The following is a 57,671-nucleotide window of genomic DNA, read 5'->3' on the forward strand; positions in this document are numbered from 1 at the left end:
TGGTCGTATCGAGGCGGCGTTCTACGTCGACGGGACCGGCGGGAACTCCGTCCTCGCCGACGAGATGGGGTATCGCGAGGACGCCCCGGAGTTGGAGACGGATTCGCGCGCCATCTTCACGCACGTCGAAGGGCTCGCTCCGTTCGACGAGATACTCGACGAATCTGCCCGCCCCGGACAGTCCAACCGCCTCCACGACGGGACGCTCCACCACGTGTTCGACGGGGGCTGGATGTGGGTGATTCCCTTCGACAACTTCGAGCGCTCCGAGACGAACAAAGCGAGTATCGGGTTGGTACTCGACCGAACGCAGTACCCCACAGACGAGTCGGTCAGCGCCGAGCGAGAGGCTCGACGAATCATCGCCGACTTCCCCGATATCGAACGCCACCTCGCGTCGGCGACGACGGTGCGACCGTGGACTCGAACCGGGAGACTGCAACGGACCGCCAGTCAGTCCGCGGGGCACCGACACTACCTGACCAACAACACGTACGGCTTCGTCGACCCCCTCTACGCGGTCGGGCTCGTGAACACCCTCGAATCCGTCTTCGTGTCGACCAACCTGCTGCTGGACGCGTTCGAAGACGGCGAGTTCTCGGCGGCGCGCTTTGCGCCCATCGACGAGATGCACCGCCGTCAACTCGCGACCAACGACCGAATCATCAGCAACGCGTACAAGTCGATGGGCGACTTCCGACTGTGGAACGCGTGGACGCAGATGTGGCTGGGACAGGTCCTGTTTCACGACCTGTACATCCAGCGGCATTGTTTCAACTACCTCGCGTCGGGACAGCCCGCCGAGTTCGACTCGCTCCTCGCGGAACCCTCGCCGGGCGATGGCGCGCCGTTCGTCCCGCAGAAAACCCAGATACACCGACGGATGGGCGAGATACTGGACGCCTATCGGGCGGGCGACGCGGGCGTTGACGAGGCCGCCGGTCTGCTGTTCGCGGAACTGCGGCGAGCGGACTGGCTCCCGAAGCACGTCTACGACTGGGGCGACGAGCGGGCGCGACACGTCGACTTCTCCGACCCCGAACTGGTGGGGAAACTCATTCAGTGGGGGAAGACCGACTCCCCCGAACAGCTTCGAGCGGAACTGTTCGATTTCCCCGTTCCCGAGATGGCGTGACCCCATGAACACGGCTACAGCGGCACCGAGGACTGTGGCTCACTCGTCGTCGTCGGACCCAGGGAGCCGCCGAACGGCCTTCTCCCAGCTATCGCGGGCGGCCTGCCCGGGGTCGGCAAACGGGTCATAGGTGATGTCTTCTGCGGTTCCGAGCTGACGACCCCCGTCCTGACCGGCCGCGCGTCGCCACAGCGCGACCACCGACGCGAGGACGACCACGGCGAACAGCCCGCCCAAGAAGATGTTGACGGGGTACTCGAGTCTGGGCACGACGAACACGAGGGCCAACGCGAGCGCGGTCAACTGGAACGCAGACAGCAGATAGCTGAGCCACGTCCCAGAGAGTTCGAGCGTCCGGCTCATCTCTCGGGGACATCGCCCCACTCCGGTAAAGACCTTCACTTGAATTGAGGCGCGAGGGAACTTGCTTAAGCTGCGATCGGAGCGACTGAAGGGAGAGAGACAGCGTTCACGAGCGCGGTGCCCTCGTGAGCGAACGAGACGTAGGCGTCTCGTCAAGCCGGACACTTGTGTAATCATCGAACGAAGTCCGCACGAGTTCGACGCACTCGAGTGGCAAGGACCCATCGCGCGCCGCCGCCGACATCCATGATGATTCCTCACGTCATGTCGGGGCCGAAATAAACATATGCGGCCGGGCGAGTGTGTCTGCACGGATGCCGACGCGAGAGCACATCGACCAGAAACCCACGAGCGAGCAGCGAACCGAACTCGCTGCGCAGGACACCCGCGACGACGACGACCGCGTCGCAACGACCCCCAACGGCGCGTACACCGGCGGCTACGCGTATCACGAACTCGACGAAGACGGCGAAATCGTCTGCGGCGGCCACAGCGACGGCCGGTTCGTCGAGGTTACTCGCGCCGAGGCCAAGCGAACGGGCAAGACGCCCTGCGGGAAGTGCGAGTGGATTCTCGGCCTCAAGTGAACGTGATGCGCCGACGCCGTCTGCCCCCGTCGCACGACTGACGATGACCCATCAATCGTTTCTCGACATTGTCAACTTCGACCGAGAGGTTAATCACAATCAACTGCAAATGTGCCGCATATGACCTACGAAAACCTGGATTCAGACCTCATCAATGCGCTCTTGGAGGACGGGCGGCGCAGTCTCCGGAGCCTCGCCGAAGAACTCGACGTCTCGGTGACGACCGTCTCGAACCACCTGCGAGACCTCGAAGACGAGGGTATCATCGAGGGCTACACGCCGCGTCTCGATTACGACGCGCTCGGCTACGACGTGACCGCGGTCATGCACCTCAAAGTCGAGGGGAGCGCGCTCACGGATGTCACCGACCTACTCGCAAACGAGCCGCAGATGGTCTCTGTGTACGAGGTCACCGGCGATTACGACGTCCTCGCGGTTGGCAAGTTCAAGAACACAGACGACATGAACCGCCAGATCAAGGCGCTTCTGAACGAAGCACCGATTCGCGAGTCGAACACGAGTGTCGTCCTCAACGCGGTCTCCGAAAACGAGCAGTTCGACCTCGACGCCGGCGACGCCTAAGACTCAGTCGACGCGGAACTCGAACCGCGCCCCGCCGTCGGTGCCCTCCGAGACCCGCACTTCCCAGCCGTGTGCGGCCGCGACCTGCGAAACGATGTTCAGGCCGAAGCCGGTACCCTCGGAAGACGTGGTGTAGCCGGCTTCGAACACGGTGTCGCGGTCGTCCTCGGGGATGCCCGGCCCGTCGTCTTCGACCGAAAAGCCGTCGGGGGTCTCGCGGATGGTGACGGTCACGTCGCCGTCGCCGGAGCCGTGTTCGACCGAATTCCGAAACAGGTTTTCGAGGAGTTGCTGGAGTTGGTCGCGGTCGGCGTCAACGACGGCGTCGGTCTCGACGGTCAGCGTCGCACCGTCGGTGACGACGTTCTGCCAGCACGCCCGCGCGAGATCGGCCAGCCCGACCGGTTCGACCTCCATGGCGTCGTCGCCGTGGTGGGCGAGCACGAGCAGGTCGCTGATGAGGTCGTCCATGCGTGCCAGCGCGCGGTCGATATCGTCGATGTGGTCGCTGTCACAGTCGTCTTGGAGCAACTCGAGGCGGCCCATGGCAACCTGAAGTGGGTTGCGGAGGTCGTGGCTCACGACGCTCGCAAAGCGGTCGAGCCGTTCGTTCTGGGTGACGAGCTCAGTCTCGCGCTCCTTTTGTTCGCTGATGTCACGGTCCATCGCGACGAACAAATCCTCGCCGTCGACGTTGAGCCGGATGAGGTGCACCTCGATGGGGAACGTCGTCCCGTCGCGTCGTTTGAGTTCGCCCTCGAAGCGGTGTGGCTCGTTTCTCGGCAGGTCCGCCCAGAACGACCTCGCGCGGTCCGGGTCGGACGTGGGGTCGAGGTCCCAAACCGTCTTTCCGATGAGTTCAGTCTCGCTGTAGCCCAACTCCTCGCACATCCGCTGGTTGACCTCTTGGATGTTCCCGTTGACGTCGTGAATCGCGATGAGGTCCGGGGAATTCTCGAACAGCGCTTCGAGACGGGCTGTGCTCGACCGCAGGAGGTTCTCGTAGCATTTCCGCGTCGTCACGTCGTCTTGGAAGCCAACGAAGAGGTCGACAGCTCCGTCGTCGTCGAAGATGGGGGCGACGCGAACGCGATTCCAGAATTCGGTGCCGTCCTTGCGGTAGTTCAGGAGCTCGGTCGTTACGGGTTCGCGTTCGTTGATTGCCGCCCGGAGTTCGGCGACGGCCGCCTCGTCCGTCGCTTCGCCCTGCAGGAATCGACAGTTTCGCCCGATGGCTTCGTCACGACTGTATCCGGTGAGGTCGGTGAACTCGTCGTTGGCGTAGACGATGGGGTTGTCGGCTTGGGAGGGGTCGGTGAGGACGACGCCGATCGGTGCCTCGTCAATCGCTCGCTCCCGACGCGACAGTTGCGTTTCGAACTCGTCGCTCCGCGACACTCGCGACAGCGTCCAGATGAGCGACCCGTCGGCTGCGTCCGTGAGCGTGTGCTCCACGTCGACGAGGTCGCCGTCCTTCCGCACGAGCGACGACTGCCCCGACGACTGCCCCTCGCGCGCTTCGGGGAGTACCGAATCGGAGACCGCCTGTCCGTCGTCGTCGGGATAGAACGCCTCCCAGTGACGACCGAGGAGTTCCGCGCGCTCGTAGCCGAACAGCTCAGTACAGGCCGCGTTGGCGTACTCGATAACACCGTCGTCGCCGAGGATACAGACGGCGTCGGTCGCGTTCTCGATGGCCGCCAGTCCGCGGTCGCTGTCCCGTGAGGCCCGAACGCGCTCGACAGCGTTCTCGATGCGGTTGGCGAGCAGTCGGTACTGGGTGGTGTCGTCGCCCTTCTGAAGATAATCCGTCACGCCCGCGTCGAGCGCCTCGTCCACAATCTCCTCGCGAGCGATTCCGGAAAAGAGGATAACTGGGAGCTCCGGATACTCGTCGCGGACGCTCGCCAGCACGTCGAGGCCGTCGAGGTCGGGCATATCGTAGTCGCAGACGACGCAGTCGAACGTCGGGTCGTCGCGCCGAACCCGGTCGACCGCGACCCGTGGGTCCGTCTCGGTATGGACGGTGATGTGCTCGCGCTCGCGTTCCAGCGCCGCCGCGACGAGCGCCGAGAACTCGGGGTCGTCATCGACGTGCAAGACGTCGATAGGCGACGACTCCGAGAGCGAACGCGGCGTGTCGCGAAGCGAGTCCATTCGTGAGGGGAACGTGACCGCACCGCATCATAATGGTTGCTGCTCGCGGGACGACCGGATGGGGGACGGGCCCCCTCAGTCGTCGAGGTCGTCGATGGTGTAGTACACCTTCACCTTGCCGGGGTTCCCGCGGTCGGAGTCGATGGGGACCGTGTTGGTCACCTGCTGTGGGTTATCGCACGCGAGCGTGATATCGACCGGCTCGCTCCCCTCGTCCGGTGCCCCGGTGAACCAGTCCCTTGGCGGCTCTCGCTCCGTGATTTTCGTCACGATTGTCTTCGGTTCCGACCCACTTCGGGGGACCTTGAAGTTGTCAATCGCCACGCCGATGTTTCGCGTCGCCCCCGTTGGGAGCCTGAGCGACGTGTGTTCGGACTGCCCGCCGCGGATGTCGTGTTCGATCTCCAGTTCGAGCGCGCCTTCACCCGGACCTTGCCCGCTGATGAACTCGACTTTCTCCGCGCGGACGACAACCTCACACAGGTCGCCGTGGTCGTCGTCCGGACCGCCGGCGATGGCTCCTGTGTGGACCTGAACGTGGTCGGGGTTTTCGAGGCTGATGGACTTGATTCCGCCGTAGATTCGGAAGCCGTCTGACTTCCCCCAGACGGTTCCGTTCGCCGTACTCCCGGACACTTGGTCTCCCGGGCCCGTGGTGACGGGCAGTCCACCGAGCCTGCCGCCTACTTTTTCGATGTCGCCAGTCGCCTGAATCGTGTAGTCGGATTTTCCGGCACCGAGGCCTTCCATCACGACGTAATGCTTCGGGTTCGCCATGTCAACGCACCACAAACTATTGTCAACTCGATACTGGTTAATTGTTATGAATGTTCAATGAGTTCACACAATTGTCGAGTTTGGAACGCGACGTATTTCGGCCCAAATCGGAGCGCAGTCGGAGGGTCTGTGAGACGACGACCACGGCGTTTCCGGCGGACAGCAGTCGATAGAAAAGGGAACGCAGTACGGACCTCTATGCTCAGACCGAGGGAGAGAATCCAGCAGCTATCGGCTGTACCGGTTGGTATCGAGATATTAGTGCTACTCGCGGGCCCACACGGGGATGCCCTCACCGATGCCGGTCAGCCGAACTGCGAGCACCACGACGGCAAGAATCCCCGCGTATTCGACCACGCCGGCGACGAGGTGCAGTTCGGCGGGGATATCGACGGTCACGATGAACGGCGGTTGGTTCATCGTCGCGTGGAACAGCGCGACCACCCAGAGATTCCCCGTGAACGCGTAGACACCGCCGTAGACGAGTCCGGCCAGAAGCAGCCCGAACAGTCGCGTGCCGAGCGCGGCGCTGACGCCGTGGCCCGAGGCGATGAACCACCGAGGCAGGTGGAAGACGGCGAACAACACAGCGACGGCCGCGACGCCGCCGATGACCGCGCGACGACTGTCGCCGCCGGCCAGCGAAATCGCCTTCTGTTGGAAATGACATCCTCCCCGGCGCGAACGCCGGGGTTTCCTCGCGCTGGGGGTATCGCTTACCGACCCACGGAGGCAACTTGCGGGTTCGTGCGCTCCTCGTTGGAACAAGAGCGTGGTGACTCTGACCAGTCGTGGTCGTTCCACTTGAGGCGCACGGGCCGTGCCATCGGCCGTGCTACGTCGGTCTGCCGTTGACGAGACACACCGTGTCTCGTTCGCCAATCAGAACGTTCTGAGTTCTGATGACGTCTCAGGAACGTTTCGGACGCTGTGAGGTCTGCGTGGCCCTCGAAACCGCACGGGCACGTCAGCGTGTCGCGGTGGCGCGTCGTCCGGTCGGTCGAACCGCAGTTCGGGCACTCTTGGGAAGTCCATGCTTCCGACCGGACTTCGACCGCCATACCGAACTCCTCGGCAGTACACGCGAGGCGGTCGATGAACTGCCGGAACGCCCAAAAGTTGTGCGTCTTCGCGTTCGCTTCGACCGACCAATGCGTGTCGAGTACGTCTGTGAGTGCCCCGACGTACACCGTCGAGACGCCTTCGTCGTGCAACCGTTCTATGAGGTCACGTGCGAGTGCGTCTTGGGCGTGGTCGCGTCGGCGCGTCCGACGTCGGTACAACGAGCGTATCCGGTTTGAGGAGTACCGCCCCTCGCGGAGTTTGGATTGCAGACGGGCGATTTCTCGCGTCGTCTCGCGGAACCGCTCGAACAGGTCGCGTCCCTCGTACAGCAGTTGCGTGCCGGTCGAAGTCGAACAGGCGACGAGGTTGTTTGCACCAATATCCAGAGCGGCGGTTTCGTCCGCCAGTGGGTGTGCCAGCCGAGAATTGTCTACCGTGACTGGCTGAAAGGCCCTGAACGTCTGTGCAGTCTCGTCCCAGAACAACCCCAACCGGCCTTGCTTGTCGTACTCTTTCCAGTTGGGTTCGCCCCGGACTTCGAGCCGAAGCCTCTCGCGGTATCCAAGACCGTACTCCTCTTTCAGGTCTTGGCCGACAAGGATTTCGAGCCGGGAGTATTCGCCCCACTCGATAGAGTACGACGTGTTCCGAATGTACGTTCGGAGTTCGCGGCCGTCCTCGGCGTTGCCCCAGTATCCGGGCTTACCGTTTGCTTCGCCCTTCTTCTGGAGCGCGAAGAACGACCGCCATGCTTCGCGGTTCTTCCGTTCGATTTGCTGAACGGTCGAAGCCCCGAGCGTGCCGCCGTAGCGCCCGCGATACTCGCTGATTTCCCACACGTCCGCGTCGGGGTCGGCGTAGTGTTCGCGGCGCTCGTAGTTGATTTCGTTCCAGAGAGCGGCAGAAGCGTCCAACAGGCGTCGAAGCAACTCCTCGTCCGCGTCGGACTGAGGAACCACCTCGAAGGTGTTGGTCCGCTTCATCACCAACACCTTACATCCGAAGGCTGATGTATGTTTGGCTTTTGTCTGTATGTATGGCGAAGAACATCCACGTAGTAGTGGACGACGACGTTCATGAACGGTTGAAGCGAATCAAGGACGACCACGGCCTGACGTGGGAAGGGATGTTGCTCCACGCGGCGAAAGATTTGGATACCCCGGACTGAGCATTGTCGGCGGTTGTGTTCCTGTTGTCGGATCCACGCCCGCCGTGAACGGCGGGACTCTCTCCTCGATTCAGGTAGCCACGAAACAGGAGTTCCTCCGGGAGCGCCGTGAGCACGAACGAACTCAGGAGCGCCGCGAGATACGGAGCCGGGTGTGCGACGACCCGCGACAGAACGGGCTCGAAGCCGCCGACGCCCGCGGTTGCGAGTCCAGCCGCTACGAGATTGTACAGCGCCCAGAACGCGGCGACGACGGCGACCGCCGCGCCGAACGCCCGGAGAGACGGGAACAAAGACTGGAGTGCGACGCCCTCAACCCGAAGCGCGCCGGCCGCGAGCGCGACGAGAACGCCGCTCCAGGCGAGTCCCAAAAGCGGCGTCGGCGAGCCGTGGGGCGCGGCGAGAAGAAACCCGCTCAGCACGGTGATGAGAAGGACGTAGGTGACAGTCGGAATCGACGCGCTGCGGTCGAACGTCGGTGACGTGAGACGAGTGCGCACCATCGTCCGGGCGATTTCACTCGCTCGGGGGAAATGCGTTTTTATTGACTGACTCGGGGATGGTGTCGCCGCGCGAATCGTGGCCGAGTTCGCTCACCGCTCCGTCCGGAACTCGAAGCGCGCACCGCCGTCAGTACCGTCGGTCACGTCCACCTGCCAGCCGTGTGCGTTCGCGATGTCGGACCTCGTGTCTGAATACACGAACCAGATTCGGGGGAACGTCAATTCGGGGACGGTCCGCCTCGAATACTAAAACGTACTGGCCAGTTTGTAAACACAGCGCTTATAATTAGAACACTATTTTCAAAACGTGATGACAGTTCCCGACGAATCTGAACGCAGCACGCCATCGCGGCTCGCCCGCGCCCTCTTCGCGAGCGGTCTCGCCGTCCTCGCGATTCGCAACCTGACCGACCTCGACGGCCGCATCGCCTACGCGGAGGCGAAAGGCGTCCCGGAGGCGGACCGACTCGTCCCCGCCGCGAGCGGCCTGCTCCTCGGCGGGAGTATCGGCATCGGCCTCTGGAAGCTGCCCAGACTCGCCGCCGCGAGCGTCGCGGCGTTCTTCGCCGGCGTCACGCCGACGATGCACGACTTCTGGGCCGTCGACGACGACGCCCGCGACGAGGAACTCACGTCGTTCCTCCAGAACCTGACGCTGTTCGGCGCGGCGGTCGCGTTCTTCAAGCGCGCGTCGAACGAGTAACGGCAGACCGATACACAGCTCTCGCTTTTCTGCAGTCACGTATCGACGGCATCATCGTCAATTTGGTCGACTCCCCCCTTGAGCGCGTACAGATACCACAGCCCGAGGACGGTCCAGCCGGCCGCGATGAGCGGCGAGTCGTCGAGCCACCAGTAGTACACTGCGAAGAGGAGTGCGGAGAGACCGAGGACCTGATAGAGTCGATAGTGAGCGGACACGGCACCTGGTGACGACCGCCGCAGTTGTAGTTCTTCCCCGCCTTCGAGACACCCCACCGTTTCCAGTATATCGCTGTCGACCGCAACCGACCACTACGTCAGGCCGAGTCCGCGTCGCCGTCACGGTCGGCCGCACGGTAGAAGCCGACGAAGCATTCGAGCGCGCCGTCGTCGTCCCGAATCGGGCGGATATCGAGGTGGGCCCAGAAGGGCTCGCCGCCGGCGCCGTAGCTGCGAATATCGGTCGAAATCGGCTCGCCGGCGTCGACGGCGGCGCGAATGTCGGCAACCGTCTCCGGGTCCGTCTCGGGGCCGTAGAGGGACCGGTAGTTGCGACCCTCGACCGCCGCGGCGTCGTAGCCCGTAAGCGCCTCGAACGCCTCGTTGCAGTAGACGACAGGGTTGTCGGGCTTCGACGGGTCGATGACGACGATTGCGACGCCGACGGCGTCGAGCACTCGGTCTTTCAGCTCGACTTCCGCCCGCAACGCATCGACCTCGGTGAGTTCCTGGACGATACAGACGTGTCCCCCGTCGTCCATCCGCGTCAGCACGAGTCGCTCGGGGACCAGCTCGCCGGTTTTGGTGACGCCGGTCGAAATGCCCCGCCACGACCCTTCGGCTTCGAGTTGCGGGAGGATTTCCTCGTGGAAGCGCCGCGCCTCGTCGTCCGGGTAGAGGACGTCCCAGTGTTCGCCGATGAGTTCGGCCCGGTTGCGGTTGTAGAGCGCGGCATACGCCTCGTTCAGGTACTGATAGACGCCGTCTCCGTCGATGATGCCGATGCCCTCTTCGGCCGACTCGATGGCGAGAAAGCCGCGTCGCATGTGCGTCTCGGCGCGGTGTTTCTCGACGAGATTCGACACCTTGTTCGCCAACACGGGATACTCCTCGGGGCCGCCCTTCTGGAGGTACTCGTCGACGCCGGCGGAGATGGCGCGACTCGCGATTTCCTCGCTTCCCTTGCCGGTGAAGAGGGCGAAGGGTATCTCGATACCCCGCTCGCGCGCCGCCGTGAGCAGTTCGAGCCCATCCATCACCGGCATGTCGTAGTCGCTCACGACGCAGTCGTACGCGCCGTCAGTGAGTTCGTCGAGCGCCGACACCGGGTCGGTGTACGTCTCCGTCTCGACGTCGTCGAGTTCGCGTTCGAGAAAGGTCGCGGACAGCTCCACCATCGACTCGTTATCGTCGATCAACAGGATTCGCATCGCGCGTTGTTCCGTGCTGAACGGCGCGATGTCGTGGAGCAGGGACACGTCCATACGGACGTACTGTTGCCTCAGAGTGAAAAAACAGCTAGGCGATAGTCGCACTCGGCGACCGCGCGCCGCGGACCGTTCCGGTCGCTCACCACGAGGGACCAAGAGAACAGGAATCTGTATAGAATATATATTACTAGATGATGTTGGCGGCAATAAATTATATGCCATGTGACGGAGTTGACATCCTCATATGGAAGTGGTTAGAAACGTGCGAGAACTCACGGCGGTTCTCGAACAGTTTTCGGAGACGACGGGAGAGATTCACGGGCTGGAACTGACCAGCGGGGACGAGCCGAGCGAAAACGGCACAACGGCTTCGGTCACCGTCGAGTACGACTTCGCGTCAGCGTGCGCGGTCGACCCGGACCGACTCTCCGTGTCGTCGCCGGCGGCGTCGATGACCGACGGCCGACTTCGACTCGAACTCGACGTGGCGCTCGCTCCCCCGGCGACCGAAGACGCCGGACAGGAGTCGGTATCGGCTGAACACGCCGGCACCGACGGCGACCCCGAGCCGGCGGACGCGCCGGTCGCTCGAGCCGACGGTTCCGGGGCGCGCGGCTCGACGGGTAGCGCCCCCGTCGCATCGGTCGTGTCGCCACCGACGATGGAGTTCGCGGTCCCGACGGCGAGAGACGAGCCGTCGGAGGACGACCAACCCACATCCGTATCGACGGACGACCCCATCGAGGCGGATACAGAGACGGACGCGAATACGGCTACAGAGACGAGCCCGGACACGGAGACGGACGCGGACACCGGTACGAAGACAGAGACGAGCCCGACCGCCGCGACAGACGCCGACTCGGTACCCGCACACCACGACCCCGTTCGGCTTCGGGAGGCGTACGAGACCTGCGAGACGTTCAAGGAGATGACCGACGCCCTCGGCGTCGACGTGACTCCCCAGACCGTCCGCAACCAGATGATTCAACGCGGGATTCACGAGCCGGAGTCGTACGGCGAGTCGACCGAGTCGGGCGACGAGCCACGGCAACCGGAGCCGAGCGTCTCTGACGAGGACAGCACGAGTGAGACTGACCAGTCTCCCAAGGTGGGTACTGAAGATACCGACGACGCGGCGGTCGAACGTGACACGCCGGACGACGCCGAGACCGACGCGAACGACGAATCGAAGTCGGTGTCGGAATCGAAGCCGGACCCGAAGTCAGCGCCGAACCCGAAGTCGGAGTCGCAGTCTGACTCTGAGACGGACCCGGCCACGAACACGGAGCAGGTCGCGACGGAGACCGACGAGACGAGTACGACGGCCGAGGACGCGTCCACCGCGACTGACCTCCCGCCGCTTCCCGCGTCGGTGTCTTCGCTCGACTGTTCGACCGAAGACGTGTGTGCCGCCGTCGCGGGTGCGAAGACGCTGTACGAAGTCGAACGCCGTCTCGGCCTCGACCGCGCCGACGTTCGCGAGTTGCTGGCCGCGCTCGACCTTCTCGACCTCGTCACCGGACGGATGGCCCGGCGCGACCAATCGGCGGCGAGTCCCGACGACGTTCGAACGCGAGTGCATGCCGCGCTCGGCGGAGAGGGAGCATAACCCAACTCGTCACGATTCTCGACGCTTTCGTGGGAGGCCCGACGGATGTTGTGTTGCAGGTGCCCGACAGCCGCGTCTGAGCGCTGATGAACCGATTCGGTGACGGATGCGTCTCGGTGGACAGGTAGCCGAAGGGTGGTGGGGTCCCCCGAGTGGGGGAGGATGGAACGAGAACGAGGGCAACGCCACCAGCATCAGATGATGACGTTCCTGTTCTCGTACACGTTGTTTTGGTAGAGGGTGATATAGATTCGGAAAGTAGGTACTAATTGGAAGTACCGATAGTATGCTTCGTTTGGGGGAAAGAGAGAACGGTCTTCGGTGGGTCGACCACCGAACCGAGGAGGTGGAAACCGTTCTCAACTGGCAAGCAATTGGCCGATGGTGTTAAATATATCCATTCGTCCTACCACTGGTACGTACTGAAAACATGGCGACCGGTCTCCCGGTCGCCTCTGTTCGTGAACTTCCGGAACCCGACCCGACAACCACCCGACTGAAGTACGAATCGCTCCGTATCGTATGAACCTCCCTATCGCAGTTCTGTCACCTATATAACACACTTACCAGCGGTTATCACACCCGCCTCGGTGCGGACTGATGTGCCTCCGCACACACCATCACAGACAGTTCTCAGTCGTACTGTAACGGTGCTACTGGTGTTAGTACTCACGACCGCGACGTTTCCCGCCGGTGCGGCGGGCGTCGCGGCTGGGGAGGACGCGAGCGCACTCGACTCGAACGTCCAGTCGGCGATGAACGCGTCCGCTCCGACGGCCGTGACCATCACCGAACTCCAGTCGAACACGACCGACGGCGACGCCTCCGCCTACGCGGGGCAGTTCGTCAGCGTCGCCGGAACGGTGACGGCGACGAACGCCGACGGGTTCTTCGTGCAGAACGCCTCCGCGGCCGACGTGCGCCACAGCGCCGTCTACGTCTACGCGGGCGGGTCGTCGAATGCGACCCCCGGCGACGAGGTGCGCGTCGACGCGCCCGTCTCCGAGTACTACGGGATGACCCAACTCGACCTCGCCAACGACAGCGCCTCGCTGTCGACGACCGGCACCGGGGCGGTTCCCGAGGCGACCACGCTCGCGACGGCGAACGTCTCCCGAGAGTCCTACGAGGGCGTTCTCGTCAGCGTGCGCGACGTCGAGGTCACGGAAACCCCCGGCCAGTACGGCGAGTGGGCCGTCACCGACGGCTCCGGGCCGGTCGCCATCGACGACGCGACGACCGGCGACGACACCACGCCCGGCGAGGTCGGCGGTACCGCCGACGCCGTCGAAGGGCCGGTGTTCTACAGCTTCGAGGAGTACAAGATTCAGCCCGCGTCGGTGACGAATCTGACCGCTCCCGCGGGCGACGACGGCGGTGACGGCGGCGACGCCGGCAACGACACCGCGGGCGCGAACGCGACGACCATCACGCTCGTCGGCTTCAACGACATCGGCAAGGCGGCCGCCGGCTCCGGCGACGACAAACTCGGCCGGATGATTACGCTCATCAACCGCGAGCGCGCGAACGCCTCCGGTCCCGTCTTCGTGGCCGGCGGCGGCGACGAACTCAGCCCCCACGCCCTCCGCAACTACGACGGTCTGGAGCGCGGCTACGAGCCGCCGGTGACGGCGATGAACCTCATCGACCCCGACGCCGAGGTCGTCCAGAACCACGAACTCGACTACGACGAGGACGCGGGGGCGAACGACTTCGCCGTCTTCGAGGCCATCGCCAACGAGTCGACCTACCCGTGGCTCCTCGCCAACGTCGTCGACGAGGGGACCGGCGAGAACCTCCCCGGGACGCAGAACTACACCGTCGTCGAGCGCGGCGGCGTGAAAGTCGGCTTCTTCGGCCTGACCGACGAGGCCATCAACGCCAAGACCGACGGCGTCATCGAGCGCAACGGCTACACCGTCGTCGACCCGACGACCGCCGCCCAGCGAACCGTCGACACGCTCCGAAACGAGGAGGACGTGGACGTGGTCGTCGCGCTGGCCCCGGTCGGCATCCCGGACTCGAAGGACCTCGCGCGGAACGTCGACGGCATCGACGCGCTCGTCTCCGGCGACGACCAACAGCGCTACCCGCCGCAGACGACAAACGGCGTCCTCATCGGCGAGACCACCGGCAAGGCCAACGCCATCATGACGATGGAGCTGACCGTCGACAACGGGAGCGTGACCGACGCCTCCGGCGAACTCGTCGACGTGACGACCGACGTGCCGCGCAACGACTCGTGGCAGACGTACATCAACCCGCTCCGCGAGGACTATCTCAATACGAAGCTCGCGACGGCGGTCATGCCCGAGCACACGGGCGTCGGTTCCAGCTACACCGACGACTCCGCGACGGGCCACCTCGTCACCGACGGCGTCCGCGGCTACACCGGCGCAGACGTGGCCGTGACGAACGCCGGCGGCATCCGCGACACGCTCTACCCGAACGAGTACGCTGCGGGCGAGGAGTTCAACATCACCCGCGGGATGGTCACGTCGACGCTCTCGTTCGGCAACCACATCGTCGTGGTCGAGGTGACCGGCGCGGAACTCCGCGAGGTCGTCAAGAGCCAAATCACGCCGCTGGAGATGGACAACCAGTACGGCACCCAGACCCAACAGCAGGTGAGCGGCGTCACCTTCGAGTGGGTGCCCCACACCGATAGCTCGTCGCCCGGCGAGGGCGACGCGACGATTCGCGACCTGACGGTGGACGGCGAACCCGTCAACGACTCGGCGACCTACACGCTCGCGACCAACTCCTACATCGCCGACGGCGGCAGCGGCTACCCGCTCGGCGACAAACCGCGCGTGTCGGTCTCCAACGAGACGACGATGGCCGACGGGGTCATCGGCTACCTGCAGAACCGCTCGACCATCGCGGCCGCCGAAGTCGACACCGAGTCCGACGACCGGATGCGCCGAGTCGACGCGGCGGTCGACGCCGACGCGGTCGACGTGGCGAGCGACGACGGCCAGACGACGGTTATCATCGCCGCGCCCTCGCGCGTGACTGGCGTGAGCGGAACCGCCGCCTTCGCCGGCCGAAGCGGCGGCTACGTCGAGACGACGAACGTCGCCTACGACGGCGCGAGCGGCACCGTCACGGTCACCGTGCCGACGAGCGACCTCGACGCCTTCGGGTCGTCGGTGACCGCGGCGGGGTCGGGCGTCGACCTCTACGTCGACTACACCGACAGCGCGTATTCGAGCCAGTACGAGAACTTCGACTCGGCGGTGCTGAACGCCGACCTCGACGGCGAGGCGACGACGACCGACCCGACGCCTGAACCGGCCGACGGCGTCGCGCTCGCGGTCGGCTCGGACGGCCAGTCCGTCCCCCTCGGCGACACCCGGACGTTCGACATCACCGCGAGCGACGCCGCCAGCGGCGTCGGCGCGTACGAACTGTCCCTCGCGGTCGGCGATTCGAGCGTGGCCCGCATCACGGACGTGCAGTTCTCCGAGGACCCCGGTTTCTCGGCGGTTAACGTCAGCGACGACGGGAGTACGGTCCACATCGAGGCCGCCGGTATCGACGCCGGCGACGGCGACGCAAACGACTCGCAGGTTCTGGCGACCGTGACGGTCGAGGGCGTCGCGCTCGGCGGCTCGACGGCGCTCGAACTGACCCCGACGGCGACCTACGACCCCGACGGCACGGCCTACGCGGTGTCGAACATCGACAACCGCCCCGTCAGCGTCGAACCCGGTGACCTCACCGGCAACGGCCGCGCGATGGCCGACCACGACGGCGACGGCACCTTCGAGGACGTGAACGGCGACGGCAGCGTGAACGTCGTCGACGCCCAAGCGCTGTTCGTGAACCGCGACGCCGAGCCGGTCCAGTCGAGCATCCCCGCGTTCGACCTCAACGACGACGGTCGCGTCGACGTGGGCGACGTACAGCGGCTGTTCGCCTCGACGAATGTGTAAGCTGAACTCGAACTGGACCGGACGGACCGCACTCGCGGCGTTCGCGGCGCTCGTCTGTCTGAGCGCCGCCGCGCCGCCCGCGCTCGCCGCGACCGACACGACCGTCGGCTTCGACACCGGCGCGGCGACCGTCGAACCCGACTCGACGCGGACGTTCGACATCGTCGTCGACAGTGTCGACGCCGGCGTCGGCGCGTACAACCTGACGGTCGAACTCGACGACGCGTCCGTCGGTCGCATCGCCGAGGTCGCCACACCCGACGGCACTGACCCGCGACTGCGAGACGTGTCGTACGACGAGAGTCGCACGGTCGCCTCGGTTCGCGTCGTCGGCCTCGATACCGACGACACTGGTTCGGTGGCCGTCGCGACCGTCACCGTCGAAACCGCCGACGCCACCGGCGACGGCGCGCTCGACGTGTCCGTGACTGCCCTCGGCGACGAGGTCGGGAACTCCTACACCGTCACCGACACGTCAGGACTCGACCTCTCCGTCTCGGAGTCGGCCGGCGGCGGGGGTTCCGACGGTGGCGGGGACACCGGCGACAACACCGGTGACTCGGACGACGATGGCGACGACACCGACGGCGGTTCGGACTCCGGGCCGGACGGCGATTCCGACGCGGACGACGAGTCGGACAATGCGACCGACCAGCCCGCGACAACCGAGTCGGCGTCCCAGTCACCCACGCCAACCGCGTCGACCGCGACTGACGACGCTGAAACGACCGCCAGCGCGACAGACACGCAGTCTGCAACCGCGACCGAGGCCACGACCGAGCGCCGGACCACGGCGACCGGCGTTCCCGGTTTCGGCGTCGCTCCCGCGGTCGCCGCCATCGCGACGCTCCTGCTCGGGGGCGCGCGCTGGGCGCGACACGAGGACTGAGCGAACGCGGGCCCTCGGGGGCCTGTGTCGAATCTTTATCCGTGTGGGCGTCTAGCAGGGAGGTATGAACGGCCCGGACACCGCGGACGAAACGAGCTTCTATCTCGACTACGAGCTACAGGTCGACGCGACCCGCGACGCCGTAGCGAAGCTCGCTCGTGAGGTCCTCCAGTACGAGTGGGCCGACTACCTCCGCGCCTCGCCTCCGGAGGGTCCCCACACGTGGCACGCCCTCGACTCGGGGAAGCCGTGGGGCCGCGTCACGCCTACGGCGTGGGAGCGCGGCCGCGACCACGGGTACGACCTCCACTTCGAACACTACCCGACGCCGCGCGCCCTCCAGCGCGGACAGTTCCGCCTCGAACTCCACCTCGAAGACGGCATCCACGGCGACGCCGACTTCTCGGGGGACTCCCCGTACGCGTCGCTTCGCGAGCGACTCGTCACGGCGCTCGACGAGGTGCGCGACGAACACGACGACCTCCCCGCCGGCGAGTTCGGCACCGGGCGGACGCTCTGGCGGGTCGACTCCCACTTCCTCGCGGGCGACACCGTTGCCTACTACGAGGCGCTCCGCGAGGCGCTGTCGGCCCACGACGCGTTCGTCGACGCCGCGGCGACCGTCCTCGACGACGAACTCCCCGAGCGCGACCCGTTCGAGCGCGACTGACGCGCCGAGCGGGAGGCTCGACGACCGGGACGTGCTGACCGACGCGAGGCTCGACGAGTGGCGACGCCAACGACTCGGGAGCGAGTCAAACGCTCCGTCGGGCCTCGCCTCGGACTCCCCCGGCTCCTGTCTCGTCGGTACCGCTTCGGCCAGTTCGAAGGAGATTGGGAGAAAAAGTGAACAATCAACCCGACAATACCACTATATAGCTACATTTCAATAGCGTATCTCCGAAACGTCGAAAGAACTATATCGTTAACCGTGCGTTAGTGAAACGATGGCACAAGCACTCGAGGTCGCCCCGCACGTGATCACGGAGGGGTCGACCATCCGGCATTCGACGCTGTGTACGGAACAGACGGTGGTGGAAATCGAAGACGAGACCGTCCGGACGATGTACGACGACGAGGAGTTCGTCTACCCGCGCGAGCAGCTCGCGGTCGACCTCTCGGTCGGTCGGTTCGAAGTCGTCTCCTGACCCCGCCTTCGGGACGGCACGGGCCACCGTCTCGGCTTCCGTCGTCGCTCACGGTTCCCGCGAATCCATCCGGCCCGCTTCGGTCCCCGTTTTCGTCGTTCTACGCGACTCGCCCGTCGCCTCCCGACTCGCGAGCGACCCCGCCGCAGCGCGTCTCGAAAATCCAGACGGTTCGACTGCCGACACTATTTTCACGGCCCACATGAATCTCCCGCCGTGTCCTCCGCAGACCCTCCGCGCTCGCCGGGAACGCTCGCCGTGAGCGCCAAAGAGACCGGCCAATCCCTGTACGAACGGGCGTACAACACGCTGTTGACGGGCGTGGCGATCATGATCCCCATCGTCATCACGCTGTACGTCCTGCGCGTCGGTATCGACTTCGTCAGAAACGCCCTCGAACCGTTCATCGACCTGCTTCGTTGGGCGGGCATCATCAGCCGCTTCGAGAGCGTCGAATTCATCACGCTCCTCATCGACCTCGGTATCTACTCGTTCGTCGTCGACTTCTTCACCGAACTGGTCGCCCTGCTCGTCCTCTTCGCCATCGTCGCGGTCGTGGGGACCGTCGGCCGCAACCAGTACGGCGAGAAAATCATCGGCGTATTCGACCTCGTCATCTCCTCGATTCCGGGTATCGGCACGGTGTACAAGAGCTTCCGCCGCATGGGCGACGTGGTCCTCGACGAGGGGGCCGACGAGTTCCAGGACGTGAAACTCGTCCAGTGTTTCGACGACGACGTGTACGTGCTCGGCTTCCAGACGGGCGGTTCCCCGGCGACCATCGAACAGTCGACCGGCCATAAAGAGATGGTCTCGATGTTTCTCCCGCTCGCGCCGAACCCCGTCACCGGTGGCCTGCTCACCTACATCCCCGCCGACGACGTGTACGACATCGACATGACCGTCGAGGAGGGCGTCCGGAGCATCCTCACGAGCGGCGTCGCGACCGACGAGGATTCGGGCGCGCTCGGGGTGAACATGTCCGAACTCCGCGGCACGGAGCGGTTACAGGACATCCGCGAGTCGATGATTACGAGGGAGCGAAAAGAAAACCGGGACTGACCGGGCGTCTCTCCCGGGACCGTTGGCGGGTGGCTGTCCACCGCGGTGACCGCGTGTGTTGTCCCCGACGCCACCTTCCGTTCCGATGACAGACCGCTCGCCTCCCACCCCAAATCTGTCAGCGTATCTAATGTTTATATGTCTGCTCTGCGAAGTGTGGTGTGATAGCTCATGGCACCGCCACCACGGGTTCTCGTCTACGGACCACCGCCAGAGCGTGCCTGGCATCCGCGGAGCGACGTCGAAATCCGATACGTGACGGAGACCGAAGCGCTTCGCCGGCTCGCGGCGTCGAAAGACCCGACAGTCGTCGTCTGTCTCCACGCACCACCGTCTTACCGCGGCGGAGTCGCCACGCGCGTTACCCGACGCGTCGACGATTCCCAACCGGTCGTCGTCACCGGCTGGGAGACCGCTCGTTCGCCCAGACTCGCGCCGGTCGATTCTGACCTCGTGAAGACGGTCGGCCTCCCGGACGACGAACCGCTCCCGGAAGCGCTGTTCGACGTCGTCGACAAGGTCGGTGCGCGACTCGCAGTCCACGCGTGACGCGGCAATCGCTCGCTCCGTTCAGCGACCGCTGAGTAGCGCGAGTTCGAACCGACAGACGGTGGTGGCAACCCTTCGACCGACCGTAACAATTAGCATGGTTGATTCTTCTTGTCATATCGTGAACGTCGGAGTAATCACGTGTTCACACGGCGATTCACGGCAGTACGACGCGTGAGGGGCTGCTGCCGACCGCTCCCAGGGATGCGGGTTCGATCAATCCACGCCGTGGGTGAACCGTGATGGTTCGACGGACAAACCGACAACAACCATGAGCTCTTCGAACACGCCCGGTTCAACGCGAGTCGTCTGGACAGCGTCCACCCGCTTGGGGGGGACGATATGACACTGAAAACGCGACACAGTTGCCTTTTGTTGCTGATTCTCGCGGTCGCCGTCGCCCCGGGGGTGACTGCGGCGGCGGGGTCGACTGACGTCGCACTCGAACCGACGGGGCAGACGGTTACGAACGGCGAGGCGGCGACGTTCGACGTGGTCGTGACGAACGCCTCCGGCGGCGTCGGCGCGGCCAATATCTCGTTCTCGGTCGCCAACGACACCGCGGCTATCACGCAGGTCGCGTTCAGCCACAACGCGGCGGAGGTCACGACGACGTACGCGAGTGACAACAGTTCCGCGACGCTCACCGGCTACGGGCTCGATACGAACCAGACCGGCCAGGTGGTCGTCGCCACCGTCACTGTCGAAGGGAACGCGACGAGCACGGCCGAAACCACGGTCACGCCCGAGGTCAACGCGCTGGGCGACGAGGACGGCAACGACTACACGGTCGGTGAGGAACAGTCCGCACAACTCGAGATAACGACCTCCTCGTCTGGCGGCGGCGGTGACGGCGACGACGGGGACGACAGCGACAGCGGCGGTGGCTCCGGTGACGGCGGCGACGGCGACACGGCGTCGACGACCGTCACGAACTTCTCCGTCGCGACGACCGACGTCGAAACCGGCGAGAGCGTCGAAGCCACGGCGACCGTCCTGAACGACGGCGACGTGACGACGAACGCGACGGTCAACCTCACGGTCGACGGCACGGTTCGAACGACGAAGACCGTCGCCGACCTCGAACCCGGCACCGAGTCGGCCGTCGTGTTCCTCCCGGTGTTCGAGCAGGCGGGAACGTACAACCTCACTGTCGGCGGCGAGTCTGTGGCGGTCACGGTCGCCGAGCCGACCACGACCCCCGACCCGGTGACGACCGAGACGCCGACGGAGACGGAGAGCCAAGCGCCAGGGTTCGGCGTGTTGTCGGCGCTCGTCTCGCTGGTCGCGCTCGTCGGTGCGGCGCGTCTGCGGGCTCAGTAACTCGCGTTCGACTCGCTCGCTTCCCGAGTGAGCGGTCGGGAGTCGAAGCGTCGACGCGAACCGATTTTCGAGTTCGACAGCGCGCTCCCGAGCTTCGGAGTCTCCGTGAGCACGCCGTTTGACCGGGGTGTCAGCGGAACCACACACACTTAATGTGAGCGCTCGCGAGTCTCGCGATAGAGAACACTAATGGGCTACCGTCGAGCGCTTTCGTTCAGTTGGGAGACGCGCGACACACTCGCCGTGCTCGTTATCGCCCTCACCGTCTCTTTTCTCGTCGGTGCCGCCATTCTCGGCGTCTCGCTCGGCCAGCAGACGACGACCATCTCCGACGAGTTCGGGACGAGCTATCACGTCGAGCGCGTTGACTCCCCGTCGAGTGTCGCGGACGCGAGCGGGTCCGACCCCGAAGTCCGACTCGTCTTCGTTGGGGCGACCGTCGACGGGAGGCCCGCGACGGTTGTCGGCGTCCCGCCGGGCGTCTCAGAACTCACCGTCCGGGGGCAAACAATCGACTTCCCCCGTCCGGACCCCGGAACGCTCGCCGTCGTCGGCGGACCGCCCGCCGGCGAGACCGTCTCGCTCGCAACGGACGAGACGGCGACGTCGGTCACGGTTACGGACCGCTCTGGCCATCAGGTCCTCCGAGACGGCTGGTATCTCACCCGCGCCGAGACGCTTTCAGCGTTCGAGGCGACCGAGGTGGTCACCATCGAGCAGACCGACGGCGCACCGGCGACGCCGCTGTTGTCGGCGCTCCAGTTTTTCGTCCGCGGGACCGACCAACTGGTCCGCCTACTCCAACTCGCAACGCTCGCGAGCGGCATCCTCGTCGGGGTGACGACGTACAGCGTCATCCGACTCACGGTCAAGGAGCGACGGCCGGATATCGCCGTGCTCCGTTCGACGGGCGCGACGCCGCGGCAAATCGTCGGCGTGTACACCCTCCGCGCCATCACGCTCGCGGCCGTCGGACTGGCGCTCGGATACAGCATCGGCGTCATCCTCGTCCGGGCGGTTCTGAACGCGGCGGTTTACGCCGGGCTTCCAACCTCGCTCGCGCTCGCGCTCACGCCGGCGGTCGTCCAACTGCTCGGACTGGCGACGGCCGTGCTGCTCGTCGCCGGCGTCGTCGCCGGCCTGACAGCGTCGTACCCAGAAGCGACGAAACCGCTGGACCGGCTGTCGTCGCCGGGTCAGCCGACCGCCGACGACTCGCGGTCGCCGTTCACGCGACTGTTCGAGACGCGACTGCTCGGGTGGGAGGCGACCGTGCCCACCGTCGCGACGCTGAGCGTGTTCATGGGCGTGGTGCTGTTGCTGTCGGCCGTCATCGGCGCGGTCGGCCCGCTGTCGGGCGTCGGCCAGCAGACGATTACCGAACCGGACGCACCGCACCCCATCGCCAGTAACGTCCCGGAGTCGTACGCGTCCGCGCTCCGCAGTCAGGGCGTCGCGGTCAGTCCGGAGATTCTCCTCTTCGAGGTGTACCGCAGTACGCCGTTCGTCGCGCGGGGGGTGAACTACTCCGCGTACGAGTCGTTGGCGCACACGGCGCTGACGACGGGACGGGAACCGACCGGCGACGACGAGGCGCTCATCGGGGCAAGTCTCGCCGAGGCGACTGGCCTCGCGGTCGGCGACACGCTCGTTCTCGGGGGCAGCACGACGCCCGGCATCACGCGAATCGAAATCGTCGGGCAGTTCGCGGGTACCGGCGTCCAAGACGACCAACTCCTCGTCTCGCTCGATACCGCTCGTCACCTCACGACGACTGGGCGAGACGGGGTTCAGTTCATCAGAACCAGCGGCCTCGCCAGCGGAGACGCGAACACGTCGACAATCGTGGTGACGGACGCGACAGTCACCCGTCGAGATGGGCAGTTCGGCGTCGCTATCGAAGCAACGAACCTCGGGCTGAGCGACGCCTCGCGGTCCGTCTCGGTCACGCTCGGAGACGCGACGGCGGAGGCCTCCTTGTCCGTGCCCAGTCGCCGGTCGAAGACGACGTTCGTCGCGTTCGAGACACCTCCCGCGGGGACCGTCTCCCTCTCCGTGGCCGACGTAACGAAGTCGGTGACGGTCGACGAGCGAGGCCGCGTCGTCGAGTCGCTCGGCGTGAGCGTTCCCGCGTCGATACCTGTCGGGGGCGCGCCGCGAATCAGCGTCTCGCGGGGCGGCGAGCCGGTCGCAAACGCGACGATTTCGGTCGATGGCCAGCGCCGAACGACGGACGCGAGCGGGACGACTCGCGTCCGATTCAACGAGACGGGGACGTACGTCGTGTCCGCGCGTGCCGGTTCCCAACAGCGTAACACGACGGTGACCGTCTCCGAGGACGCGACTCGTCGGCCGGTCCAGACGCTCTCTCTCTCGCCACAGACGCCGACGCTGTTCACGTCACCGACGGTGACGGCGCGGCTCACCAACCCGTGGACACAGCGACTGAACACGACCGTGACTATTCGGGGTTCGGGGAGGGACGTCGAACGAGCCGTCTCGCTCGCGCCGGGCGGGAGCCGTCGCGTCTCGGCGACTCTCCCACAGCGCCCGGCCGGAGCGTACACCATCTCGTCGCAGGTCGGTGCGAGCGAACCGGCCACGCTCACGTATCGCGTCCGCGGCGACGAGCGGTTGGCGACCGCGCTCGCGGGGAGCGGTCGCTACACGAGCGGTGGCGGCATCGCGCAGGCGATTCAGCTCGTCTTCGGGAACCTCGAAGTGCTCCTCGCCGCGGTCGTCGCGCTGGTGAGCCTCATGACCGTCGGGAGCACGACCGCGGCGTTCACGCGGAGCACCTACGGCGTTCGGAAGACCATCGGCGTGTACCGCGCGACCGGGGCGCGTCGGACCGACATCCTCCGGCTCGTCCTCTTCGACACGCTCAAAGTCGGCCTCGTCGCTTCGGCTGTCGCGTTCGTCATCGCCACCGCGGCCGTGACGGCGCTGCTGTCGGTCGGCGAACTCCGCGTGTTCGGCGTGGCGCTCACGCCGGCGTTCTCGCCCGGTGTCATCGCCGGGATGGTGTTCGCGGGCCTCGGGCTCGCGGTCACGAGCGCCTGTCTCGCGACGGGCTATCTGTTGCTTCAGGACCCCGCGGCACTCTTAGTGGATAGACATATACCGACGCCCGAGGGAGAGGGTAGTATCACCAATGAGTAACGGACGCCGCCGCGGATTCGTGATTCTCATCGCGGGTGTCGCCCTCGCGTTCGCCCTCCGTGCTCTCCCGCTTTATTGGAGCGGCCTTCCATCGACGCTCGACGGATTCGACTACGCGTGGTTAGCGAAGACGACCACGGAGACGGGGTCGATTCCGCTCACCCAGCGCGCTGACAACCTCGTGTTCAGCACGTACCTGAGCGTCGTGTCGCTGGTCACCGACGCCGTTCCCGTCCGTGCGATTCAGCCGCTCGCGACCGTCGTCGGCGGGGTTATCTGTTTCGTCGGCGGCGTCGTCGCTCGCCGCGTGCTCCGCGACAGCGGGTCGAGCGACGGGACCGCCACCGCGGTCGGTGCGGTGACGGCGACGCTCCTCGCCGTCCAAGGGTTGTTCCTCCGTCGGACCACGGTTCCCGACGAGGAAATTCTCGGCATCCTCCTCGTGATTACGCTCGCGTTCTGCCTGCACCTCGCGTTACGGAGTCGGCTTCGGCGGTGGTGGCTCGTCGTCGGGCTCTTGCTCGTCGTGTTCCCGATGACCCACACGTTTTCGACGTTTATCGCCGCGCTCGTCGTGACCGCGCTCGTCGTGCGCCACGTCTCCGTTCGACTGTCGCTCCGTTCGGTGCTCGGCCCGGGCGCGCTCGCGGTCGCTTTCTGGGCGTACATGTTCTCGTACTACCGCTTCGCCGAGTCGTCGACGACGCTCAGCGTTCCGTACGTGAACCGGGTCATGGCCTATCCCGGGCTCTTTCTCGCGTGGCTCATCCTTCTCGCCATCGGCATCGTGTGGGTCCAACAGACCGGTCGGCGGGTCAAACAGGTCTCGTACCTCGCCGTCGTCGGGTCGTTCTTCGGAATCGTCGGACTCAACGCCGTCTCACCGATATTCCCGGGGACGACCCAGACGCCGCCGCTCATCTTGGGGCTCGTCGCGATTCTCGGCGTGTTCGCGGTGACCGCCGCCTTCGGACTCGAACTGTTCGAGTCGTACCGCGGCGGCGCGATACCGACGGCGATGTTCCTCGCGCCGGTCACCATCATCGGGTTCGGACTCACCGCGTCGCTCACGCCCGAGTACTACGACACGGTCATGCGCGCGCAGACGTTCCTGCACGTCCCGGCGGCGATGCTCGTCGGAGTCGTTCTCGTGCGCCTCCTACAAGGTGTCTCGCGGGCGACCGCCGGGCGCACGCTTCGGCTCGCGCTCGTCGCGCTCGTACTCGTCTCGACGCTCGCGACCGCGCCGCTCGCGTACCTCACGATGGACACCGCGACCGTCCCGACCACGACGTACGAGTCCGAGTTCGAGGGCGTCCGATTTGCCTCCACACACACCGACGCGCCGTGGGTGAGCGACCACTCGCTGACGCGGGTCGGAGCGCATTACTTCAAGGCGCAGGTCGGCTACAGCGCCGTCGCGAACTGGCTCTCCGGCGGGCCGAGCCCGGACTGTCTCGTCATCTCACAGCGCTCGTGGACGACGACCGGTGCGCACCTCTTCCCGAACGCACCGGAGACCGTCTCGGCGACTGCGTACGCCGAGTGGACCGCGACGCGGAACGTCGTCTACGCCAACACCGGGAACGACCCCGTGGTGGTGTCTCGACCGGTCGGGAACGCGACGTGTGCGGTCGCGACGAACCGAACGGTCTGACCGAGCACCCATACACTATACATACGTGAAGCATGAAGGGAGCATATCGATGACGGGCCCCGTACTGCGCGGCGATTCGCTCACCGTCGAACGCGGTGACTCCACCATTCTCGCGGACGTCTCCATCACCGTCGAGCCTGACACGTCCCTCCTCATTCAAGGCCCGAGCGGTGCCGGGAAGACGACGCTGTTCAACGTCCTCGGACTGCTCAGTACCCCGACCAGCGGCTCGCTCTACGTCCACGGCGACGACACGAGCGCGCTCCCCGAACGAAAACGCGCCGTGTTACGTCGGGACGCGCTCGGGTTCGTGTTCCAGGACTTCCAGCTTATCCCGGACCTGACCGCGTGGGATAACGCCGCGCTGCCGCAGGACCACACCCGGAGCCGAGACGAGGCGTGGCTCGACACGCTGTTCGACGCCCTCGACATCTTGGACCTCAAAGACCAGTATCCGGCGACGCTCAGCGGTGGGGAGAAACAGCGCGTCGCCATCGCCCGCGCCCTCGCGAACCGACCGGACGTCGTCTTCGCCGACGAGCCGACGGGGCAACTCGACCCCGAAACCGCAGCGCGCGTCCTCGACCTCCTGTTCCGCGTCAAGGACCAGACGGACACCGCGCTCGTCGTTATCAGTCACGACCCCACGCTGTCCGACCAGTTCGAAGAGACGCACGTGCTGATAGACGGCTCGCTCCGCCGGAAACCGGACGAGTTCATCCGTCAATGAACCTCCTCGGATAACATGCGCTATGCGACAGCGCTCCTCTCGAGGTGGTCGCGCCGCGAGTGGCTGAGCATCGCGGTCGTCGCCGTCACGACGGCGTTTCTCCTCGGTTCCGCGCTGTTGTTGCTCACGGCGGCCACCTACACCGGCACCCTCAGTTCCGACCTCTCGAGTTCGGCGACGGTCACCTACGAGCAGTCGTACGACGACGCCGTTGCGGCCGCGTCCGCCGACGAGGTCGTCATCGCGGTCACGACCGTCTCGCTCCCCGACGGCGAGACGCATCGCGTCGTCGGGATACCGCCGGACGCGCCGCGAACGATTTCGGGCGCGTCGGTCTCGTGGCAAGCCGCGACGCTTCCGAGACCGCCGAAAGACGGTGTCTCGGCCCCGGTATCGACGGTCCATCGGGTGGCGCTAGCCGGGCCTGACAACACCGTTTCGACGTCCGTCTCGCCGCACCGCGTCGACGAGACGCTGTTTCCCGAGTCGTGGTACGTCGCCGACACCGACACCGTCCAGCGGTTGGGGACCAGTGGTGCCTTGGTGTTCGACACCGGGAGTTCGAACGCTCCGTCGTCACCGACGACCGTCCCGCTCATCGCGGCGCTCCCGTTTCTGGCGGGCGGTATCACGCAGGTCGTCCGGACGCTCTCGGTCGCCGCGTTCGCCGGCGGGCTGTTGATTCTCGTCGTCGTGTACAACGTGACGAAGATGTCGATTCGGGACCGGACCCGTCTCATCGGCGTCGCCCGCGCGACCGGGGCGTCGCCGCAGCGCATCCTCTCGATTATCCTCGGGCGCGTGCTGTCGCTCACGTTCGTCGGCGTCGCGTTGGGATACGCCCTCGGCGTAATCGTGACCAACGGCGTCGTCAACGCCGCGACGTACGTGGGCCTCCCGGTGTCGATTCAGACGAACGTGACCGCGGATATCGCGTTTTCGCTCATCGGCATCGCCGGGTTCCTCCTCGTGATGGGGCTGCTCGCTGGGGTCCTCGCGGCGCTTCCGGTCGTCCGCGGCGACCCGAGGTTCGACCAAACGCACCGGGCCACCAGTCGATGGCCACAGCCGATTCGCCGATTCCAAGCGGTCGCCTCGCCGACGCTCGTCGATTGGCGGGCCTTCACCCCGACGGCGGCGACGCTCGCCGTCTTCATGCTCATCATCCTGCTGACGGGGTCGATTGGCGGCGCGCTCGCTCCGCTCGCCACAACGTCGAGCGGCACCGTCGTCGAGAGCGGTGCCGCACACCCCCTCAACAGCCGCATCGACGAGAACTACGCGACGGTCCTCCGCTCGTACGGTATCACGGCAAGTCCGGAGGTCATCTACGCGCAGACCCGAGGCCGGGCGCCGTACCTCGTCCGCGGGGCGAACTACACCGCGTTTAGCTCGGTTACCGACGCGTCGTTAGTCGCGGGGACGGCCCCACAGCGCGCCGACGAGGCCGTCGTCGGGACCGACCTCGCGCGGACGCTCGGACTCGAGGTCGGAGAGACGGTGACGCTCGGGGGGAGCGTCACGCCCGGCGTCAGACGCGTCACAATCGTCGGGACGTTCACCGGAAGCGGCGTGACGAACGACCAGCTCGTCGTCCCGCTCGAGACGACACAGCCGCTGGCGACGGGTCCCGGAACGGTCCACCTGATTCGGACGAGAAACGCCTCGTCGAGGCTCGCGTCCCTGCAGAACCGCTCGTCGGGACTGCTCGTGACGAGCCTCTCCGGACCGTCAGAGGTCCGGACGAACGCGACGTATCGCTTCGGCGCGACGGTTCGAAACCTCGGGTCCACCACCGCGAGTGAAACGGTTACGGTCCGCGCGGGGAACCGAACGCTCGAACGAGATGTGACGCTCGGGAGCGACGAATCGACTCGAATCTCGTTCGAGACGAGCTTCCAGACCGCGGGGACGTACGAACTCGCGACCGACGGCGTCACGCGCTCGGTGACGGTGTACCGGCCGAACACGCTTCAGCTCCCGTCCGAGTATCCGACTCGAGCGCCGCCCGGTTCCACCCTCGTCGTGCCGGCGACGACGCCGAACGAGTCCGTGGTCTCCGGCGTGACCGTCACGCTCGACGGCCGGAGTGCGACGACCGACGCCCGCGGCGGCGTGCCCATCCGCGTTCCCGAAGAGCCGGGCATGTACACGCTCCGGCTCTCGAAAGACGGCTACGTGGCCGAAGAACACACGCTCACCGTGGAACGCGGCGCGCCGCAGCGCCTCGGCGGGCGGCTGACGGTCTCACCGTCGACCGGATCGCGACTCACGAATCCGACGGTGACCGCACGCGTCGCCAACCCGTGGGGTCGCTTCCTCGTCCGCAACCTCACCCTCGTTTCGCCGGGTGGGACACAGACGCGGACCGTCGAACTGACCGCCGGAAACGTCTCGGAGATCGAACTGTCGGCGTCCGAGGTCGGGCTCGGTGACGACCCGCCGCCGGGGTCGTACGACCTCCGACTGGTCGTCGACGGGACGGTCATCTCGACGGCGACCTACCGCGTCACCGGCGACGAGCGCGTCGCGGCGACGCTCAGCAGTCGCGGCGAGTACACCGAGGGGACCGGTATCGGACGGGCCATCGAGAACGTCTTCGGGAACGTGCAGTTGCTGTTCGTCGTGCTCGTGTCGCTCGCCGGGTTGAGCACCATCGGCGGTACGACCGCGACGTTCGCGCAGGCGGTGCACGCCAACCGTCGCGTCATCGGCATCTACCGCGCGACCGGCGCGAGCAGGCGACGTGTTCTCGCCCTCCTCGCGGCCGACGCCGTCCGTCTCGCGATTCCCGCGGCGGTCCTCTCGTTCGGCCTCGCGGCGGCGCTCCTGTGGGTGCTCGCGCGGGTCGACGTGCTCGTGGTCTTCGGGATTCGACTCGCCGTCCCCGTTACCCCGTTGCTGGTCGGCGTGTCCGCCCTCGGCGCGGTCTGCCTCGCGGTCTGTAGCGCCGTCATCGCGGCGACGCCGTTCGTTCGGTTCGACGTCGGGCGGTTGCTCCACCGCTGATTGTTCGACTCGTCATGAAAATGCACTTACCCCAGACGGGTGTAGGGAGCGCATATGCACTCGTCCCGTGCCCTCCTCTTGGCGCTCGTGTTGGTGTGTTCGACGGTCGCTCCGTTGACGGCCGCACAGAGCGCCGACTACGACGTCGACATCGACGACGACCTCGATATCCCCGACCGAACGATTTCGACGCAGTGGGGAGACCAGACCATCGAAGCCATCGGCAGCGCGTCCGAGGATGGGACGGTCTCCGTTTCGGCCGACGGACCGTCCGGTGACTCGTACTCCATCCGCGTCGTCGACAGTCAACAGCGACTCCGCGACAACCAATACGTCGACGGCGGCGGCTCCGCGTCGGCGTCGTTCTCGCTCGACCGCTACGACCCAGGTACGTACGCAATCGCGCTCACGAACGGAACTGACACCGTCTACGCGGTCGAACCGTTCGTCATCAACGGGTTCGACGTCGAACAGACCGCGGCGGACCGCGTCGAAGCGGACGACGAACTCCTCGTGGAAGTGAACCTCTCCAAGGTCAGCAACGACGTTGAGTCGCCGCCGGCCGGTGTCGAAGTCGTACTCGGGAACGAGTCGACCTCCGTCCGCACGACCGCGACCCAACAGACGGGACTGAACTACACGGCGAGAGTCGATGTCGGGTCGCTCTCGACGGGCGACTATCGCCTCTATTCGGCTGCCCAGACCGGCGACGAGGTGTTCGGTGAGCCCGAGCTCGTCGCGGTGAGCGGAACCCAGTCGGTGAGTGTCGTCGAGGAGGGGTCGCTCCAGGACTCGGATTCGACGGACGAATCCGACGACACGACGACCGAAGAGCCGACCGAGACCGACACGACGACCGAAACCAACGAGTCGACCACATCCAACACGACGGCAGGGTCCTCCGGTGGAAGTTCGGCGGAGACGACTGACTCGCCGACGCCCACGGGTGACGCAGACGACGCAGACGACGGGAACGATGCGGACGAGGCCGACCAGTCGTCTTCGACGACGGAACCCACCGGCTCGACCGGAACAGAGAGTTCGACGCAGACCGCAACACCGACGACGTCGAGACAATCCGCGACAGATACCACGACCGAAACCGCCGCGCCGCTCTGGGGCCCGGTCGGGATTGCGCTGGTCTGTGTCGTCGGTCTCGTCGGCGTCAGTCTCCTCCGTCGGCGGTCGTAATCGAGACGGTCGGTATCTCTCCTCACGCGTTTCGCTTTCGGACGTACTGAGCCACGCTGGTCGCGCGTCCCACACGCCCCGGTGAGTAGACGAGCATTCCGACTCGTCTTCTCCCCAGTATGGTGAGTCACCGTCAAGGGCAACGCCAAGCGTGCCACAACAGTGGCTCACACCCGCGACTGATGCCGTGCGTTAGGCTCTGTTGGAGTCCTCAGAATTTGACACGTACGGCGTGATACAGACAGCGGGTGAGTTCAGCAGATGACTATCGATGGAAACAGCCGTTTGTGGGACTCAAGTTCTCTACACTGAGCGCGGATACTGACTCACTCCAGCGGCTGTGCGAAGTCAACTTGCTTCGGTCGGAACCCTGTGTCACGGTAGAATCGGCGTGCATCCTCGTTTTGCCATTCACAAGAGACCTTGAGGTGGTCGCAACCCTGGTCACGAGCCATCTCTTTCACTCGTTCGACGATTTCTGTGCCGTAACCTTGACTTCGGTATTCTTCATCAACAGCAAGGTTCACGATTCGGAGGTACTGCGAGTACTGTCGGGATGGGTGGTGGCCCTCACGGAGCGTGACAAACCCGATGGTCTCGTCCTCGTGGACGATGAGGTAGTCGGTGATTTTCTCGTTGTCGAAATGAGCGCGGAAGCCATCGGCGGGGACTTGGTCGACATCTACGTACACGAGTTCGTTCAATTCGTCATGTACTTCCATCGCTTTCGCGAGTGAATACCAACGCTCGACGAGCGCATCGAGGTTCTCTGCGGTGGCTTCGACGAGTTCCATACTGTGACCCCTCATCGCTCGCTCTTTAGGCTTTGCCAGGTGTGTTGAACAATAGCACGCTTTGGGGTGGGTGAGGTTAAACCGAGTAGTGGGTTCTCTATTTGGTTTCCCGAGGATACTGCATGACCGACTTGCGCCCTGTATTCACCACGGACTCAACAAACTATCAGTAACGACGGATTTCAACAGCGCCGTGCATGGCTGTCCGTTTCGGGAGCGAGTCGTCCGCGCAGACCGAGCAAAAAAGAACCGAGAGTGTGACGCGACGTTAGTCGCGTCGCACCGCGATGAGTGCGATTGCGACGAGCGCAATCAGCGCGGCGGTGACGCCGAAGCCGGGGATGACCGAGTCAGTCGTCGTCGGCTCTCCGGTCGTCGTCTCGTCGTCGAAGCCGGGCGTTCCGTCGTCGGACGTGGTGGTGTCGTCACCATCGTCGTCGGCCGTGGTGGTGTCACCACCGTCGTCCGCCGTCGTCGTCACGGCCTGCGTCGACGTCACGGCGAAGTACGAGAAGCCGGGCGTATCGACTTCCAGCACGACCCGTCCGTCGCCCTCGCTCACGACGCGCGTGTCGAGGGTCTCCCACTCACCGCTTTCGTCGTTGTAGCGTTCGACTGCGAGGTCCTGTGCCGTAATTCCGAGTTCGTCAAGCCGGTCCTGTCTCACGCTCAGCGTTATCGTCGACGGCGAATCGCTGAGGGAGTTCGGGACGTCGATTTGGACGTAGCCGATCGCGGCGTTCGACGGTCGACCGACCGTTCCGGGGAGGCTCGTCCGCTCGCGGACGATGACCTCGCCGGTTCCTTGGCTGCCGAACGCCACGTCGACGTTCGTCACAGTGGCACCGTCCGGGAGCGACGCGCTGACCTGCGAACCGTAGAAGAGCCGGACGCTCTCGTAGGTTCCGCTGTTCGGAACGGATCCGCCGCCACCGCCGCCACCGCCGCTCGACGGTGCTTCGGTGGTCGGCGTCGACGGCGTCGGCGTCGATGGGGTCGGCGTACTGCCGTCGACGTTGTTCACATCGACGGTCGTCGTGTCGCCGCTGTGCGACAGGAGGTTTCCTCTCGTGTCCGTGATCGATTCGACGGTGACGTCGATGGACGCGGCGGTGTCGCTCCCGACGGACTGCGCGCTCACCGTCAGGTCCGCGAGCGAGACGTTTCCGGTCGAGCCGGCGGTCTCACCCGTGTACCCGACGACGGTGATCTTTCCGTTGCCGTGGTCGGTCGTCTCCACGTTGAACCGGGAGTTCCCGGCGACCGAGACGTCGACCAGGCTGTCGTCGTAGCTGATGTTCAGTTCGTACGACCCGATACCGTCCGCGTCCTCGACGTTGTACGCAGTTAGCGTCGCCGTCGAGTCCGCAGAGCGTTCGTCGAGCGAGCCGACGGCGTCGACCGAGACGGTCTTGGCCGTCGCGGCACCCGCACCACCGACGCCGACTGCACTGACGAGCATGGCGGCGCACATCGCTACTGCGAGTAGCTGTTTCGTGTTCATGAGTTATGCACCTCCGATGGTGTAGTCGGCATCGCGGTTGTTCTCGCTGTACTGCTGGACGAGCATCGCGTCGACCGCGTTCACCTGACCGTCGCCGTTGACGTCGCCGTAGGCGGCATCAGAGCCGCTCGAGGCGGCCTGTGCGATTGCGGACGCGTCGTCCGCGTCGACGTCGCCGTCGAGGTCTGCGTTCCCGAGTTCGTAGCCTTCGAACTCCACGGAGACCTGCGTCCCGACGCCGGTCTGGTTGAGTTGGACCCGCGTCTCGTCGTCGACCGTCGTCTGGCTGACGAGGTTCGCGTCGGTCGTCGCGACGCCGTTCCCGCGGAACGGTTTGTCGCTCGGCGGTGCGATGTCGTAGACGACCGTGCCGTCACTCTTCGAGATGGTCACGGACACCGTCGTGTTGACGGGCGTCTTCGCGTTCCCGTCCGACTCGGAGGTCGAGTCGCCGACGAGCGACGGCGCGTCGCCGACGTAGGCGACGGGTTGGATGCTGTCGTCGCCGTCGACGAAGGTGACAGACGCCGTCTCGGAGATACCGACGCCGACGGTGAACTCGGGCGCGTTCGTCAGGCTCGCGCCGACCGTGTGGTCGCCTTCGAGCACCGTCTCGCTGACCGAGTCGGCTTGGCTCTGTCCGTCGAGGACGACGGACGCGCCACTGACGGCGTTCCCGTCGTTGTCCACGACGCTCGCGTTGACCGTCCCGACGCCGCTCACGTCGAGCTGTTCGGTCGTCCGAACGTTGTTCGGCTCGTTGTACAGCGGGCGCGCGTCGGCGGTCAGCGACGTGGTCCCCGCCGATGAGACGGTCACGTTGAAGTGGTAGGTCCGGGATTCGCCGGCCGGCACCACTTCGCCCGTGATGACCAGGGAGTCGCCGGTCGAGATCGTACTCTGCTGGACGGCCGCGTCCCGCAGATCCGACGTGTCGTTCACGTACACCGCGTCTTCGGCTCCGTTCGGGAGGCCGACCGGACTGCTAATCGGGACCTCGACGAGCGGGTTGAGGAGCGCGGTGCTGTCGTTGTTCGTAACCGTTACTGCAATCGTCTGGTTGCCGTTCGTGCTGAGGTCGTCCGGCGCGTCGATTTCGACGCTGAACGGGTCCGCAGCAGACACAACGCCCGGACCGACACCGAACGATATCGATGCCACGACCAGGAGGGCAGCCAGTGTCGTTGAAAGTTTTCGTGTCATCGTTTCTCCTCAGTTGGTGTCCTCGTACTCTTGTTCGTTGACGAGCTGTTCGGACTCGGCACCGACAACGACTCGAGTCGAGTTCTCGATGGTGAGCGTGATAGTACCGGTCTCACGAAGCGTCTCGAGTTCGTCAGTCGTGAAGGACACCGTGGCCGTCGGCGTGTTGCCGTCGACGGTGACGTCCTTCGTGACGGTCGAGTTGATTTCGACCGTCACCGTCTGCGCACCAGCGTTCCGCTGGTCCGCCGTGGTGAGGGCGTCGATTGCGACGCCGGTCGCACGCGTGTTACCGAAGGAGCCACCCTGCTGGTAGATGCTGACGAGGTAGCCGACACCGTCGGAGACGGTATCGTTGCCTGCTGCCGTGTAGCCCTCTGCGGCGTTCAACGCGATGATCGCGTTGCCCGTCGCGCGGGCCTTCTCACCGACGTTGCTCCAGTACGGTGAGTTCGTGTAACCAGCCCAGGAACCGTCTTCCTGCTGGTTCGCCACGAGCCACTGGACACCGCTGTCGAGGGCCATCGACACGTTACCCGAACTCAGTTCGTTGTTGACCTGCGTCCGGAGGGTGTCGCTGTCGTTGACCGCTGCGAGCGCCTGCACCGCGTAGGCGGTTGCCTGCGCTTCTCTCGAACCGGCTTCCCAGCTTCCGTCGCCGTTCTGCTGTTCGATGAGGTAGACCGCTGCGTCGACGCTGAACTCGTTGGCGGCCGTCTGTGCGGTCGCGTTGAGGTCGTCGCCAGCGCGGTCGATTGCGACCGTCGTGTAGGCGGTCGCGGAGGTGTCGTCGCGGAGGAAGTACCCGCTCGGGCGGACACGTCCGTTGTTGCGCTGTTTGTCTGCCAGCCAGAGCACCGCACCGCTCTGGTTGATGTTTTGCAGACTCTTGTTCACGTCCGTGCGACTGCTCTGCACCGTGTCGTCGGAGACGGCGCTCACGCCCTGCAGGGCGTAGATGGTGTAGAACAGGTCACCGCGCGGGTTGTTGCCGTACATGCTCCACGCGCCGTTGTCGTGCTGGGAGATGTTGACGTACGCACCGGGCGTGTCCTCATCGGCGAGCTTGCTGATACCCGCGCTAATCGTGCTGTTCGCACGGTCGCGGTCGTAGTTGCTCGGGATGTCGCCGTCGCGGTAGTACTGGTCGGTCCGGAGCGCGGACATCATCTGGGTCGTCGTCTGTTCGACACACCAGTAGGGGTAGGAGAACAGGTATTCGAGACCCTGAAGCGTCCGTCCGTCCGTCCCGGACTGCACAGTCACGTTGAGGGTGTGCTCGTAGGTCGTCGCGTCCGAGATGTTGAGTGCGAGCGACTGCGTCTCGCCCGCGGACTCGAGCGTCGTCGCGTTCGTCGTCGTGTAGCGGACCTTCGGCACCGTGACGTTCGTCGTCGCGGACGCCGTGTCGCTCTGGCCGAACGCTTCGACGGTGACGTCTAGCTGCGCGTCGTCGATGTCGGCGGTCGTGTTGCCGCGGACCTTCCACGCAACCGAACCGCCCTTTGCCGACGACCGGACCTGTTTCTCAGCGCGCTGTCCGTCGACGAGTTCGAGCCCCGCGGGGAGCGAAACCGTCGCGTTGACGTCCGAGGGGTAGTTCGCGTCGAACTCGGCGAGGACGGTGACGGTCGAGTTGTTCACGACCGTCGAGGGCACCGAGACGTCCTCGTCATCGATGCTCAGCGTGTACGGCTTCACCGTGACGTTCTTCGTCGACTCGTTGTTGTCGAACGGGACGCCGTCGGAGACGCTCGCGGTCACGACCTTGTCGCCACCCGTCGCGAAGCTGTGGGTGACGCGCGTCGTGTTGGGCTGTTTGACGCCGAGGTTTCCGATGGTGATGTTCTCCGTCGTCCCGTCGTCGTAGTCGACGGTCACGTTGAACTCACCGGTCGGCGCGGTACCGTTGTTCTTCGTGAACACGACGAGCGTCGCGCTCTGGCTCTGGAGCACCGTGCTCTGTCCCTGGATACGGACCGCCGGGTCGGCGTAGACCACGCGCGTGGAGTTGACGACCTGGTTGTTCGTCTCGTCCGTCTCGGGAATCTCGTTCGCCGGATCGACCGTCGCGGTCACCCGCGCGTTACCCTGTGCGAGGGTTCCGAGGAGTTCCTCGCTGGCGAATTCGGTCAGGTCGTAGCTGAGCGTCGTCTCGTTGTTCGGCGCGTCGGTGCTGTCGGAGAGGTTGCCGGTGTACTTCGTGTACGTCTCCGTGGCACCGTTTGCGGCCTCGACGGTCAGGTTGACCGTCGCGTTCGAGACGTTGACGAGACCGTCGTTCGAGACGGTCACGGAGGCGTTCACGCCGTCGTTGAACCGCTGTTGCTGTTCGACGTCGAGTTCGGGCGAGAGGTCAGCACCCTCCGCGAGGCGGAAGGTGAGGTTCGCGCCGCTCGTGTCGACCGTGAGGTTCTGCCAGTACGTCCGGTTGACGAACCGGTCGTTCTCCGGCGGCGTGACACGGACTTCCATGTCGCCGCGGACCTCGATACCGGTCTTGTCGCCTTCACCGGCCGGGAGGAGCCCGTCGGCGTTGGACTTGTACGCGACACCCGAGCGGGTGCCGTCGTTGTTGTGGTGGACCGCAATCGTCGCGTTCTCCACGGGGTCACCGTCTTGGTCGACGACGGTGACGTTCAGCAGGCCGGCGTCGGGGAGCGTCGTGTTCCCGACGTTCAGAACCCGCTCGGTTCCGCGCGTCGTGTGGAGCGAGTAGATGTCGGGCGACCCGTCGCGCGGGTGGTCGCCGCTCCAGCCGCTCGCTTCGTCCTGCACGTACGCGATCGTCTGTGCGGTTCCGTTGACGACCGGCACGAGGAACCGACCATTCTCGTCGGTGAACGTCTGTCCGACGAACCACGACTCGTTGCCGGGGTTCGTGCGGCTCGTGTAGACGAGGTCGTCCACGGCGGCGCTCCCGTCGGGCAGCTTGACGTAGCCCTTCGCGAGCGGACCGCCGGTGACGCGTGCGCTGACCTCGTTGTTCGTCTCGCTCGCCTCGGCGATTTCGTCAGCCGGGTCGGCGATGACGCGAACGGAGTAGTTCCGCGCGTCCACGCGTGCGAGCGTCGTGTTGATATCGACCGACTCGCCCGCGGCGAGGTCGACCGACCGACTGGTGAGTTCTTCCCAGGACCCACCGTTGTCGGCTTTCGCCTCCACGATTACGTCGACGCCCGTCGCCTCGACGTTACCGCGGTTCTTCACCGTCGCGTTGACCGGCACGACGCCTTTCGTGACGTTCGTCTCGACCGACAGCGTCGGCGTGATGTCCGGTGCCTTCACGGTGACCGTCTCGGGCGAGAGGTCGCCGATGCGGACCGTGTGCTCACCGAGTTCGAGACCGGAGACGGTGAACGAGACCGTCTTCGATTCGCCCCCGTCGAGCGTCACAGCCTTCGTCTGCGTGATTTCGTCGTCGACCGAGAGCGTGGCGGTGAACGTGTCCGACACGTCGCCGGTGTTCGTGACCGTCGCGCTCACGTTGACCGCGTCCTCGAGTCCGATTTCGGTCTCGTTGACCTGCTGGTTCGAGTACTCGAGGTTCGCCGGTTTGTCGACCGTCACGGTCTGGGCGGGAAGCCCGTCGACCGCGATCTGGTACGTGCCGGGTCCGAGTTCCTTCTCGAAGGTGACCGTCGTGGACGCGTCGGGCGCGAGCGTCCCGTTCATCCACTCGACGGTCTGGCCGTCGATGACGAGCGACGCGTTGTACTCGCCGGTGCCGGTCCCGTTGTTACGGATGTCGGCGCTGACGACGGTCGTATCCCCGGGCGAGACTTGGCTCGGAACCGTGAGGTTCGAGTAGACGATGTCCGGGACGCCGCTGACCTCGATGGCCGTCGGCGGCGCTTCGTTGACCGTCACATCGTACGTGCCCGGCGTGTCGAAGCTCAGTTCGAACTGCTCGACGACGGTCTCGCCTTCGTCGACGAACACCGTCTTCGACTCGACGGTCTGGCCGTCACGCTTGAGGTCGACCGTGAAGTTCCCACCGAAGTAGTCGGTGTTCTCGATGGTCGCGTTGACCGTCACCGTCTCGTCCGTCGTCACCGACGTCGACGAGACGTTGTAGTCGGTGAGTTGGATTTCCGGCGTGATGACGTACAGGTCGACGCTCGACGAGATGTACGCGGTTCCGTCCGACGGCTCTTTCGTGACCGTCGCGGTTCCGGACTCGACGGGCGTGAACGTCACCTGACCGTTCGAATCGGTCGTGAACGTCTTGCCGTTGTAGGTCACGTTCGCACCAGCGACGCGGTCGCCGGTGTCCGCTCGGGTGACGTTGAGCGTGACGCTGTCTCCCTGCTGGATTTCGACCGCGCTCGGCTCGATGTTGAGCTGGACGCCGTCGACGAGCTGGACGGTCGCCTTGTTGCTCAGCGTCGCCGTGCCGTTCTGTGCGGTCGCGAAGTGAACGACAGAGTAGTTACCCGGCGTGAAGTTCTCGGTCGTGCGAAGCGTGACCGTCTCCTTCGGTCCGCCGACGGTTCCGTTGATACTCGTGTAGATGACCGTGTCGTCGGTCTGGGTCACGCTGTCTTCACCGGCGAGCCGCGAGAGCAGCGAGACGATGTTCGTGTTCCCGTTGTAGCGGCTCGCGGGAAGCGTGCTCCCGGCGAAGTTCGTTCCGGGCTTCACGTCGGTCGCTCCCTCGATTCGGTCGATGGACGACTGAATCTCCTCGACTTCGCTCCCGTTGAGCTGAATCGTCTGCTGCTGGTCGCCGAGGACCGACTCGTTCAGGAGAATCGTCGTGTGCGAAACGTCGTCCGTGCCCAGGTTCGACGCGTCGACGTCGACGTTCACGTCGTTGCCGACCGCGGCGACTTCCGGCGGCGTCACCGTCGACCGGCCGTCCTGCACGAGGAAGTGGTCGAAGCCGACGACCGTCACGTTCCCTTCGGCGGTGAGGTTACCGGCCGAGGAGCCCTGCACCAGACCCGGGTCGGTGCTGTTTTCGACGAGAACCGTCGCGAAGATGTACTGTCCGGACTTGTCGGGGGTGAATTTGAAGTTCTGCTCTCCGCTCTCCCCCGTGAACTCGCGAACGATTTCGGCGTTCGTGTCTTCGCTCGTCGTGAGCAGGTTGCCGATATCGCTGATGCCACCCGGTTGCTTCGCGCCCTCCTTCAGGCGGACAGCGACCAACTGGACTTTCTCCCCGTCGACCACGCTGCTCTTTCCGGCTTTGCCCGGATTGAAGGTCGCGGTGATCTCCGTCTTGTTGAAGACGTAGATTCGATTTTTGTCCAAACTGGTTTCCAGGTCGCTCGTCCCGACGAAGATATTCGTGTTCCGTATCTCGTGGCTGATGTACGGGACGTCGTCGAGTGTGACAAATTCACTCGACGCTGCTGGATTATTTGGCCGGAGTGTCAGCAGCGAATACTGCCACACGGAGACGTTTTCTCCGGCGTCTATCTTCAACTCGTCACTCACCGCGGGTGTCGTTGCTCCGTCGATCGGAACGGAACCCCCTCCGCTGAGTGAGGCCGATGCATCTTCTGAGGCGAGGGTGCTCGCGCTAACGGGCCCTACCACCATGGATAGAACCACAACCCCCGTCAGAACTAAACTCAAGAGTTTAGTCCTGTTGCTGGTCGTAGGCCTCATGGTATGTTCATCTGATAGGAGCGATAAAATACTTCTGTATCACCCATGGATTTATTCAGAATCATAGTCCTGAATAATACCGTCCGGCTGTATTGACACTCATTCAAACCGACAACAGTCAGACCGTTTCGGAGCCGTGGTCAGATTAAAGAAGGCGGGTAGTCTTGTGAGTAGCATATGCGAAGGCGCCGGTTCCTTACTGCGTTCTCTGCGATGGTCGTCGGAACTGCCGGCTGTGCGCAGGAGTCCGACACGGAGGCGTCGACCCAGTCAACCACGACGACGGCGCTCCCGACGAAAACGCCCTCACCGTACGCCGAGCAGGCGGACGAGTTTCGGGCGTTCCTCCAACAAGAGGAGATCTCCATCGTCGAACTCCTCCCGCAACCGCCGGCGAACACGGTGGAACTCACGTACGTCTCGAACGAAGCGCAGTACGAGGAAGTCGGCGGGGAAATCGGCACGATCGCCGGCGGCTTCTTCAATCGCGTCGCAAACGGCTGGGAGGCCGAACGCCTGAACGCAATCGTCATGGACAGCCCCGAGTCTCGCTTCGGAACGTGGCACGCGAAGTCGTCGTGGTTCGCCGACTACCAAGACGGTGAGCTCTCTGCGAACGAACTCTCGCTCAAAGTGCTGGACACACTCTCGCGCGCGGAAGACGCGTAAGTAACTGATTCGGTGGGTTCGTCTCGCGTCTGGACCGCCGAGGCCCCGGGCACGACAGTCGGTGAGACCGACCGCTTTTAGTGAGTCCTTGTCGCACCCATAGCCGATGCCCTCCGATACGGACTGGCTGTCGTTCGTCCCACGCTCGGTTCGCACTACTCCCGCGGACCTGCTCGCGGTCGTGGTGGTAGTCGTCCTCACCTGCGGTGCGGTCACCGTTCCCAGCGTTCGCGACACCCCGCTCCGAATCGTGCTCGGCCTCCCGTGCGTGCTTTTCGTCCCCGGCTACGCAGTTATCGCCGCGTTGTTTCCCGAGGCTGGGCCGTCAGTTGCCGCGGACGGAGACGCCGACGCGGCCGACCGGACGGGAATCGACGGTATCGAGCGGGTCGCGCTCTCGTTCGGGACGAGCATCGCCGTCGTCTCGCTTCTCGGGCTTCTCCTCAACTTCACGCCGTGGGGGCTTCGACTCGTTCCAATCGTCGTGTCCATCGGGGCGTTGACGGTCGTTGCCGCAGTCGTCGGGTCGCGTCGGCGGGCCGCCCTCCCCGAGGGCGAACGTTTCGGCGTCACGGTCCGGTCCAGTCTCCCGGATGGCCCGAACCCCTTCTCGTCCGGGTCGCGGACCGACGCGGCGTTCGCCGTCGTGTTGGTGCTCTGCCTCGCGGTCGCCGTCGGGGTCGGCGGATACATGGTCGCCGCCCCCGGGTCCGGGGAGTCGTTCTCCGAGGTGTACGTGCTGACGGAGAACCAGTCCGGGCAACTCGCCGCGGAGGACTACCCGACTGAGTTCACCGCGGGGGAGCCGACGCCGCTTACCGTCGTCGTCGGTAATCACGAGGGGACGCAAACCGACTACGTCGTCGTCTCACAGCTCCAGCGCGTTCGGGTCGCCAACAACACCACGACGGTCCGCGACCGCGAGGAACTCACGCGGTATCGACCGTCGGTCGACGCCGATTCGACGTGGCGGACCGAGCACGCGGTCACGCCGACGATGACCGGCGACCGGCTCCGACTCACCTACCTCCTGTACGAGGGAACGGCACCCGCGGAGCCGACGGCCGAAAACGCCGCCCAAGAGGTCCACCTCTGGGTGAACGTCACCGACTCGAATTCCGAATCGTCCTGACCGGCCCCACTAGTTTTCTCGGACGGCCGCGAACAGCGCCTGCACGTCCACGACGTTGACGCGGCCGTTCCCGGAGAAATCGAACGCCTCCTGACTGTCTTCGACCGCCCCAGCGTTGCGGTGGGCGAACAGCGTCTGCACGTCGGCGAGCGTTACGTTGCCGTCTCCGTTGACGTCCTCGTAGCGGCCGTCACCGTCGGGGTCGGTCGGTGGCGCTGTTTCGGTCGTCACGGAGGGTGGCAGCTCGGCCGTTTCGTTGACCGCGCTCCACGTGTCGAGCATCCCCGCGCCGACGGTCGGCGCTGTCTGCGGGAGCGGTCGCGCCGTCGACCGGAGCACCCGGGTCACGTCGGAGCGAGTCGCGTTCGGGTTCGCGTCGAGAAGAAGCGCGACCGTGCCGCTCACGTGCGGGGCCGCCATCGACGTCCCGTCGCGCGTGACGTACGGTTCGGCCTCGTCGGTCTGTGACGTCGAGTACGCGGACGTGACGTTCTCACCGGGGGCGATGAGGTCGATGCCGGGTCGCCGGTCAGCCCCGAACCCGACCGGGCCGCGGCTCGAAAACGAGGTCACGTCGGACGCTGTCTGCCGTGACGCACCGACGGTAATCGCCCCCGCCGAAGCGCCGGGGCTCGCCACGGAGCGGTTCCCGAGCAACCCGGCGTTGCCGGCCGAGATGACCGCGACTGTGTCCGTCGTCGTCACGAGCGAGTCGACGTACCGAGAGAACTGGTCGCTCCCGTTCGACGGGTAGTACGCCGTCGTTCGGTACCGATACGACACCGACTCGGGGTGGTCGTTCTCGACGTCGAGCGACCAGTTCCCGGGGGTTTCGATTGCGGTCCCGTTCCGGGGTGTGAATCTCTGGTACGCGATTTGTGCCGGCACGCGCCCGTCAGCGAACCACCACCCCGCATCGACGCCTCTGAGCGGGGTTTCGCCCGCGGGGTCTCGAAGCGTCACCGAGAGGTTCCGCATGACCTCGGCGCGCCGCTCGTCGCTCTGTATCTGCTCGCCGCCGACCCGCGTCGGTTCGACGAGCACGTAGACGTACGCCGGTTTGAACCCGTCGTACTTCGCGTTGGTCTGGTACACGCCGGAGCCGTTCGCGTAGAGTTCGATGTCCGCGGTTCCGGTCTCGTTCGGCCGGACTCCCCGTTCTCCGCGGTACTCGAGCGGGAACGGACTAGCACCGAGACTCGCGGAGACGACGTCCGCGTGGTTCTCGGCGCTCCACTCCATCGCCGCCATCACGTCCGACATACTGCCCTGTCCGTTCTCGTCGAGAGCGCGCGCGCCGAACAGCCGTGCGCCGGGTGCGACACCGACCGATCTGTTCGCGTCTGTCCTCCCGGCGACCGTCCCCGCGACGTGCGTACCGTGGCCCCACGGGTCGAACGGCTGCGACGAGTCGCCGACGAAGTCCTGCCACCGAACGACCTGCCCGCGGAGCGCCGGGTGGCTGTCGTCGATGCCGCTGTCGATGACGCTGACGTTCGCGCCCGTACCGGTGATTCCGCGCTCCTGTACCGCGTCGGCGCCGATGGATTTGACGCTCCACGACTCCGTTCCGCTCGTCGCGCGCTGAACGCTGTCGGGTCGGACCGTCTCACCGTACGCGGACAGCGAGTCCAGATACGCGGAGACGCTCGGCGACACCGATCCGGTCGCGTAAATCGGCCTGTCGTAGTGAATCGCGGACACGTTCGGCATCCCGCCGAGCGTCCGCACGACAGCGGGCGTCGCCTCGACGGCGAGTGCGTTTCGAGTCCAGAAGGGTTTCACGTCCGCAACGGTCCCGTTCGCCCGCCGAGCGTCGAGGAATTCGCGCACGTCGGACTGCGTCCGGTTGGTCGTCGCTCTGATTTGTGCGCGCGTCGTCGTGTCGTTGCGACCGCCCCCGTCGCGCGACTGGTCGTCGAAGACGAGGATTACCGGGACGAGTTCGTCCGACTCCGCGCGCGATAGTCGATACGCCGCGACGCCCGAGAAAACGTCGCTCCCGGTCGTTCCGTTGTCGGATGCAGTCGTGTTATTCGCGGAGTCGGAGACGGTCGCCGCGGCCGTACTGCGTTCGGGTCCCACTGAGTCGACGTCAGTTGTGGGGAGCGCCGCTTTCGAGACCGGCGCGAGCGTCGCGCTCAGGAGGAGACAGAACACGATGCCGACGACGACGGCCCGTGTCCCTCGTTGCGTTCGAATCATCTCTTCGAGAGTCGTCTGGGTGGGAACACGGCTGTGACGGCGAGCATCTTACTCGATAGGTAGTGTCCATCCCGGCTACAAGCCTAAAACATCCATCGGTCGTGCCGACTCGTCGACCGAATAGTGTAACAGGCATACTCACATTACACTCCGTGCCGACGGCTGCACCCCGGCGTCCCGCTCGCCGCCGGTCCCGGAACAGAAAAGTAGTCCGACTCTCAACACGCCGGTACCGAATTCGAATGTCGACTCGACAGGCTCTCGTCGTTCCGCTCGGACTGCTTGTGCTCGTCGGTTCCAGCCTCGCCGTCGCCCCCGTGGGGGTGGCGGCAGCGCAGGACGACGTTTCGGTCGTCGTGACGCCGGCGTCCCAAGAGACGGACGTCGGGTCGACGACGACCTACGACCTCGTGGTCCGCGGCCTCGACGGCGGCGGGGTTGGCGCGGTCGACCTGACCGTCCGCGTCAACGGTTCGATTGCGTCCGTCGCTAACGCGTCGTTCGTTCCCGACCCCGGCCTGAACGAGGTCACGTACGACGACGGGCGTTCGCGAGTTCGGCTCTACGGCGCGCTCATCGACACGTCGCAGTCCGGGTCCGTCACTATCGCGACCGTCACCGTCGAAGGCAGCGCGAACGGGACGTCCCCAATCGGCGTGAACGTGACCGACGTCGGGAGCGAAGCGGGTGTCAGCTACCGAATCGACGCCGTCGAGAACGGGAGTCTCGCCGTCGGCGAGGTGAGTTCGAACGCCACGACGACCGCGGAAGCAGATACGGTCGATGATAGTTCGTCGTCCCAAGACGGCGGTGGCGGTTCCGATGCTGACTCGGACGCTACAGGTGGCGAGTTGACCGTCTCGGCGATGGGTAGTTCCGGGACGGACGCGAACAACACGAGTTCGCCCGCGACGTCGTCGTCATCGACGGCGAGCGCAACGACGGACGGACAGGACGAGACCACACGAGCCACCACCGAGCGCTCGACGGAATCGACTGAGACGGCCGTTCCCGGCCCATCGATACTCCTCACCGCCTGCTCGCTCCTCGCCGCAGTGCTGTGCTTCTGGGTGAGAACCCGCTCCGATTGAATGGGAACCGCGGTGTCGTTCGCCACGCGCGTCACCGACGAGTCGCACCTCACACCGCCCCCGTCCTGACCGGACCCCACAAGCGATAGTTTAGTTATCCCGCCCCGTCCACGACCGTACATGGCAACGGCACGACGCGAGCGATTCATCCGCGCCCAGCTCGCCTGGATGCTCGGCGCGACCCTCGTCTTGGTCCTCCTCGACTCGCTTTCGTACGAGCTGGTCTTCGTCGTGTCTCTCATCGGTTTCCTCGTCGTCGTCGAACTCACCGCGCCGGTCGCGGTGACGCCCGCGTGGCGGCGGCGGCTCCTGTGGCTCATCGGCGGCGGCCTCGTCGTCTTCGGCTACATCGTGGTCAGACGCATCCTCGACATCCTCCCACCGGGGGTGTTCTGAGTGCGCGTCGGCTCACGCGAGGTCGGCTCCCCGCACCTCTTGGCCGCGGCGCTCCTCGTCACGATGCTCCTCGGCGTCGGCGTCGGCGCGAGCACCTCGTCGTCCACCTACGGCGCGTTCAACGCCGCGTGGGACGGCGGCTCCGGAATCCGTGGGGTCGCATCGGACGCGGGTGCCGAGACCGAAGTCGTCTACAACACCACCGAGTACGGCGAGGTCGACCCCGCGGGAACCGTCGCGTTCGTCATCTCGCCGGAGCGGGGCTACACCGACGCCGAGGCCGACCGCATCGAGGCGTTCGTCCGGGCCGGCGGGACCGTCGTCGTCGCCGACGACTTCAGACCCCACGGCAACGACCTGCTCGGCCGACTGGGCGCGTCGGCGCGCATCAATCAGACGCCGCTCCGCGACGACCGCCACCAGTACAAATCCGGGGCGCTCCCGGTGGCAACGCGCGTCGCCGCGGACCCGCTGACCCGCGACGTGACACAACTCACGCTGAACCACCCGTCGACGGTGACCGAAAACGAAAGCACCGTCCTCGTCCGCTCGTCGAACTTCTCGTATCTCGACCGCGACGACGACGGCGAACTCGACGAGAGCGAGACGCTCCAATCGCACCCCGTCGTGACCACAGAGCGCCTCGGCGCGGGCGACGTGGTCGTCGTGAGCGACCCGAGCGTCTTCATCAACGCGATGCTCGAACGGCCGGACAACCGGGCGTTCGCCGAGGCGCTCGTCGCCGACCGGCCGACCGTCGTGTTGGACTTCTCGCACGCCGAGGAGCGCCCGCCGCTGCAGGTCGCGCTCCGGGCGCTCCGGGGCTCCGGCGGACTCCAACTCCTGTTCGGCGGGGTCGTCGTCGGCGCGGTCGCGCTCGTCGCCCGCAGCGGCCGGCGCTCGTAGTCTGTCGTCGCGGCCGCGGCCGTCCGGCTCCGTCGACCCGCTCGTCTGGCCCGCTCGCTCGCCGGGGCACCGAGACCGCAGTTATATGTGGTCGCCGTTCTGAGTGTCTCGTATATGAGTGCTCCCGAAGAGGTCTACGAGGCCATCCTAGACGAGACGTCACAACTCCTCGTCGGGAACGAAGACGCGATAGAGGCGCTCACCATCGCGTTGCTGACGAACGGGCACGTCCTCCTCGAAGGGGTTCCTGGCGTGGCCAAGACGACCATCGCCAACCTGTTCGCCCACGCCGCGAACCTCGACTACCAGCGGATTCAGATGACGCCCGACGTGCTGCCGGCGGACATCACGGGCACCCACATCTACCGCGAGAACCTCGGCGAGTTCGAACTCCAGCGGGGGCCGGTCTTCTCGAACGTCGTCCTCGCCGACGAGATCAACCGGGCGACGCCGAAGACGCAGTCCGCCCTCCTCGAAGCGATGGAAGAGGGACAGGTGACCATCGAGGGCGAGACGCTCAAACTCCCCTATCCGTTCATGGTCGTCGCCACGCAGAACCCTATCGAGTACGAGGGGACGTTCAACCTCCCGGAGGCCCAGCGCGACCGCTTCCAGTTCAAGGTCGTCGTCGAAATCCCGGAGCGGGCCGACGAGCGGGAGATTCTCGAACGCTTCGACCGCTCGCCGTCGCTCAAGCCCTCGGACATCTCGAACGTCATCGACGACGCCGACATCGGGGAGGCCCGACAGGTCGTCACGGGCGTGCACGTCGACGACAAAGTGTTCGACTATATCCTCGACCTCGTCGGCGCGACGCGGACGCACGCCGCGGTCGACTTCGGCGCGTCGCCCCGCGCCTCGCTTGCGTTCCTCCGGGCCGGCAAGGCCGCCGCGGCGATTCGCGGCCGCGACTACGTGATTCCGGACGACGTGAAGCGACTCGCGCCAATCATCATGTCGCACCGCCTCGTCCTCGGGACCGAGGCGGACATCAGCGGGCGCGACCCGCGAGAGGTCGTCGAGGAGGTCATCGACACCGTTCCGACGCCCGAAGTCGACCTCAACGAGTCGGCGACGCCCTCCGTCGCCGGCGACGACGACTGAGCGCGACCCGCCGACGGCTATCGCCGCTCGTCGGCTTCCGCCTCTGCTTCTGCGTCTTCGGCTTCCGTTTCACCGGTCACAGATTCTTCGGCCTCACTCTCGGCCTCCGACGCCGCGCTCGCGGGCGACTCAATTTCGTCGTCTTCGACGTCCCACCGGCAGGTGACGGCGAAGTCCATCTCCTCGCCGGCGGCGACCTCGGCGACGACCGGCGCGTCGAGACCGCGGGCGACGGCGACGGCGACGAACGACGCGACGGGCGTGTCGAACGTCTCGGCCGACCCGAACCGGCAGTCCTCGACGCGGACCGTCAGGCGACCGTCTGCAGCGTCCGTCTCGGCGGTCGCGGTCTCGGCGAGTTCGAACAGTTCCACGAGGGCGTCGGTCGCCTGTCGGGCGAGCGTCTCGGGGTCGTCGCCGAGCGGGCCGTCGAGGCTCCGCTCGAACTCGTCGAACAGGCCGCCGCCGCTGGGGTTGAACGCGACGCCGCGCGCCAGTTCGTCGTCGCTGACGACGAAGGTGTCGCGGAGCGCCTCGGCGTCGGGAAGCGCGTAGCCGCGATGCTCCGGGACGAACAGCCGAACGGCGTCGCGGCCGGCGTCGGGGACGTAGACCATCGTGTCCTGCAGGCCGAGTTCGTCGACGACGGCGGCGTGGTTGCTCGCGTGCGCGCCGAACACCGACGAGCCGACGCCGACGGGGATGAACCGCTCGGGGCTGAGATACCGCGTCACCGCGGCGGCGAACAGCCCGATAGCCCCGAGGACGACGAGCGTCTCTCGGACGGGCGGAAAGACCGCACCGCCGAGGAGGCCGGCGACGCCCAGGGCGGCCAGCGCGGTCGCGGTCTGTCGGTACCGACCCCTTCGAAGCGCCTCGTAGCGCTGTCTGAGCCGGGCGTTCTCGCGGCGGAGGTCGGCGACTTCGACGCGGTCGGGGGTCGCCTCGTCGGTGTCGCCCCGACCGGCGTCGCCGTCGCCTCGAGCCGCGGCCGAAACGACGGTGCGAGTCTCGCCGTTCGCCAACTCGCGGTCGGGTCGGTCCGAGGGGCTATCCGCGCTCATCGCTCCGCCCCCGCGTCCGGCGCGCTCACGAGGCCGAGGGCGACGCGCTCGTAGCGGTGAAGCCCGTAGGCGACCGCCGCCGCGAGGACGGCGGCGACCAGCGCGGCCTGCCACGCCCACCGGAACGACGTCCAGAGCGCCCACGCCACCCCGAGCGCGAGGACGTACCCCGCCGCCAGTCGAACGAGTCGCGACCGGTCCGGCGGCCACGCGCACGCCGCGCTCGCGAGGAGTGGGAACGCCGCGAGCTGCGCGCCACCGAGCGCGACGAGGCTCGTGTCTCCGAAGAACGAGACGGCGGTCAGTTGGGCGACGACGAACGCGAGCGGTCCCGTCGTCGCCGCCGCGACGGCGAGGACGAGGACGCCGGCGGCGACGCCCCACAGTCCGCTCGTCAGCCCCGCCACGAGCGTGATACAGAGGACGCCGACCACGTCCATCGGGGTGAGTTCGTTCGCGTCCAACACGGTTCGAATCGTCCGTTCGCTCTGGTTCACAGGTGTCTCCATCGGTGTTCACTCCGCTGTGGTGGCGTGGTCCGCAGCCAGGTTCATCGCGCTCTTCGGGGCGACTTCGTAGGCGGTGACGTTCGGGAGCCGTTCGAGGCGCTTTCGGAACTCCTCGAAGGCGACGACCCCGGCGGTGTCGCCCGCGCCCCCGGCGGCGTCGTCGAAGAACGTCGTCGGCGTGAGGAAGACGCTCGTCTGGCTGCTCCGCTTGGACGCGACGACGACCGCCTCGTAGGTCTCGACTCTCGCCGAGTCGTCGGTGATGAGCACGAGGTGGTCCTGCCGGTCGGACCGCGAGCACGCGGACTTCACCGCGTCGAAAACCGGTCGGTCGCTGACCCGCGAGACGTAGCTCTCGCCGTCGCTGAGGTACGGGCGGAGCGTCGACGCGAACGCCGAGTCGGCACCTTCGAGGAGGCGACTCCGCTTTCGGGCCTCTTCGGGGGCGACCGGCCGAGACGTGCCGACCGGACGACGCGAGCGCGCGGTCGGCTCTATCGAGAGCAGCCGCCGCCGAATCGTCTGGTAGGCGTTCGAGGACGACGAGGGGCCGAACTCCCAGGTCGTCCCGGCGTCGCCGACGAACTGCGCCGAGACGGGGTCGCCGTGGGAGTCGGCGGCGTCGATGAGGCCGAGCGCGACCTCGCGCGCGTACGAAAGCATCGTTCGCCCGTTCGGGCCGCGGTTCATGTTCGAACCGCAGTCGACCACGAGCGACAGCAGGTAGTCGGACTCGGACTCGAACTCGCGGATGTACGGGTGGTCCATGCGCGCGGTGGTCTTCCAGTCGATCTGCGACAGCGTGTCGCCGGGGAGGTACTGTCGCGTCTCGTGGGGGACGAGCCCCGGTCCGGTCTGGTCGCTGGAGTGGTCGCCGAAGGACGCGCCGACCAGTTCGCCGCCGCGGCCGACGTGGATGCCGTCGGGGGCCGGCGATTCGACCAGACAGCGGGCGTCGGCGTCGAGCGTCAGCGTCTCGGTGAAGAAGCCGGCACGGTCCTCGATCTCGACTTCGACCTCGTCGAACGCGATTCGCCCGGCGACGGGGAACTCGATACTGCACGTGACCGACCCGGCGGTCTCGCCGGGGTCGAACGCGACCGTCCGGCGCGTGCGCTCTGGCGCGTTCACGCTCGGCGGCGCGACGAGTTCGACCTCGACGGGCGCGTCGACGGCCTCGGACAGCGACGCCGTCAGCGTCACCGCGGCGCGGTCGTCGACGTACACGGACGTCGGCTCGACCGAGACGCTCGCCGAGAGGTCGCGGTCGACCGCGCGCATCGTCCCGACGGCGTCGACCTGCGCGACGACGAGCCACGCGGCGAGGCCGCAGGCTGCGAAAAGCGGCGTCGGCTCGTCGAGGACGACCGCGTAGACGGCGAAGAAGCAGGCGACGCCTGCGAGCGCGGCCCACCGACGGGTCGGAAGCATCGTGGGTTCGATTCGTGCCGCCCAAGTTGAATGTTGTGTTGGCGCGCGCGACGGTCGGCCGCGCGGGTCCCGTCGAAACCCGGTGCGCTCGGCGCGCCAACCGGGGCGTTAAACCCGCCGTTAACTCGGTGCAGTCTGCGAATCCCGGCGTCCTGCTCCCGCCGGGAGTCAGCCGAATGCCAAAACCCATTAGGTCCCCCCGTCTGGCTACGGGTAGTGCGTGGTGAATCGGGCCGCCCGGCGCGGTTGCTTTGGACGATGTTGGTCGTCGGCTGTCTCGTCGCGACAGCGCCGGTAGCGGCGGTCTCTGCGGGAGCGGTCGCCGACGCGCCCGACGCGCCCGCCCCGAACGCGGACGCGCCGGCGTCTCTCGGGGGTGCCGACCGAGTATCGGCGCTTGGGCCGGCTCCGGGTCCGCTGCAACAGACCGCGAACGCGACGAACAACAGCACTGGCGTCCTCCACGAGAACCCCGACGAGGTCGACGACGAGAACGAACTCGACCGATTGCTGTCGTACCTCTCGGGCGAACTCAACGGCGACATCGGGGCGAGCACCCTGCAGCTCAGCCAGGGCGAGTACGCCGCCGCCAAAGCGGCCCTCGGCGACGACTACGACGACTCGCTCGGCAAGTACGTCGACGTCGAGGGCGAGGTCGGCGGCGACGGCGCGGGCGAGGAGTACCGGACCGTCAGCGAGACCCAGCGGGAGTACGTCGACACAGTCAGCGAGTTCCGCGAGACGCGCCGCGAGTACGAGGCGGCGAGGCGGGCCGGCAACGACGAACGCGCCCGCGAACTCGCCCGCGAACTGACGCGGCTCGCCGAGGACGGCGAGACCCAGTCAGACCGGCTGTTGGCGGCGTTCGACACGATTTCGAACCGGACCGACGGCGATTTAGCCGAGAGCAGCGCCCAAATCGCGGACGTACAGGCGAACGTCTCGGAACAGCGCGACGAAATCGTCTCCCGGGAGTTCGTCGCCACCCGCCTCGCCGTCGACGACTACGACCGGAACATCTCCTTTACCGACCCGCTCGTGCTCTCCGGGTCGCTCGTCACCGACAACGGCACGCCGGTCGAGACGACGAGCGCCCGCTTCGCGGTCGGCGGGCAGACCGTCCAGTCGGCGGTCGACCCCGACGGCTCGTTCGAACTGACCTACCGGCCGGCGCGGATTCCGGCCAGCACTTCGTCGCTCACGGTCCGGTACCTGCCGGACGACACGTCGATGTATCAGGCGACAGAGCGGGTCGTTCCCGTCGCCGTCTCGCAGGTGAACGCGACCGCGGGCCTGTCGGAGCCGTCCGCGTCGGCCTACGGCTACGCCGACGCCGTCTCGGTTCGCGCGACGGTCCGGGTGAACGGGACACCGGTGTCGAACTACCCGGTCGCCGCGAGCTTCGCCGGGTCGTCGGCGACCGCGCCGGCGACGAACGCGAGCGGCGCGTCGGCCGTCTCGGCGACCGTCCCCGCGACCGCGACGGGCACGGCATCGATTCGTGTCGCGCCCGACGGCGACGGGAGGGCGGTCACGTTCGCCCCGGCGACGGCCGCGGTCCCGCTCGAAACCGAGGGAACGGCGCTCAGCGTGACCGCCCGCGAGACCGCCGACCGGACCGTCGTCGTCGACGGCCGACTCGAAACCGACGAGGGCGAGGCCGTGAGCGGCCAGTCGGTCGCGGTCAGCGTCGACGGGCGCGAGGTCGCCGCGGCGACGACCGGCGCGTCGGGCGCGTACCGGGCCGCGGTCGACCTCCCGAGCGATGCGAGCGTCGAGAACGCGACCGTCTCGGTCGCCTTCGACGGCGAGGGGACGAACCTCGAACCGTCCGACGCGACGGCGAGTATTCGCCTCTCGAACGGCGCGACCAGTGCCGGAAACGGCGCTTCCGACGGACTCCCGTTCGACCCGCTCGACCTCGCGTGGGTCGTCGCCGGGACTGCGGTCGTCGGCCTCGTCGCCGCCGTGCTCCTTCGTCGGAACGACGCCGACGACGCCGCGGCGGCGACCGTCGCCGAGTCGGCCGCGACGGAGAGCGCCGAACCGACCGAGCCGGAGCAGGCGGCGACCGAGGCTTCGGCGCTGAATTCGGCGACCGAAGCGCTCGACGCGGGCCGACCCAACGACGCGGTCGTCGTGGCCTACGCGGGCGTCCGCCGGTCGCTCGGGGCCGCCGCCGGCATCGACGACGCCGCGACCCACTGGGAGTTCTGCGACCGCTGTGTCGACGCCGGCGTCGGGCCCGCGGAGGCGCTCGAATCGCTCACCGCGGGCTACGAGCGCGCGGCGTACAGCGGGCTCTCGGTGAGCGACGCGGACGCCGCCGAGCTGGTCGAGACGGCCCGCTCTGTCGTCGCCCCGGACGAGACCGGCGTGCCCGAGTCGTCCGATTCGGGCGACGGTGTGGACGCGTCGGAGCCGGTCGGCCCGGTCGAGTAGTGCGGCCGCGACCCCCGACGGCTGACAAATGATTTTTGTGCTCGTGTTTCCCACTTCGGGTAGATGTCGCAGCGCCAAGACTGGCGGTTGTTCCTCCCCGAGCCCCTCCGCACCCTCCCGGCCGACCTCGCGGTCGTCGTCGCGGGGGTCGCGCTCACGCTCGTCGCGACGCTCACGCCCGGGTTGGAGGGAACACCGCTGCGAGTCGTCGTCGGCCTGCCGTTCGTGCTTTTCATCCCCGGCTACGCCCTCATTGCGGCGCTGTTTCCCGAGCGCGGCCCGCCGATAGACGCCCCCGAGGACCACGACAGGATGGGCGGTATCGACGGTATCGAGCGGGTCGCGCTCTCGTTCGGGACGAGCATCGCGGTCGTTCCCCTGCTCGGGCTCGTCCTCAACTTCACGCCCTGGGGGATTCGCCTCGTGCCCATCCTCGTCGCCGTGAGCGGCTTCACGCTCGTCGCGACGACGTTCGCGGCGGTCCGCCGGTCCGCGCTTCCCGAAGAAGAACGGCTGGTGGTCCCGTACAAGCGCTGGTTCGCCGCCGCGCGCGACGAGCTATTCAATCCGGCGTCGCAGACCGACGCGATGCTGAACGTCGTCCTCGTCGTGAGCGTGGTCCTCGCGACCGCCAGCGTCGGCTACGCGGTGGCGGTGCCGAAAGACGGCGAGTCGTTCACCGAACTGTATCTTCTGACCGAAGACGGAAACGACGAACTCACCGCCGACAACTACCCGGAAGAACTCGTCCGGGGCGAGCCGGCGTCGCTCGTCCTCGGCGTCGGCAACCAGGAACACCGGACGGTGAACTACACCGTCGTCGCGGTGCTCCAGCGCGTCGAGGTGTCGAACAACTCGACGACCGTGTTGGAGTCAGAGCGGGTCCGGACGTTCACGCCCCGGCTCGAACACAACGAGACGTGGCACGAGCCACACGAGGTTCGCCCGACGATGACGGGCGAGCGCCTACGGCTGACGTACCTCCTCTACGAGGGCGCGCCGCCGGCGTCACCGACGGTGGACAACGCCTACCGCGAGGTCCACCTCTGGGTGACAGTTCGCGAGGCGTGACGTCGGGTGACGCATTATGATTCGTCGATATCTCTCAGTCGTCGCCCGAATCCTGTGAGAAAATCGGCGTATATCGTGTAATTCGTTCGTGTTCTAGTTTTATCACCTCTGATAATTCATAAGTAACGTTTAGGGTACTCCGCGCTAAGGTCCGAGTAACGAGGTCACAATGCCAGATTCTGGAAGTACGGTTTCCCGCCGCGGTGGCCGAGGTCCGAAGATAGAGCGTATCGCGGACCGATACGGTCTCGATGGCCTCGGTGACGACCTCGTCGACGCGTGGCTCGGCGAGGGTCGCGAGCGGCGGAGCCTCCGTGAACTCGAAGGCGACGTGAACAAGCGACTCATCCGGGCCGCGCTGGACCAAGCCGGCGCGCACGTCCTCGACGGGGAGGCGGAGAACTTCTACCGACTCCTGACCAGCGACGACGTGACCGCGGGGAGCCGCACCGACGCGCGGAACACGCTCCGCGAGCGCGGCGTCGACATCGACCAGTTGGAGTCGGACATCATCTCCTACCAGTCGGTGTATAACTACCTCAAGCGACACCGAAACGTCGAACGCGAAGACGACGAAGACGGGCAGAGCGCGACCGAGTCGGGAGTCGCGACGATTCGGAAGCTCCGGTCCCGACTTCGGACGGTGACTATCGATGTTATCGACCGTTTAGTGAAGGCCGAAGCGGTCTTCATCGGCACGTACGAGGTCGAAGTAGACATCCGCGTCACCTGCACAGACTGTGACACTCGAATGACCCCGACGACGCTCCTCAACTCCGGGCACTGCGACTGCGGACACGAGAGAGACGAGTAGCGGCTCGGGCTCGCCAACACACCACATCCGAAACATGAACGATTCAGAGGCACTTCAGACGGCGACTGTCCGTATACGAAACATCGGTGGTATCGACGAACGAACCGTCGGGCTCGAACCCGGCGTCACCGTTCTGACCGGGCGCAACGCGACGAACCGAACGTCATTCCTGCGCGCGCTTATGGGCGCGTTCGGGAGCGACGCGGCCAGTCTCAAGGGCGACGCCGACGAGGGGTCGGTCGAACTCGAACTCGACGGCCGGACCTACACCCGCGTCTTCTCCCGCGAAAACGGCGGTGTCACGACCGACGGTACGCCGTACCTCCGGGATACGACGACCGCGGACCGCTTTGCGTTCCTCCTCGGCTCGAACGAGGCGCGACGGGCGGTCGTCGCGGAGCGCGACCTTCACGACGTCATCATGGCCCCGGTCGACACCGACGCCATCGAGGCCGAAATCGAGCGCCTACAGACCCGACGAACGCAGGTCGAACAACAGCTCGACTCGCTCGACTCGCTCGAAGACGACCGCCGGTCGCTCGAAGCGAAGCGCGACGACCTCGAAGCCGAAATCGAGGACCTCGAAGCGAAGCGCGACGACCTCGAAGCCGAAATCGAGGCCGAAGACCGGACGGTCGAGGCGCAACGCGAGAACCAAGCCGCCTTAGACGAGGTGCTTTCCGACCTGCAGTCGGCGCGGTCGGACCTCGAAACGGTCCGCTTCCGCCTCCAGAGCGAGCGCGAGAGCGTCGAGTCGCTCCGCGAGGAGCGCTCCGAACTCCAGTCGGAACTCGATTCGTTCGAGGCCGACGAGGTCGACCGCGGCGAGGTGAACGAGCGTATCGAGTCGATTCGGTCGCGCATCGAGTCGCTCAACTCGACGATTTCGGAGCTTCAAACCATCGTCCAGTACACGGAAGACGTGCTCGAAGGCAAGGCCGACCTCGTCGAGGACTCGCTGGGCGCGGTCGGCGGCGGCTCGGTGACGGACCAACTCGTCTCCTCGGAGACGATCACGTGCTGGACCTGCGGCACCGAGGTCGACCGCGACCAGATTCGGGGGACGACCGACCGCCTCCGCGAGGTCAGAGACGAACAGCGCGAAGAACGCGCCGAACTCCGCCGCGAACTCGACGAACTCGAACGCTCGATGCGGGCGGCGGAACAGGCCCAGCGCGACCGCCGGAAGCTCCGGGATAAGCTCCAGCGCCTCGAAGACGAACTCGACCGCCGGACCGGACAAATCGACTCGCTGACCGACCAGCGCGAGGAGCTCGCCGAACGGGTCGAAGCGCTCGAAGCCGACGCGTCGGACCTCCGCGGGCAGGCCGAAGGCGACCTCATCGAACTCCACAAGGAGCTCAACGAGGTCGAGTTCACGCTCGACCGGACGCGCGACGACCTCGCGTCGGTCCACGACGACCTCGACGCGCTCGACGACCGGTTCGACGAGCGCGAAGAACTCGAACGCGAACGCGAACAGGTAACGGAGGAACTCGAGGATGCGCGAACCCGAATTCGGTCGCTGACGACGGCGGCGGTCGAGGCGTTCAACGAGGAGATGGAGACGGTTCTCGACCTCCTCGGTTACGACAACATCGAGCGCGTCTGGCTGGAGCAGGTCGAACGCCGGGTCCGCGAGGGTCGCCGCAAGGTCGAAAAGACCCAGTTCGAACTCCATATCGTCCGCGAATCCGACTCCGGGACGGTGTACGAGGACTCCATCGACCACCTCAGCGAGAGCGAGCGCGAGGTCGTCGGTCTCGTGTTCGCCCTCGCGGGCTATCTCGTCCACGAGGTGTACGAGGAGGTTCCGTTCATGCTGCTCGACTCTGTCGAGGCCATCGACGCCGAGCGCATCGCCGCGCTGGTCGACCACTTCGAGCAGTATCCGACGTTCCTCGTCGCGGCCCTCCTCCCCGAGGACGCGCAGGCCCTCGACGAGTCGTACCGGCGCGTCACGTGGGGAACCGACGTGGCACCCGCGGCCTGACCAGACCAGTCCGCGCGATGTCGGGACGAGGGTCGCGTTTCCGTCTCCTCCGTTCCCGTCTGGTCTGTTCTCTACCTCTTTTGCCCCTCTCGAATTGACTCGATGGTCCGATAACTCGCCTCTCCCACTGCTGTTTAGCGGTCAACCCCCAACCGTAGTATTGCATTATAATAACACTATCAAAGGGACATACCGTTAGTACGCAAGAAATATAACACGTCGAACCAACGTATCGAACGGACGATACTGGGGGGACGAAACCATCATCACATCTGACACGCAGCTACGAGACGAATTCGAACCGACACGAGTTTGGTACGACTGCGAGCGTACCGAGCCGGTCTCTGAGGCGGTTGCCGCGGCCGTGAACCAACACACGCGCCGCGACCCGACGGAACTACCGCCGCTCACAGAGCACGTAGACACCGACGCCCTCGACGCCCTGTTCGGCCGCGACACGCCCGGTGCCCCGCGCGTGGCGGGTGCATCGCTCGAGTTCGACTACGCCGACTTCGTCGTCACCGTCGAGTCCGTCGGTCGTATCGAAGTCCGCGACGCGGGACGGTAATCGGCCGGGCCGTTCGACACTAATTGGGGATGTTTCGACCGTTGTCGAACGGTTCGCACCGACCGCAATTATCCGGCCCGCGCGGATCGGTATCGAAGGCGCTTGGACTGTCCGTTCGGGCGAGACGTTTCGACGCTCATTCTACTTAATTGGTTGAGATCTTTCAGGCAATAATCTTGCAGTTTATTTGAATTATTGACCTCGATAAGTCCAGCCAACCGTCCGCTGTGGCCGCCCGCGACGTACCTTTTTGTCTCGTGGACGCCGACAAGGGGTATGGAACTCGAATTGCGCTTCTTCGCGACGTTTCGGGAGGTAGTGGGCCAGAAGTCCATCTACTGGCGGGTCGACGACGACGCGACCGTCGGAGACGTCCTCGAGTCGCTGGAAGCGGAGTACGACGGTCTCGCCGGCCGACTC

Annotated in this window: 45 protein-coding genes (2 of these 45 only partly in view); 29 read left to right on the forward strand and 16 right to left on the reverse strand. The window is 66.0% G+C overall.

The window, feature by feature from the left end; translation table 11 throughout:
* A protein-coding gene (locus C5B91_RS09275) for an NAD(P)/FAD-dependent oxidoreductase (RefSeq protein WP_115819626.1) crosses the window boundary here: on the forward strand, nt 1-1,135 show its 3' portion. It extends 572 nt beyond the left edge of the window; 1,135 of the gene's 1,707 nt are visible here — the last part of the coding sequence; its start codon lies off the left edge, out of view; it ends in the stop codon at nt 1,133-1,135.
* A 39-nt stretch (nt 1,136-1,174) separates the two neighbouring features.
* Here the strand turns inward: C5B91_RS09275 and C5B91_RS09280 are convergent, their stop codons facing one another.
* Complete coding sequence (locus C5B91_RS09280) at nt 1,175-1,498, reverse strand: hypothetical protein (protein WP_008095974.1); 324 nt, start codon at nt 1,496-1,498, stop codon at nt 1,175-1,177.
* Between the two features lie 314 nt (nt 1,499-1,812).
* Here C5B91_RS09280 and C5B91_RS09285 point away from each other — a divergent pair, with 314 nt between their 5' ends.
* On the forward strand, nt 1,813-2,085 hold the full coding sequence (locus tag C5B91_RS09285; protein WP_008095973.1) for a hypothetical protein: 273 nt from the start codon (nt 1,813-1,815) through the stop codon (nt 2,083-2,085).
* 120 nt (nt 2,086-2,205) lie between these two features.
* On the forward strand, nt 2,206-2,667 hold the full coding sequence (lrp, locus tag C5B91_RS09290) for an HTH-type transcriptional regulator Lrp (RefSeq protein WP_008095972.1): 462 nt from the start codon (nt 2,206-2,208) through the stop codon (nt 2,665-2,667).
* A 3-nt stretch (nt 2,668-2,670) separates the two neighbouring features.
* Here the strand turns inward: lrp and C5B91_RS09295 are convergent, their stop codons facing one another.
* The 5 genes from C5B91_RS09295 to C5B91_RS09315 all read right to left on the reverse strand — a co-directional run bounded on the left by C5B91_RS09295 (nt 2,671) and on the right by C5B91_RS09315 (nt 8,337).
* Nucleotides 2,671-4,824, reverse strand: coding sequence for a PAS domain S-box protein (locus tag C5B91_RS09295; RefSeq protein WP_115819625.1), 2,154 nt, complete (start codon nt 4,822-4,824; stop codon nt 2,671-2,673).
* A 75-nt stretch (nt 4,825-4,899) separates the two neighbouring features.
* Complete coding sequence (locus tag C5B91_RS09300; RefSeq protein ID WP_008095969.1) at nt 4,900-5,601, reverse strand: hypothetical protein; 702 nt, start codon at nt 5,599-5,601, stop codon at nt 4,900-4,902.
* 264 nt (nt 5,602-5,865) lie between these two features.
* Complete coding sequence (locus C5B91_RS22970) at nt 5,866-6,405, reverse strand: CPBP family intramembrane glutamic endopeptidase (RefSeq protein ID WP_255409907.1); 540 nt, start codon at nt 6,403-6,405, stop codon at nt 5,866-5,868.
* Entirely contained in the window at nt 6,318-7,649 is a 1,332-nt protein-coding gene (locus C5B91_RS09310; RefSeq protein WP_049967556.1) for an IS200/IS605 family transposase, read from the reverse strand. The genes C5B91_RS22970 and C5B91_RS09310 overlap by 88 nt, the downstream gene beginning before the upstream one ends.
* Before the next feature lie 91 nt (nt 7,650-7,740).
* The gene (locus C5B91_RS09315; protein WP_181950679.1) at nt 7,741-8,337 is read right to left on the reverse strand and encodes a hypothetical protein; all 597 of its coding nucleotides are present in this window, start codon (nt 8,335-8,337) and stop codon (nt 7,741-7,743) included.
* A 310-nt stretch (nt 8,338-8,647) separates the two neighbouring features.
* Between C5B91_RS09315 and C5B91_RS09320 the strand changes: the two genes are divergently transcribed.
* On the forward strand, nt 8,648-9,040 hold the full coding sequence (locus tag C5B91_RS09320) for a DoxX family membrane protein (RefSeq protein ID WP_008095967.1): 393 nt from the start codon (nt 8,648-8,650) through the stop codon (nt 9,038-9,040).
* A gap of 35 nt (nt 9,041-9,075) precedes the next feature.
* Here the strand turns inward: C5B91_RS09320 and C5B91_RS09325 are convergent, their stop codons facing one another.
* Both C5B91_RS09325 and C5B91_RS09330 read right to left on the reverse strand, forming a co-directional pair.
* Nucleotides 9,076-9,258, reverse strand: a complete 183-nt coding sequence (locus tag C5B91_RS09325; RefSeq protein WP_008095966.1) for a hypothetical protein — start codon at nt 9,256-9,258, stop codon at nt 9,076-9,078.
* 98 nt (nt 9,259-9,356) lie between these two features.
* On the reverse strand, nt 9,357-10,523 hold the full coding sequence (locus tag C5B91_RS09330) for a PAS domain-containing protein (RefSeq protein WP_115819624.1): 1,167 nt from the start codon (nt 10,521-10,523) through the stop codon (nt 9,357-9,359).
* A 190-nt stretch (nt 10,524-10,713) separates the two neighbouring features.
* On the opposite strand from C5B91_RS09330, the gene C5B91_RS09335 reads away from it, so the two are divergent.
* The 13 genes from C5B91_RS09335 to C5B91_RS09395 all read left to right on the forward strand — a co-directional run bounded on the left by C5B91_RS09335 (nt 10,714) and on the right by C5B91_RS09395 (nt 30,736).
* Nucleotides 10,714-12,078, forward strand: a complete 1,365-nt coding sequence (locus tag C5B91_RS09335) for a hypothetical protein (protein WP_115819623.1) — start codon at nt 10,714-10,716, stop codon at nt 12,076-12,078.
* 659 nt (nt 12,079-12,737) lie between these two features.
* On the forward strand, nt 12,738-16,016 hold the full coding sequence (locus tag C5B91_RS09340) for a 5'-nucleotidase C-terminal domain-containing protein (protein ID WP_199519518.1): 3,279 nt from the start codon (nt 12,738-12,740) through the stop codon (nt 16,014-16,016).
* Nucleotides 16,009-16,905 (forward strand): hypothetical protein, encoded by an 897-nt coding sequence (locus tag C5B91_RS09345; protein WP_115819622.1) that lies wholly within the window; start codon nt 16,009-16,011, stop codon nt 16,903-16,905. The genes C5B91_RS09340 and C5B91_RS09345 overlap by 8 nt, the downstream gene beginning before the upstream one ends.
* A 64-nt stretch (nt 16,906-16,969) precedes the next feature.
* Nucleotides 16,970-17,575 (forward strand): hypothetical protein, encoded by a 606-nt coding sequence (locus tag C5B91_RS09350; RefSeq protein ID WP_008095959.1) that lies wholly within the window; start codon nt 16,970-16,972, stop codon nt 17,573-17,575.
* A 277-nt stretch (nt 17,576-17,852) separates the two neighbouring features.
* On the forward strand, nt 17,853-18,053 hold the full coding sequence (locus tag C5B91_RS09355; protein ID WP_008095956.1) for a hypothetical protein: 201 nt from the start codon (nt 17,853-17,855) through the stop codon (nt 18,051-18,053).
* 258 nt (nt 18,054-18,311) lie between these two features.
* Entirely contained in the window at nt 18,312-19,115 is an 804-nt protein-coding gene (locus C5B91_RS09360; protein ID WP_008095955.1) for a DUF502 domain-containing protein, read from the forward strand.
* Between the two features lie 171 nt (nt 19,116-19,286).
* Nucleotides 19,287-19,664, forward strand: a complete 378-nt coding sequence (locus tag C5B91_RS09365; protein WP_233517258.1) for a hypothetical protein — start codon at nt 19,287-19,289, stop codon at nt 19,662-19,664.
* Between the two features lie 342 nt (nt 19,665-20,006).
* Entirely contained in the window at nt 20,007-20,987 is a 981-nt protein-coding gene (locus tag C5B91_RS09370) for a CARDB domain-containing protein (RefSeq protein ID WP_233514231.1), read from the forward strand.
* Nucleotides 20,988-21,176: 189 nt separating this feature from the next.
* Nucleotides 21,177-24,149 (forward strand): ABC transporter permease, encoded by a 2,973-nt coding sequence (locus C5B91_RS09375; RefSeq protein ID WP_115819620.1) that lies wholly within the window; start codon nt 21,177-21,179, stop codon nt 24,147-24,149.
* Complete coding sequence (locus C5B91_RS09380) at nt 24,142-25,806, forward strand: hypothetical protein (RefSeq protein WP_233514229.1); 1,665 nt, start codon at nt 24,142-24,144, stop codon at nt 25,804-25,806. The genes C5B91_RS09375 and C5B91_RS09380 overlap by 8 nt, the downstream gene beginning before the upstream one ends.
* Before the next feature lie 49 nt (nt 25,807-25,855).
* Nucleotides 25,856-26,536 carry an ABC transporter ATP-binding protein gene (locus tag C5B91_RS09385; protein WP_008095945.1) on the forward strand — a complete coding sequence of 227 codons (681 nt, stop codon included), beginning with the start codon at nt 25,856-25,858 and terminating at the stop codon, nt 26,534-26,536.
* Between the two features lie 15 nt (nt 26,537-26,551).
* Nucleotides 26,552-29,545, forward strand: a complete 2,994-nt coding sequence (locus C5B91_RS09390; RefSeq protein ID WP_115819619.1) for an FtsX-like permease family protein — start codon at nt 26,552-26,554, stop codon at nt 29,543-29,545.
* A gap of 54 nt (nt 29,546-29,599) precedes the next feature.
* Nucleotides 29,600-30,736, forward strand: coding sequence for a hypothetical protein (locus C5B91_RS09395; RefSeq protein WP_008095943.1), 1,137 nt, complete (start codon nt 29,600-29,602; stop codon nt 30,734-30,736).
* Between the two features lie 326 nt (nt 30,737-31,062).
* Here C5B91_RS09395 and C5B91_RS09400 read toward each other — a convergent pair whose 3' ends face one another.
* The 4 genes from C5B91_RS09400 to C5B91_RS09415 all read right to left on the reverse strand — a co-directional run bounded on the left by C5B91_RS09400 (nt 31,063) and on the right by C5B91_RS09415 (nt 39,496).
* On the reverse strand, nt 31,063-31,530 hold the full coding sequence (locus C5B91_RS09400) for a GNAT family N-acetyltransferase (RefSeq protein WP_115819802.1): 468 nt from the start codon (nt 31,528-31,530) through the stop codon (nt 31,063-31,065).
* Nucleotides 31,531-31,798: 268 nt separating this feature from the next.
* A complete protein-coding gene (locus C5B91_RS09405; RefSeq protein ID WP_233514228.1) occupies nt 31,799-33,034 on the reverse strand; it encodes a PGF-pre-PGF domain-containing protein in 1,236 nt (411 codons plus the stop codon).
* A 3-nt stretch (nt 33,035-33,037) separates the two neighbouring features.
* Complete coding sequence (locus C5B91_RS09410) at nt 33,038-34,159, reverse strand: dockerin type I domain-containing protein (protein WP_233514227.1); 1,122 nt, start codon at nt 34,157-34,159, stop codon at nt 33,038-33,040.
* An 87-nt stretch (nt 34,160-34,246) separates the two neighbouring features.
* Nucleotides 34,247-39,496 (reverse strand): CARDB domain-containing protein, encoded by a 5,250-nt coding sequence (locus C5B91_RS09415; protein ID WP_233514225.1) that lies wholly within the window; start codon nt 39,494-39,496, stop codon nt 34,247-34,249.
* Nucleotides 39,497-40,033: 537 nt separating this feature from the next.
* Here C5B91_RS09415 and C5B91_RS09420 point away from each other — a divergent pair.
* Both C5B91_RS09420 and C5B91_RS09425 read left to right on the forward strand, forming a co-directional pair.
* Nucleotides 40,034-40,525, forward strand: coding sequence for a hypothetical protein (locus C5B91_RS09420; protein WP_233514224.1), 492 nt, complete (start codon nt 40,034-40,036; stop codon nt 40,523-40,525).
* A 106-nt stretch (nt 40,526-40,631) separates the two neighbouring features.
* Nucleotides 40,632-41,657, forward strand: coding sequence for a DUF1616 domain-containing protein (locus C5B91_RS09425; protein WP_115819617.1), 1,026 nt, complete (start codon nt 40,632-40,634; stop codon nt 41,655-41,657).
* 9 nt (nt 41,658-41,666) lie between these two features.
* Here the strand turns inward: C5B91_RS09425 and C5B91_RS09430 are convergent, their stop codons facing one another.
* Nucleotides 41,667-43,862 (reverse strand): S8 family serine peptidase, encoded by a 2,196-nt coding sequence (locus C5B91_RS09430; RefSeq protein ID WP_115819616.1) that lies wholly within the window; start codon nt 43,860-43,862, stop codon nt 41,667-41,669.
* 242 nt (nt 43,863-44,104) lie between these two features.
* Between C5B91_RS09430 and C5B91_RS09435 the strand changes: the two genes are divergently transcribed.
* From C5B91_RS09435 to C5B91_RS09450, 4 genes are all read left to right on the forward strand, one after another.
* On the forward strand, nt 44,105-44,953 hold the full coding sequence (locus tag C5B91_RS09435) for a hypothetical protein (RefSeq protein ID WP_008095932.1): 849 nt from the start codon (nt 44,105-44,107) through the stop codon (nt 44,951-44,953).
* Nucleotides 44,954-45,073: 120 nt separating this feature from the next.
* A complete protein-coding gene (locus C5B91_RS09440) occupies nt 45,074-45,349 on the forward strand; it encodes a hypothetical protein (RefSeq protein ID WP_008095929.1) in 276 nt (91 codons plus the stop codon).
* On the forward strand, nt 45,350-46,255 hold the full coding sequence (locus C5B91_RS09445; protein ID WP_115819615.1) for a DUF4350 domain-containing protein: 906 nt from the start codon (nt 45,350-45,352) through the stop codon (nt 46,253-46,255).
* A 114-nt stretch (nt 46,256-46,369) separates the two neighbouring features.
* On the forward strand, nt 46,370-47,359 hold the full coding sequence (locus C5B91_RS09450) for a MoxR family ATPase (protein WP_115819614.1): 990 nt from the start codon (nt 46,370-46,372) through the stop codon (nt 47,357-47,359).
* Between the two features lie 17 nt (nt 47,360-47,376).
* Here the strand turns inward: C5B91_RS09450 and C5B91_RS09455 are convergent, their stop codons facing one another.
* Genes C5B91_RS09455 through C5B91_RS09465 form a run of 3 tightly spaced genes read right to left on the reverse strand, consistent with a single transcriptional unit; the run spans nt 47,377 to nt 50,363 of the window.
* Nucleotides 47,377-48,423 carry a hypothetical protein gene (locus C5B91_RS09455; protein WP_049967570.1) on the reverse strand — a complete coding sequence of 349 codons (1,047 nt, stop codon included), beginning with the start codon at nt 48,421-48,423 and terminating at the stop codon, nt 47,377-47,379.
* Entirely contained in the window at nt 48,420-48,920 is a 501-nt protein-coding gene (locus C5B91_RS09460; RefSeq protein ID WP_049968572.1) for a hypothetical protein, read from the reverse strand. Before C5B91_RS09460 ends, C5B91_RS09455 begins: the two co-directional genes overlap by 4 nt.
* Nucleotides 48,921-48,938: 18 nt before the next feature.
* Entirely contained in the window at nt 48,939-50,363 is a 1,425-nt protein-coding gene (locus tag C5B91_RS09465) for a DUF58 domain-containing protein (protein ID WP_115819613.1), read from the reverse strand.
* Between the two features lie 258 nt (nt 50,364-50,621).
* Between C5B91_RS09465 and C5B91_RS09470 the strand changes: the two genes are divergently transcribed.
* From C5B91_RS09470 to samp3, 6 genes are all read left to right on the forward strand, one after another.
* Nucleotides 50,622-52,805: a DUF4129 domain-containing protein gene (locus C5B91_RS09470; protein WP_115819612.1), complete on the forward strand. Its 2,184-nt coding sequence runs from the start codon at nt 50,622-50,624 to the stop codon at nt 52,803-52,805.
* A 63-nt stretch (nt 52,806-52,868) separates the two neighbouring features.
* Nucleotides 52,869-53,876 carry a DUF1616 domain-containing protein gene (locus C5B91_RS09475; RefSeq protein WP_008095908.1) on the forward strand — a complete coding sequence of 336 codons (1,008 nt, stop codon included), beginning with the start codon at nt 52,869-52,871 and terminating at the stop codon, nt 53,874-53,876.
* Between the two features lie 169 nt (nt 53,877-54,045).
* The gene (gene rdfA, locus C5B91_RS09480; protein ID WP_008095906.1) at nt 54,046-54,690 is read left to right on the forward strand and encodes a rod-determining factor RdfA; all 645 of its coding nucleotides are present in this window, start codon (nt 54,046-54,048) and stop codon (nt 54,688-54,690) included.
* A 34-nt stretch (nt 54,691-54,724) separates the two neighbouring features.
* Nucleotides 54,725-56,683, forward strand: a complete 1,959-nt coding sequence (locus C5B91_RS09485) for an archaea-specific SMC-related protein (RefSeq protein WP_049967573.1) — start codon at nt 54,725-54,727, stop codon at nt 56,681-56,683.
* Between the two features lie 265 nt (nt 56,684-56,948).
* Nucleotides 56,949-57,251 (forward strand): HalOD1 output domain-containing protein, encoded by a 303-nt coding sequence (locus tag C5B91_RS09490; RefSeq protein ID WP_158544185.1) that lies wholly within the window; start codon nt 56,949-56,951, stop codon nt 57,249-57,251.
* A 276-nt stretch (nt 57,252-57,527) separates the two neighbouring features.
* Nucleotides 57,528-57,671: the 5' portion of a ubiquitin-like modifier protein SAMP3 gene (gene samp3, locus C5B91_RS09495; RefSeq protein WP_004975684.1), read on the forward strand. 135 nt of this gene lie beyond the right edge of the window; 144 of the gene's 279 nt are visible here — the first part of the coding sequence; it begins with the start codon at nt 57,528-57,530; the stop codon falls past the right edge of the window.

Origin of the sequence: Haloferax sp. Atlit-10N (assembly GCF_003586325.1) — an archaeon.
Lineage (GTDB): Archaea > Halobacteriota > Halobacteria > Halobacteriales > Haloferacaceae > Haloferax > Haloferax prahovense.

Coding starts and splice junctions, on each gene's coding strand:
- C5B91_RS09280 (WP_008095974.1), bottom strand. CDS start 1,498: ATGAGCCGGACGCTCGAACTCTCTGGGACGTGGCTCAGCTATCTGCTG.
- C5B91_RS09285 (WP_008095973.1), top strand. CDS start 1,813: ATGCCGACGCGAGAGCACATCGACCAGAAACCCACGAGCGAGCAGCGA.
- lrp (WP_008095972.1), top strand. CDS start 2,206: ATGACCTACGAAAACCTGGATTCAGACCTCATCAATGCGCTCTTGGAG.
- C5B91_RS09295 (WP_115819625.1), bottom strand. CDS start 4,824: ATGGACTCGCTTCGCGACACGCCGCGTTCGCTCTCGGAGTCGTCGCCT.
- C5B91_RS09300 (WP_008095969.1), bottom strand. CDS start 5,601: ATGGCGAACCCGAAGCATTACGTCGTGATGGAAGGCCTCGGTGCCGGA.
- C5B91_RS09310 (WP_049967556.1), bottom strand. CDS start 7,649: ATGAAGCGGACCAACACCTTCGAGGTGGTTCCTCAGTCCGACGCGGAC.
- C5B91_RS09315 (WP_181950679.1), bottom strand. CDS start 8,337: ATGGTGCGCACTCGTCTCACGTCACCGACGTTCGACCGCAGCGCGTCG.
- C5B91_RS09320 (WP_008095967.1), top strand. CDS start 8,648: ATGACAGTTCCCGACGAATCTGAACGCAGCACGCCATCGCGGCTCGCC.
- C5B91_RS09330 (WP_115819624.1), bottom strand. CDS start 10,523: ATGGACGTGTCCCTGCTCCACGACATCGCGCCGTTCAGCACGGAACAA.
- C5B91_RS09335 (WP_115819623.1), top strand. CDS start 10,714: ATGGAAGTGGTTAGAAACGTGCGAGAACTCACGGCGGTTCTCGAACAG.
- C5B91_RS09345 (WP_115819622.1), top strand. CDS start 16,009: ATGTGTAAGCTGAACTCGAACTGGACCGGACGGACCGCACTCGCGGCG.
- C5B91_RS09350 (WP_008095959.1), top strand. CDS start 16,970: ATGAACGGCCCGGACACCGCGGACGAAACGAGCTTCTATCTCGACTAC.
- C5B91_RS09355 (WP_008095956.1), top strand. CDS start 17,853: ATGGCACAAGCACTCGAGGTCGCCCCGCACGTGATCACGGAGGGGTCG.
- C5B91_RS09365 (WP_233517258.1), top strand. CDS start 19,287: ATGGCACCGCCACCACGGGTTCTCGTCTACGGACCACCGCCAGAGCGT.
- C5B91_RS09370 (WP_233514231.1), top strand. CDS start 20,007: ATGACACTGAAAACGCGACACAGTTGCCTTTTGTTGCTGATTCTCGCG.
- C5B91_RS09375 (WP_115819620.1), top strand. CDS start 21,177: ATGGGCTACCGTCGAGCGCTTTCGTTCAGTTGGGAGACGCGCGACACA.
- C5B91_RS09380 (WP_233514229.1), top strand. CDS start 24,142: ATGAGTAACGGACGCCGCCGCGGATTCGTGATTCTCATCGCGGGTGTC.
- C5B91_RS09385 (WP_008095945.1), top strand. CDS start 25,856: ATGACGGGCCCCGTACTGCGCGGCGATTCGCTCACCGTCGAACGCGGT.
- C5B91_RS09390 (WP_115819619.1), top strand. CDS start 26,552: ATGCGCTATGCGACAGCGCTCCTCTCGAGGTGGTCGCGCCGCGAGTGG.
- C5B91_RS09395 (WP_008095943.1), top strand. CDS start 29,600: ATGCACTCGTCCCGTGCCCTCCTCTTGGCGCTCGTGTTGGTGTGTTCG.
- C5B91_RS09400 (WP_115819802.1), bottom strand. CDS start 31,530: ATGGAACTCGTCGAAGCCACCGCAGAGAACCTCGATGCGCTCGTCGAG.
- C5B91_RS09405 (WP_233514228.1), bottom strand. CDS start 33,034: ATGAACACGAAACAGCTACTCGCAGTAGCGATGTGCGCCGCCATGCTC.
- C5B91_RS09420 (WP_233514224.1), top strand. CDS start 40,034: ATGCGAAGGCGCCGGTTCCTTACTGCGTTCTCTGCGATGGTCGTCGGA.
- C5B91_RS09425 (WP_115819617.1), top strand. CDS start 40,632: ATGCCCTCCGATACGGACTGGCTGTCGTTCGTCCCACGCTCGGTTCGC.
- C5B91_RS09430 (WP_115819616.1), bottom strand. CDS start 43,862: ATGATTCGAACGCAACGAGGGACACGGGCCGTCGTCGTCGGCATCGTG.
- C5B91_RS09435 (WP_008095932.1), top strand. CDS start 44,105: ATGTCGACTCGACAGGCTCTCGTCGTTCCGCTCGGACTGCTTGTGCTC.
- C5B91_RS09440 (WP_008095929.1), top strand. CDS start 45,074: ATGGCAACGGCACGACGCGAGCGATTCATCCGCGCCCAGCTCGCCTGG.
- C5B91_RS09450 (WP_115819614.1), top strand. CDS start 46,370: ATGAGTGCTCCCGAAGAGGTCTACGAGGCCATCCTAGACGAGACGTCA.
- C5B91_RS09455 (WP_049967570.1), bottom strand. CDS start 48,423: ATGAGCGCGGATAGCCCCTCGGACCGACCCGACCGCGAGTTGGCGAAC.
- C5B91_RS09465 (WP_115819613.1), bottom strand. CDS start 50,363: ATGCTTCCGACCCGTCGGTGGGCCGCGCTCGCAGGCGTCGCCTGCTTC.
- C5B91_RS09470 (WP_115819612.1), top strand. CDS start 50,622: ATGTTGGTCGTCGGCTGTCTCGTCGCGACAGCGCCGGTAGCGGCGGTC.
- C5B91_RS09475 (WP_008095908.1), top strand. CDS start 52,869: ATGTCGCAGCGCCAAGACTGGCGGTTGTTCCTCCCCGAGCCCCTCCGC.
- rdfA (WP_008095906.1), top strand. CDS start 54,046: ATGCCAGATTCTGGAAGTACGGTTTCCCGCCGCGGTGGCCGAGGTCCG.
- C5B91_RS09485 (WP_049967573.1), top strand. CDS start 54,725: ATGAACGATTCAGAGGCACTTCAGACGGCGACTGTCCGTATACGAAAC.